Genomic DNA, 57,671 nt, shown 5'->3' with positions numbered 1-57,671 from the left:
CTTCATTGCGCTCGGACCGGCCATGTCGCGCCGGCCGTTGCCTGTGGCCATCGGCCCGGTGGAAACATCCGCGCGCTCGGTCAGCCCCAAGCTGATGCCGTTGCCTGATGCCAATGACGACACACGCGACCTGATTTTCGCACCGGCGCCTCTGGAGACACGCCAGACCGTGCGGCGGCACGTGCCGCCCACGCCGACGCCGACAGCTGACATTATCGCTCAGCTGTCCCAGGTGCGCGCCGAGGCATCGGCGCCCGTCGCCGAACCGATATTTCCACTGTTCGACGAAGCCGAGCGCGAGGCGCTTATCGACACGATCGTGCGCGAGATGGTCGAGGATCCGGACGCTGCGTTCCGCACCGATGCCGTGCTCTACCAGGATTTTCTTGTCCGCTGCCGCATCAAGCGCATGCAGGGCGAGCCGCCGCCGCTTTCCACCTTCCGCCGCCGCTATGCCGTGGCTCGCTCGGGTATCGATGACGAGACGGCGTCGAGCGACACCTGGCAGCAGGCGCTTGGCATGTCCGCAGCACTTCCCGAGGACTTGCAGGCGGTTTTCCTGATCGTCGCTCAGGCGGCCGTGAAGGGCGCGCCTTGTCCGTCGGACGCAGCAATCGCACACGCCTATGGCAGTCATTCGGCACGCCGGGCACGGCGCCTGCTGACCTACTTTGAGGAGCAGGGGCTGGTGGTCGTGCGCACCGACTTCCACGGCAAGCGCTCGGTGGCATTTCCCGAACTCGGCTGCGAAACCGCGCCCGGCGATCCCGAGAGGACGGACGATCTGGTCGAGCGCGAGGCTGCAGAATAGCGGCGATCTGACCGAGAAGGTTGACAAACACGCGCGGTCTATGGTCCCCAAGATCGCAAGGCGCTATCAGGCGCAGGGGAGACAACCGTGGCAAAGCCAATCGAGACTTATGAGGAACTGCGCACCAAGGTCGGCCAGGAACTCGGCGTTTCCGACTGGGTGGTTGTTGATCAGAGCCGCATCGACGGTTTTGCTGAATCCACCGGCGACCGTCAGTGGATACACGTCGATCCGGAGCGTGCCCGGCGCCAGAGCCCGTTTCGTACGACAATCGCGCATGGCTTCCTGACGTTGTCGTTGATCGGTGCGTTCATCCAGGACATGGGGGTTATCCCGGTAAACACCCAGGCCGCCTTCAACTACGGGCTGGACAAGGTGCGCTTCGTGACCCCGGTCAAGGTGGGCTCGCGTGTGCGCATGCGCTCGTTCCTCATCTCGATGGAGGAAAGGGGCCCGAGGCAATATCTGCTGAAGGGTGAAAACACCATCGAGATTGAAGGCGAGGACAAGCCCGCGCTCGTCGCCGAGACGCTGATCATGCTCTATGAGAAGCGCAGCAAGGCGACGGCCTGAGCCGTCGCCAATCGTTGCCTGCTAACGCGCTGCGCCGATTGTGATGTCGATCTCGCCAACGCCGTCCACCCCGCCGGTGATCCTGTCGCCTGACTTAACCGCGCCCACGCCGGCCGGCGTGCCGGAATAGATCAGGTCGCCAGCCTTCAGTTCCACCGACTGGCTGCAAACGGCAATCACTTCAGGAATCGACCAGATCAGTTCGGTGAGGTCGCCCTGCTGTCTGGTTTCCCCGTTGACGGCAAGCCAGATGCGGCCTTTTGCCGGATGACCAACTTCTGATGCGGGTACAAGCGGCCCGCATGGCGCCGACAGGTCGAAGCCTTTTGCCCAGTCCCATGGCCGGCCCATTTTCTTTGCCACGTCCTGCAAGTCGCGACGGGTAAAGTCGATGCCGACGCCATAACCCCAAACGTGATCGAGCGCGTTCGCTACGTCGATGTCAGAGCCACCGCGGCCAACGGCAACGACCAACTCGATCTCGTGGTGGAGGTCTTGGGTCAGCGGCGGGTAGGGGATTGTAGTGCCACTGTCGACGACAGCGTCGGCGGGCTTGCCGAAGAAGAAGGGGGGCTCACGGTCAGGGTCGTTGCCCATCTCGCGCGCGTGCGCCGCATAATTGCGGCCGACGCAGAAGATGCGCCGGACGGGGAACCGCTCGCTTGAGCCTGAAACCGCAACCGAGGCACGCTCGGGCGGGGTGATGACGAAAGTGGCCAGGGTAGCCTCCCATGAAATTGATCAGCGCTTTTGACATGATCCGTCCGGGCATTCCACTTCCATTCACCGTGCGGAAGCGGGTTTGGGCGGGTCCCGGCAAGATGTTCCAGGTCGAATCGACCCTTGCCGGGCATCATTTCTGCGCTGGTCTGCACGCATTGCGTGTCTGGATCCAAAAAGGCGCTTGCAGCCTGCATTCGCCGGGATAGGATTTGCTCACCTGACGGGGCGGGGCATGCCTGGCCGGTCGCGGCAACAGTGGGAGGTTTCATGTCAGAGGTTACTTTGGTCGTGAATGGCCGAAAGGTTAGTGGCGCGGTGGAGGACCGCACGCTTCTAGTACATTTCCTGCGAGAGAATTTGAACCTGACCGGCACGCATGTCGGTTGTGACACGTCGCAATGCGGCGCTTGTGTCGTCCATGTCGACGGCAAGGCCGTGAAGTCCTGCACGATGCTTGCGGTCCAGGCTTCTGGATCGACCGTGACGACCATCGAAGGCCTCGCCAACGGCGCTGACCTGCATCCCGTGCAAGCCGCTTTCAAGGAAAATCACGGCCTGCAGTGCGGATTTTGCACGCCGGGCATGATCATGACTGCAACTGACATGATCCGCCGGCATCCCGACGGACTCGACGAAGCCACCGTGCGCGCGGAACTCGAAGGCAACATCTGCCGCTGCACGGGCTACCACAATATCGTCAAGGCGATCCTCGCCGCTTCAAAGACGATGTCGAAGGCGTCCAAGAGCAAGGCGAACAAGGCTGCGTGAGGCAAGGAGCGAAAAGGGAATAGTGAGTAGCGAGTAGGGGGCATTGCCCGCTGTCGTCGTTACCTCTCCCTCTATTCGCTACTCACTACTCGCTATTCGCTTCTTCAGGTTCGGGAGGAATTCAGATGGGAATGGAAGGCGTTGGCGCACGGGTTGCGCGCAAGGAAGACAAGAGATTCATCACCGGCTCGGGGCGCTATGTCGACGACATGGTCGTGCCTGGAATGAAGCACGCTGCATTCGTACGCAGCCCGCACGCCCATGCCGACATCAAGAAGATCGACGTCAAGAAGGCCGAAGCCATGCCGGGTGTCATCGGTGTGCTCACCGGCAAGCAACTCAAGGCTGATGGCATCGGCAATCTGATCTGCGGCTGGATGATCCATTCCAAGGATGGGTCCCCAATGAAGATGGGCGCCTGGTCGCCGCTTGCTGTCGATCGTGTGCGCTATGTCGGCGACGCCGTCGTCGTGGTGGTGGCCGATACCAAGGGCCAGGCGCGCGATGCGGCCGAAGCCGTCGAGATCACCTACAAGGAACGCAAGTCGGTGGCGGATGCTGTGGAAGCGCTCGGCAAGGGCGCTCCGCAGCTTCATCCGGAAGCGGAAGGCAACCTGATCTTCGACTGGGGCATCGGCGACGCCGCAAAAACCGAAGCGGCGCTCAAGACTGCGGCACACATTACTCGCGTCAACATCGTCAACAATCGCCTGGTTCCGAATGCGATGGAGCCGCGCGCCGCCCTTGGGCATTACGACAACGCCGAGGACCACTACACCTGCTGGACCACTTCGCAGAACCCCCATGTGGCACGGCTGGTGATGAGCGCGTTCTACAATGTCGCGCCGGAAAACAAGCTGCGCGTCATCGCTCCTGATGTCGGCGGCGGCTTTGGCTCGAAAATCTATATCTATCCCGAAGAGATCGTCTGCCTGTGGGCCTCAAAGCGGACCGGCGTGCCGGTCAAATGGGTGGCTGATCGTACCGAAAGCTTCCTCACCGACGCCCATGGTCGCGACCATCACACCACCGTCGAGATGGGCTTCGACAAGAACAACAAGATCGTCGGGCTGAAAGTCGACACCATCGCCAATCTTGGCGCCTACATGTCGCTGTTTTCCTCGGCGACACCGACCTATCTCTACGCCACGCTGTTGTCGGGCCAGTACGATATTCCGACGATCTACGGCAATGTGCGCACGGTCTACACCAACACGGCACCTGTCGACGCCTACCGCGGGGCGGGGCGGCCCGAGGCCACCTACGTCGTGGAGCGCACGATGGAGATCGCCGCGCGTGAGCTGGGGGTCTCGCCAGCCGAGCTCAGGCGTACCAACTTCGTCACTTCCTTCCCGCACCAGACGCCCGTCATCATGTGCTACGACGCCGGCGATTATGGCGCCTCTCTCGACGCCGCGATGAAGCAGGCCGACTATGCCGGCTTTGCCAAGCGCAAGGCGGCCGCAGCCAAGAAAGGCAAGCTGCGGGGCATCGGCATGAGCTGTTACATCGAGGCCTGCGGCATCGCACCTTCGGCGGCTGTCGGTTCGCTCGGTGCCGGCGTGGGCCTTTGGGAGTCGGCTGAAGTGCGCGTCAACGCGGTCGGCACCATCGAGGTTCTGACCGGTTCGCACAGCCATGGCCAAGGCCATGAAACGACCTTTGCGCAACTGGTCAACTCCCGTTTCGGCGTGCCGCTCGACTCGGTGTCGATCGTGCATGGCGACACAGACAAGGTGCAGATGGGCATGGGCACTTACGGCTCCCGCTCGGGCGCCGTCGGCATGTCGGCTATCGTCAAGGCGCTCGACAAGGTCGAGGCCAAAGCCAAGAAGATCGCCGCCCACCTGCTTGAAGCCGACGAGGGCGACATCGTCATTGAAAACGGTCAGCTCAAGGTTGCCGGCACCGACAAGAACGTGCCTTGGTTCCAGATGGCTCTCGCCGCCTACACCGCCCACAACCTGCCGCAAGGCATGGAGCCGGGGCTTAAGGAAACTGCGTTCTACGATCCGTCAAACTTCACGTTCCCGGCGGGCTGCTATATCTGCGAAGTCGAAATCGATCCGGAGACCGGCAAGACCGACATCGTGCAATTCGTCGCCGCCGACGATTTCGGCAACATCATCAACCCGATGATCGTTGAAGGTCAGGTGCATGGCGGCATCGCTCAAGGCGTTGGCCAGGCACTGCTCGAAGGGGCCGTCTATGACGCCAGCGGCCAGCTTCTGACGGCAAGCTACATGGACTACACCATGCCGCGCGCCGACGATCTGCCCTCGTTCCAGGTCTCGACTTCCAACACGCCTTGTCCGGGCAATCCACTTGGCATGAAGGGCTGTGGCGAGGCAGGTGCCATCGGCTCGCCGCCGGCGGTCATCAACGCCATCACCGATGCGCTCGGTCACGAAAACCTGACCATGCCCGCAACGCCTCAGAAAGTCTGGGCTGCGTTGCGCGCCGGCACGAAACACTGAGGAGGACGCAAGATGTATTCCGTCAACTATCATCGCGCCACCTCGGTCGCGGACGCCGTCAAGAAGATCAAGTCAGGTGACGCCAAGTTCCTTGCCGGTGGCATGACGCTGATCCCGGCGATGAAAACGCGGCTCGCCGCACCGTCGGATCTGGTCGACCTGGGCCACATTGCCGAACTCAAGGGCATCAAGGTGTCGGGCAAGACCGTTACCATCGGTGCCACCACGACGCATTTCGACGTTGCCAATGATGAGAAGCTGAAGAAGGTCTGCCCGGCGCTGACGCATCTGGCCAGCCTTATCGGAGATCCGGCCGTACGCCATCGCGGCACGATCGGGGGCTCTATAGCCAATAACGATCCGGCTGCCGATTATCCCTCGGCAATGCTGGCGCTTGGGGCGACCATTGTCACCAACAAGCGAGAGCTTGCGGCTGACAAGTTCTTCAAGGGGCTTTTCGAAACGGCACTCAAGGACGACGAGATCGTTACAGCGGTTACATTCACCGCACCGGCCAAGGCGGGTTATGCCAAATTCCCCAATCCCGCGTCACGCTACGCCATGACAGGCGTATTCGTTACCAAGGGCAAGGACGGCGTGCGCGCGGCGGTGACCGGGGCAGGCGATGACGGCGTGTTCCGCTCCAAGGAGATCGAGGCCGCGCTGACCAAGAAGTTCGAGGCGTCAGCTCTGGAAGGTGTTTCGGTGCCCTCCAAGAACCTGATGGGCGACATCCATGCGTCGCCGGAATATCGGGCCAATCTCGTGGTCGTGATGGCCAAGCGCGCCGTTGCGGCAGCTAACGCCTGAGCGAATTGCATCCGCAATTCCGGGAAGGGGCCTTCGGGCCCTTTTCCTTTTGAAGTTGTTTAGCCGATGGTTGGCCTTGGCAACTCCGCCTCAGGGGGCTTACATGCCGCGCGCGGGCTTGGAACAGCAATGAGAATGTGGAGCAGACCTGAATGGCGCGTCCGATAACCTCGATCGCCGATCTTCGTGCAATCGCCAAGCGGCGCGTGCCACGCATGTTCTACGACTATTGCGATTCCGGCGCCTGGACCGAAAGCACCTATAGAGAGAACGAAAGCGATTTCGTGCCAATCAAGCTGCGCCAGCGCGTCGCCGTAGACCTGCGCAACCGCACGCTTGAAACAACGATGATAGGCGAGAAGGTGTCGATGCCGGTGGCGATCGCGCCGACTGGCCTGACCGGCATGCAGCATGCCGACGGCGAGATACTCGCCGCGCGCGCCGCCGAAAAGGCCGGCATTCCGTTCACGCTGTCGACCATGAGTATCTGCTCGATCGAGGACGTTGCAGAGAACACGTCCAAGCCTTTCTGGTTCCAGCTCTATGTCATGAAGGATCGCGATTTCGTTTCGCGGCTGATCCAGCGCGCCAAGGCGGCGAAATGTTCGGCGCTGGTACTGACGCTCGACCTGCAGATCCTCGGCCAGCGGCACAAGGACATCATCAACGGTCTGTCGACGCCGCCGCGGATGACGATCCCCAACATCATCAACTTGGCAACCAAGCCGCGCTGGTGCTTCAACATGCTGCGTACCAACCGGCGCACATTCCGCAACATCGCCGGCCACGCCAAGGGCGTCACCGACCTGCGCTCGCTGTCGTCGTGGACGGCGGAGCAGTTCGACCCTGCGCTGAGCTGGGACGACGTGAAGTGGATCAAGGACCAGTGGGGCGGCAAGCTCATTCTCAAGGGCATCCTCGATCCCGAGGACGCGCAGAAGGCGGCGGCAAGTGGTGCCGACGCGCTCATCGTCTCCAACCATGGTGGCCGCCAGCTCGACGGTGCCGTTTCATCGATCTCGGCGCTGCCTGCAATCGTCGATGCTGTAGGCGATCGCATCGAAGTTCTGATGGATGGCGGTATCCGTTCCGGGCAGGATGTGCTCAAGGCCGTCGCCCTCGGGGCCAAGGGCGTGTTCATCGGCCGCTCGTTCCTTTATGGCCTCGGCGCCGGGGGCGAGGCGGGCGTGACCACCTGTCTCGACATCATCCGCAAGGAACTCGATATCACCATGGCCTTCTGTGGCCTACGCGACATCAAGGATGTCGATGGGCGAATTATCGCCAGGCGGTAACGGCGCGCCTTTCCAGCGAGAGGATGAAAGACTTGCTGGACCGCTAAAAGCCGCCGATGGCTCGGCGGCTTTTGCGGGAGGATGGCAGCCTTGCGGCTGACCGACGAAATCTGTCAGGAAACTGCTTCGGCCACCTTGGCCACCACCGGTGCCTCAAGCTTCATACCCGGCTTCAGCCCGAAAGCATTGGCAAACGCCGCACCCGAAAGCTTCTGGCCTGCTTCGGTGCGAACCTTGAAGATCTCCACAGAGCCGCCCTGTACCGAAATGCTGATACTGCGCTCGCCGACCGCGCTGACTTCGCCTGGCTTGCCCACGACGTCGCCGAAGCGGCGGACCAGGTGCTTGCGCGCCTCGAACAGCCGCACCTTCGTGCCATTGACCGAGGCCCAGGCGCCGGGCGCCGGGTCACAGCCGCGGATGAGATTGTGGATCACATCGACGTGGGCGTGCCAGTTGATCCTGGCTTCCGCATCCTTGCACCAGCCTTCGTACGAGGCTTTGCTCTCATCCTGTTCAGTCTCATTGTGTTTTCCAGCAACGACGAGGTCCGCAGCCTCAAGCATGGCATCGACGCCGAGCGGAAACAGCCAGTCGAAATAGACGCTGCCGAGCGTGTCGTCGGGACCGATGTCCACGGTCTTTTGCAGGATGACCGGGCCCTCGTCGAGGCCATCGGTCGGGCGGAAAATGGTGAGGCCGGTTCGGGTGTCGCCCTTGATCACCGGCCAGTTGATCGAGCTTGGTCCGCGATATCGAGGCAACAACGAGGGGTGGTACTGGATGGTGCCGTGCCTGGGAATGTTGACAAAGTCCTGCGGCGCGAACTGCAGCACATAAGCCATGACTGCGAGATCGACGTCGAGCTTGCGCAGGGCCGTTTCGGCGGCTTCGCCCTTGAGGCTCGGCAGCTGAAACACCTTCAGTCCTGCTTTTTCCGCAGCAAGCCGCAGCGGATCGGGCCTGGCGCCTTCTTTTTCCGGGGCGCAAAACACGCCGGCGACCTCATCGCCACGTGCCAAGAATGCCTCGAGTACACTTTGTCCGAACGCCTGCTGTCCAATGATCGCAATCCGCATGGTCCTGTTCTCCTCCAGATCTAGGTAAAGCGGCCCAGCGTGCCCAGCCACGCTGGGCCACGGGTCTGTTCAGTGACTGTTTGGGTTGTGCTTCCCCTCAGGCGGGGTGTGTTTTCAACGGCCGGTGTTGATCCACACGACCTTTGGCTCGGTGAAATTCTCGATAGCCATATCGCCGTGCTCGCGGCCGAAACCGGAGTCGCGGGCGCCGCCCCAGGGCAATCTGATATCCGTCGGGCCGTATGTGTTGACCCACACGGTGCCCGCCTTCAGCCGCCGCGTGAAGCGGTGGGCGCGGCCGATATCTGCGGTCCACACGCCTGCAGCGAGGCTGTAGACCGTGCCGTTGGCAATGCGCAGTGCATCCTCGTCGTCCTTGAACTTGATGACGGTGGCAACTGGGCCGAAGATTTCTTCCTGCGAAATACGCATCTCATGTTCGACGCCGGCAAAGACTGTCGGCTGAACATAGTAACCGACGTCGCCATGGCGACTGCCGCCGGTGACCAGGGTGGCGCCTTCTTGTCTGCCGATCTCAATATAGTCGAGCACGCGCTTCATCTGGACTTCCGAAACCAGCGGACCCATGGCCGTCGAGGTTTCGCGCGGATCGCCTATGCGGGTCGAGTTCGCACGTGCCGCTAGGCGCTCGACGACCTCGTCATAGACGGATTCATGGGCAAGGATTCGCGAACCCGCAGAGCAGACCTGGCCGGTGTTGAAGAAGATGCCGGCACCGGCTGCCTTCACGGCGGCGTCCAGGTCGGCATCGGGGAAGATGATGTTGGCCGATTTGCCGCCGAGTTCCAGCGTCACGCGCTTCAGATTGCCGGCAGCACCGCGCAAAATCTGCCGTCCAACCACCGGCGAGCCTGTGAACGTGACCTTGTCGATGTCCGGGTGGTCGACGATCGCCTGGCCGGCGATCTTGCCGAAGCCCGGAACGACATTGAGCGTGCCGGCGGGGAAACCGGCTTCGAGGGCCAGTTCACCTATCCGCAGCGCCGTCAGCGGGGTGATTTCCGCTGGCTTCAGTACCACTGTACAGCCGCAAGCCAGCGCGGGCGCGATCTTCCACATGCCGATCATCAGCGGAAAGTTCCATGGGATGATGGCGCCGACGACACCGAGCGGCTCACGTACGGTGTAGGTCAGCGCGTCCTGGCGGGCGGGGATGACCTGGCCGTTTATTTTGTCGGCCATGCCGGCGTAGTAGACCAGAGTATCGATGACAGCCGGCAGGTCCTGGCGGCGGATAGCTGAAACCGGCTTGCCGCTGTCGAGGCTTTCCAGGTTGACCAGTTCGTCTTCGTTCTGGCGGATCAATTCTGCGAGCTTGAGCAAGAGCAGGCCACGCTCGCTGGCGCGCATGCGTCCCCAATCACCTTCGAAGGCAGCGCGGGCGGAACGCACGGCGGCGTCGACATCGGCTGCATCGGCCTCGGCTATCTTGGCGATGACTTCGCCTGTGGACGGGTCAAGCGTATCGAAAGTGCGACCGGACAAAGCATCGACGCGACGACCATCGATAAGCAGCTTCTGTGTCCAGTCGGAAAAAGCATACGCCATGGGTTTCCTCCGTATATGAATTGCAGTTCATATATCTCCAGGCCACCGCCGTTCCCTTTGGCATGTGGTGGAGACTGCAATCAGCGTAGGAAAGTTATTTCCCCGTGGGAATAGGATATTTGTTGCCTATATCTGCCCCCTGATACATGATCTCGCATGCCAGTGTGATGTTCCGCTTGATATGAATTGAGTTTCATATCTTGTGGGGTCAGCAGCAGGGAGGCGCGTAATGATCCGCATCGAGATCGATCCAGTCTGGCGCTTCAGGCGCAGCGAGGATTCACAATCCTTGCAGCTCATGCTCGGATTTCTGGCTGAGATACGCGCAAGTGGAAAGATCACCAAAGCTGCCGATCTTGCGGGCTTTTCGTACCGCCACGCATGGAACCTGATCGAAAAGTGGTCGGCATTTTTCGAGACGCCGCTTGTGGTGCGCAAGCAAGGCAGCGGCACGAGCCTGACACCTTTCGGCGACAAGCTGGTGTGGGCGGGGCAGCGGCTGGAGGCGCGGCTTGGGCCTCTGCTGCAGAACCTGTCGCAGGAACTGGAAACCGAGATCAATCAGTTGCTGCCGCATGGTCCATTGATCCTCAGGGTCCACGCCAGCCATGGCTTTGCCGTGCCCAAGTTGCGCGAATTGCTCAGCCGCGAGCCTGATATTGGCGTCGATTTCCGCTATGTCAGCAACCAGAACTCGCTAGCCTCGCTGGCCCATGATGGCTGCGACCTTGCCGGCATGCATCTGCCCCAAGGCGAATTGCGCAAGCGCAGCATCGCCGCCAGCAAAGGCTGGCTGACACCAAGCGCCCATCGGGTGATCGGCTTCGTAACGCGCGAGATGGGGCTGATGGTGGCGCGCGGCAACCCGCTCGGCATCACGTCTCTGGACCGTTTGCTCGATCCGGAGATTCGTTTCGTCAATCGCGATCCTGATTCCGGAACACGTATGCTGCTGGGCCAGCTCCTGGCCCAGCATCACATCGATAGCTCACGCATCAACGGCTACGAACATGCCGAGTTCACCCATGCGGCGGTCGCGGCCTATGTGGCCAGCGGCATGGCCGATGTCGCGTTCGGCGTGGAGGCCGCGGCCCGGCAGTTCGATCTCGACTTCGTACGGCTGGTCACGGAGGACTATTTCTTTGTCTGCCGAAAGGAAATCCTCGAGGTTGACGCGGTCAAGCGTGTGCTTTCGATCATGCGCGGCGATGAGTTTCACGCGGCGATCTCGCAATTGCCCGGCTACAGGGTCAACGATGCCGGGGCGATCAAGACAGTGAGAGAGGTCTTCAGGACTTCCGAATAGCTGAGAGCCATGCGCCTGCGCCGTTCAAGGACGCAGGTACATTGGCGGGGCCAGCTTTGCAGGTCGCTTCGGTTACCTGCGCCTGCCAGCAGGTGCTTTCACGACTGCTTTAGTTCTTAGGTTTTCCATAGCCACCGCCGGTTGGCGTGCTGATGGTAATCGTCTCGCCCGGCTGCAACACAGTCTGGTCACAGCCGCCAAGCGTTTCGATACTGCCATCGATGCGACGCACGGTGTTCGATCCGCATTCACCTGGCGCGCCACCATCAAGTCCGAACGGCGGTATGCGGCGATGGCCGCTCAGGATCGCAACGTCGAGCCTCTTGCTGGCGCGGATCGTGCGCAGCGTGCCGTCGCCGGCCGAGAATTCGCCCTTTCCGCCCGAGCCCTTTCGGATATGGAAATCTTCCAGCACCACTGGAAAACGTGTCTCCAGGATTTCCGGATCGGTCAGGCGCGAATTGGTCATGTGGGTGTGGACCGCGTCGGCACCGTTGAAGCCCGGACCCGCTGGCGCGCCGGAACAAATCGTCTCGTAATACTGATACTCGTCGTCGCCGAAGGTCAGGTTGTTCATCGTCCCTTGCGCGGCTGCCATTGCGCGGGTCGCGCCGAACAGGCAGTTCGTCACCGCCTGGCTGACTTCGACATTGCCCGCGACCACGGCGGCCGGATAGCGCGGTGACAGCATCGAGCCTGCCGGAACGATCAGCCGGATCGGGCGGAGGCAGCCCGCGTTCATGGGAATGTTGCCCGCAACGAGCACACGGAAGACGTAGAGTACTGCCGCGCGCGTCACCGGCTCGGGAGCGTTGAAATTGTCGCCGCGTTGGTCCGAGGTGCCGGTGAAATCGACTGTGGCCTCACGCTTTTGGCGATCGATGGTGATTTTCACCTCGATCTTGCAGCCCTGGTCCATCTCGTAGCTGAACGAGCCGTTCGGCAGCCGGTCGAGTACCAGCCGCACACTTTCGGCGGCATTGTCCTGGACATGCCCCATATAGGCTTCGACAACTTCCTCGCCGAACTGCGCGAGCATCTTGTTCAGTTCGGCGACACCCTTTTCGTTCGCCGCGACCTGTGCCTTCAGGTCGTTGATGTTCTGCGTGACGTTGCGCACTGGATATGCGCCGCCGGTAAGCAGGCTCGTAAGTTCCTTTTCACGGAAGATGCCCCGATCCAGCAGCTTGAAATTGTCGATGTAGACGCCTTCCTGCTCGATCGTGGTCGCGAGCGGCGACATCGAACCCGGTGCGATTCCTCCGATATCGGCATGATGGCCGCGACTGGCGACCCAGAAGCGGATTGTCTTGCCGTCCGTGTTGAACACCGGCGTGCAGACGGTGAGATCGGGCAGGTGGGTTCCGCCATTGTAGGGCGCATTCAACAGAAACACGTCGCCGGGATGGATGACCGGATTTTCACGGATTGCCGTTGCGATCGATGCATCCATCGAACCGAGATGCACCGGCATGTGAGGAGCATTGGCGACCAGATTGCCGCTGGCGTCAAAGACAGCGCAGGAAAAGTCGAGACGCTCCTTGATGTTGACCGAATAGGCGGTGTTTTGCAGGGTCACGCCCATCTGCTCGGCAATCGACATGAAGAGATTGTTGAAAATCTCCAGCATGACGGGGTCTGCGGCCGTTCCAATAGCCATGGTCGCGGGAAGCGGCACGATTCGTTGGAGCACGATATGGTTCTTGGCTGTCAACTGTGCTTGCCAGCCATCCTCGACAACGATGGTCTGGTTGCTTTCGATGATGATCGCCGGGCCGGTGACACGGTTTCCAACACCCATTTCCGAACGCAACACAACGCCCGCGTCGTGGAATGTGCCTTGTGAGAAGAATCGCGTGCGGCGTGCCGGCGCGATCTCGATCTCATTCAAGGCGCTTTGTGAAAAGTCGATTTCTGCACCACTGCCGCCGACCGATTCGACTTCCACTGCCTCGATGACCAGCGACTTCGTGGTGTCGATGAAGCCGAAGCGGCTCTTATGAAGTTGCTCGAATTCGGCACGCAGGCGTTCCGGCGTATCGAGGTTCGGGAATGTTGCCTCGACAGCGATTGCCGTATCGGTGCCGGCATAGCGGACGTGGGCGCGAAGGAAGGTCTTTGCAGCGTTTTCGGCAATGCCTTGCGCGGCAAGATTGGCAAGACAGTCGCGCTGCAGTTCAAGCCCCAGATCGAGCAAGGCAGCTGGTGCCGCCGCATTAAGGTCGACGCCGAGCGCCTTCTGGCGCGTGGCCCTGATGTCGGCCAGTCCCATGCCGTAGGCTGACAGCAGGCCCGACATCGGATGCAGCAGGATGCTTTTCATGCCAAGTGCATCGGCGACCAGGCATGCATGCTGGCCACCGGCGCCACCGAAGCAGTTAAGTGCATAACGCGTCACGTCATAGCCGCGCTGGACGGAGATCTTCTTGATCGCCTCGACCATGTTGGCGACCGCTATCCTGATGAAGCCGTCTGCTACGTCTTCCGGCGTGCGCCCGTCGCCAAGCTCTTCAGCGACCTGGGTGAAATGCGAGCGAACTGTCGCTACATCGAGCCGCTCGTTCTGCTGTGGCCCGAAAAGCGCCGGAAAATAGTCCGGGATAAGCTTGCCTAGCATGACGTTTGCATCGGTCACCGCCAGCGGACCGCCGTTGCGATAGCAGGCGGGGCCAGGATTGGCGCCCGCGGAGTCCGGTCCGACTCTGAAACGGCCGCCATCGGCGTGGAGAATGGAGCCACCGCCCGCAGCAACAGTATGAATGAGCATCATCGGCGCGCGCACCCGCACGCCAGCGACCTGTGTCTCGAACGCGCGTTCATACTCGCCATCGAAATGGGCAACGTCGGTGGAGGTGCCACCCATGTCGAAGCCGATGACTTGAGGGAAACCGGCTGACGCGCCTGTGCGTGCCAGACCTACGACGCCGCCGGCAGGACCCGACAGAATGGCATCCTTGCCCTGGAACAGATTGGCGGCGGTCAGACCGCCCGATGACATCATGAACATGACGCGCGCGCCGGTGCGCTCGACATCGAGTTCGCGCGATACCTGCGCCACATAACGCGACAGCACTGGCGACAGATAGGCGTCGACGACTGTCGTGTCGCCGCGGCCAACGAACTTTACGAGCGGCGAAACCTCATGGCTGACGGAAACCTGGGCAAAGCCGATCTCGCGGGCCGCCCGGGCAAGGACCTGTTCATGCTGCGGGAATTTGTAGGCGTGCATCAAAACGATGGCGATGCAGTCATAGCCTTGATCGCGCAGGCTTTTCAGAGCGGCGATTGCGACCGTCTCGTCGAGCGCCTTTTCCACGCGGCCATCCGCCAGAATCCGCTCATCCAACTCGACAACCGTGTCGTACAGCGCTTCGGGCTTCAGGATTTCGGAATCGAAGATGTCTTTGCGCTCCTGGTATCCAATGCGCAGCGCGTCACGGAAACCCTTCGTGGTCACCAGCGCCAGCCGCTCGCCCTTGCGCTCCAGGAGCGCGTTGGTTGCAACCGTGGTTCCCATACGGACTTCGTGGATCAGCCCCGCCGGGATCGAATCGCCGGCTTCAAGGCCGAGATGCAGGCGGATGCCGTGCACGGCCGCGTCACGATAAGCGTCCGGGTTCTCCGACAGAACCTTGCGGGCATGCAGATTTCCCTGCGGATCCTTGCCGACTACGTCGGTGAACGTGCCTCCACGGTCGATCCAGAAATCCCACGATCCATTTTGTCCGTTCATACCCGATATCCCGAATTTCTGCCGCCTATTTAGGCACGCTCAAAAATGAACCAGCAAACGTTGACAAAATATCGATAAAATGGTGACGATATGTCCGTCAAGATGGGGGCAGGTTCTGATGGCCACAAAAGAGAAGCGCGAACCGGGTGAGCTCGAGAAGCTCGAGACGGCTCTGCCCAAGCACCTTCAGCCTATTCCATCGATCGGTCCGATCGTGTCTTCAGCGCATCTGGCCGAAGGCGCTTCGCCTGGCCTTTCCGAAGTCGAATATGGTCTGATCCTTGCAAGCCATGCCTTTTCCCGCTGGATGGTACGCTGCATGTCGGCGGCCGGACTGCCCGGCCTGTCCGCCCTGGAAGTGCTGATCCTGCACTCCATCCGTCACCGCGGCCGCGAAAAGAAACTCGCTGACATCTGCCTCGTGCTTGATATCGAAGACACGCACATCGTCACCTATGCCATTCGCAAGCTCGAGGCTGCCGGTCTGCTGGCTTCCGGCAAGGCGGCCAAGGAAAAGACCGTGCGGATTACCGAAAAAGGCGCGGAAGCTTGCGCTCGCTATGCCCAGATTCGCGAACGGCTTCTGGTCGATTCGACCGCGAACGCGCGTCCGTCGGAAGAAACACTATCGGAAATCGCAGCCGTCCTTCGCTTCATGTCGGGCGCGTTCAATCAAGCGGCGCGTGCCGCAACGACATTGTAAGGAACTCCGCTTGAACGAGGCCACCGTCACCCCGCTCATTTCCGTTGAGGATCTTTCCGTTGCGTTCGGCAACGCGCGTGTTGTCGAGAATCTGGATTTCTCGGTCGCGCCGGGAAGAACTCTGGCAATCGTCGGTGAATCCGGCTCGGGCAAGTCAGTCACCTCACTTTCGATGATGCGGCTCGCCGACATCATGGGCGCGAAGTTTCCGACCGGACGCATCACGTTCAACGGGGCTACGGGCAGCTTCGACCTGCTGAAGGCATCGCAAAAGGAGATGCGTTCCATTCGCGGCAAGGAGATCGCAATGATCTTCCAGGAGCCGATGACCTCGCTCAATCCTGTGTTCACGATCGGCGACCAGATCAGCGAAGTGCTGATACTGCACGAAAAGATGAGCAAGAACGCGGCACTTGCGGAGGCAAAGCGCCTGCTCGACATGGTGCGTCTGCCGGATTCAGGCGAACTGCTCGGCCGTTATCCGCACCAGCTTTCAGGCGGCATGCGTCAACGCGTGATGATCGCCATGGCGCTCGCCTGCCGCCCCAAGCTGTTGATCGCCGATGAGCCAACGACAGCGCTTGACGTGACCATCCAGGCCCAGATCCTCAACATCATGCGCGATCTGCAAAAAGAGCTCGGCATGGCGATGATTTTCATCACCCATGACATGGGTGTGGTCGCCGAGATGGCCGACGATGTCGTGGTCATGTGGAAAGGCAAGAAGGTCGAGCAGGGGCCGGTGCGTGAGATCTTCGCAAATCCGCAGCACCCCTACACGCGCATGTTGCTTGGATCGGTGCCCAAGCTTGGCAGCCTGGAAGGTGAGGATTTCCCCAAACGCATGCCGCTGACCGTTCTCGAAGATGGTGAGCCCAAACTGGTCGGCACCGAGCGTATCCAGGATACGCCGAAATACGATGCCCCGCCGCTTCTATCGGTTCGCGACCTCGTCGTCCGCTTCAATGTCAAAAAAGGCATTTTTGGTGGAGTGACGCACCGAGTGCATGCGGTGGAGCAGGTGAGTTTCGATATCCATCCGGGCGAGACGCTGGCGCTTGTAGGTGAGTCCGGTTCCGGAAAATCCACCATCGGCCGCGCCATCCAGCAGTTGCAGACGGCAACCTCGGGCCAGATCACCTTCGGCGGCAAATCTTTGGCGCAGATGAATGCCGTCGAGCGGCATCGCCTGCTCCAGGAAGTGCAGTACATCTTCCAGGATCCCTTTGCCTCGCTCGATCCGCGCAAGACTGTGGGTTTTTCCATTGCCGAGCCAATTCGCACCCATGGATTGATTTCTGGCAGCGCAGAGATCCGCAAGCGCGTCCACGGGCTGCTCGAGCGTGTCGGCCTGACGTCGGCGCATGCCGAACGTTACCCACACGAATTTTCCGGTGGCCAGCGCCAACGCGTCTGCATTGCGCGTGCTCTGGCCTCCGACCCCAAGCTCATCATAGCCGACGAAGCGCTGTCAGCTCTCGATGTCTCAATCCAGGCGCAGATCATCAACCTGTTCATGGACCTGCAGGCCGAACGCGGCCTCGCCTATCTGTTCATCAGCCACGACATGGCCGTCGTCGAAAAAATGAGCCACCGCGTTGCCGTTCTGTATCTGGGCCAGATCATGGAACTGGGCAGCCGCCGGCAGGTGTTCGAGAGGCCCGCCCATGCCTATACGCGCAAGCTTCTTTCGGCTGTTCCGATCGCCGATCCGACGCGCAAGCGCGGTACGGTCATGCTGGAAGGCGATATCCCGAGTCCGATCAGGGCCGTTGGCAACGAGCCGGCGATCCTGCCCCGCCAGGAAGTCGGCCCCGGGCACTTCGTCGCCGGAAGCGCCTGACTGAATCAACAAAGCAACATCTGAAGAGGAGTAGATGCCAATGAAAACAGTTGGAATTAGAGCGGCTTACATGGCGCTCGCCATGGCGGGTACGGCGTTCATCGCCTTGCCGGCAATGGCCGAAGGCAAGCTTACGGTTTCTACGCCGCAGGATCCGGGAAGCTGGGATCCCATCGATACCTTCCTGGTGCAGTGGGCTGCCGTAGCCACCAACATTTTCGACGGTCTGACCTATCGCGGCCCCGACCTGAAGCTGGTTCCGGGCCTGGCTGAATCCTGGGAAGAACTCGACGAGGGCAAGCGTATCCGCTTCCACCTCCGCAAGGGCGTGACCTTCCACAATGGCGAGCCGTTCAACGCCGAAGCCGTGAAGTTCACCTTCGAACGCCTGCTCGGCGAGCAGGGCGCGAAAGGTCCCCAGCGCTCGAACTACGTCTCGATCGACAGCATCGAGATCATTGACGAAAACACGGTGGACATGAAGCTGAAGGCACCGGATCCCGTGCTGCTGACCAAGCTTGCAGGCTATGGAGCGATGATCGTTCCGCCGAAGTACATCGCCGAAAAGGGCGAGGACTTCTTCAACGCCAATCCGGTCGGCACTGGTGCGTTCAAGTTCGTTTCCTATGCGCCCAAGGTCAACATCCAGCTCGCGGCCAACCCTGATTACTGGGGCGGCGCGCCGAAGCTTTCGGAACTCGACTTCCGTTTCATCGCTGAGCCCTCGACCGCCGTGGCCGAGCTTCAGGCCGGCCGCGTAGATCTCGTCCTGCCGCCGACCATTCCGATCGGCATGATCGATGTCATCAAGAACGACTCAAAGCTTGAGCTTGTTTCCGTGCCTGGGCCAACGGTCGATGCATTGCGCTTCAACACCAAGAGCGGCATCACGGCCGATCCAAAGGTGCGCAAGGCGCTGATCATGGCCGTGGACCGGGCAACCATCATCGCGTCGATCCTCGCCGGCGAGGCATCCCAGATCGCCAGCTTCCAAGGCGCGCTCTCGTTCGGCTACGATCCGGAGATGAAGCCGCTGCCTTATGACCCAGAAGGTGCCAAGGCGCTGTTGGCCGAAGCAGGGGTGAAGCCTGGCGCAACCGTCCAGATCGACATTCGCGGCAATGATGCGACGATGAACGAAGTCGCGCAGGTCATCGCCAGCTATCTGCAGATGGTCGGCATCACTGCAACCATCAAGCCTTACGAAACCAACGTTCTGCTGAACGACATCATCCCACAGGGCAAGACCGGTGCGATGTTCCAGCAGAAGTGGGGTGGCTGGACCTTCGACTACGACAACACCGCGTATTCGATGTACCACTCGGGCGAAAAGTGGAACCCCTACGACTCCGATCCGGAAATGGACAAGCTGCTTGAATCGCAGCGTCCTCTGACGGACCGCGCAGAGCGCGAGCGCATCCTCAAGGACATCGCGAAGTATGCCGCGGATCGCGCTCTGGAGCTTCCGCTCTACAACTCGAATGCCATCTACGGCATCAACAAGCGCGTGCAGGGTTTCGTTCCTGCGCCCGATACCCGACTGAAGCTCAACGAAGTCTCGGTCAACTAATCCACATCAAGGGATGCCGCCTTCACGGGCGGCATCCCCTTACGTTCTAGTTCAACGATAAGACGCCTGATCTTGTTCGAACAGCGTTGCGCGCTTTTCCACCAAGGTCACGCACTAGGGAAAAACACTTGGCCGGCTTCCTCATCAAGCGACTGTTGCAGGCGATTTTTGTCGTCATTGCCATTACCCTCCTGGTGTCCTTCGCCATTCGCCTGACCGGCGACCCGGCCGTCACGATGTTTCAGGGCGGCGGCAGCATGACCGAAGACGACCTCGCTCGTATCCGTCAGGCCCTCGGCGTCGACAAGCCTTTCATCGTGCAATATCTCGATTTCATGAAGGGGCTGCTGACATTGGATTTCGGCCGCAGCTTTGTTGGCAACACGCCGGTTGCGGGACTGATCGGCGCCGCGCTTCCGGCGACATTGCTTTTGGCGCTGATCTCGATGGTGGTGTCCATCGCGCTGTCCATCCCGCTCGGCATCAAGGCGGCAACGGCGCGTGGCAAGTCAGCGGATCAGATCATTCGCATCCTGTCGCTGATCGGCCTGTCGTTTCCGAATTTCTGGCTGGCGACGATGCTGGTGCTGCTGTTTGCCATCACGCTCGGCTGGCTGCCGCCCAGCGGCATGGACAGTGCTTTGACCTACATCATGCCTGCCGTGACAATGGGTGTCATCCTGACGGCCACCAATGTGCGGCTGGTGCGCACGTCGATGCTCGAGACGCTGCAATCGCAATACATCATGGTGGCGCGCGCCAAGGGGCTCAGCGAAAGCAAGGTTCTCTACAAGCACGCGCTTCGCAACTGTGCCATTCCGCTCATCACCTATTTCGGATTGCAATTCGGCGGGCTGCTCGGCGGCATCGTCGTGGTGGAGCGTGTGTTCAATTGGCCCGGCATGGGCACGCTGGCCTTCGACGCCGTAGGCGCGCGCGACTATCCCGTGCTTCAGGGCGTGATCACCGTGCTGTCGCTGATGATCGTCGGCGTAAATCTTCTGGTCGATATCGCTTATGGGCTGGTCGATCCGCGCATTCGTACGGAGTAGACGACGATGGCCTCCAAGACATTCTCCCTGCGCCAGTCGCGTTTCATGAGCCTTGAATTCATCCTCGGCGCCTTCCTCACCGCAACGATCTGCCTTGCGGTCGCCTTCTCCGACCTGCTGTTTCCCGACGGTGGTGCCAAGGTCGATCTGCTTGCCCGCCTGACGCCGCCCTTCGTCAATGCCACCCATCCGCTCGGTACCGATCCGCTTGGACGCGACGTGCTGGCGCGCGTGGTGGCGGGCGGCAAGATTTCGTTGCTTGTCGGCTTCACTTCGGTTGTCGGTGCCCTGGTCATCGGCGTGCTGATGGGCCTGATCGCCGGCTACTATCGCGGCTTCTGGGACATGATCGTCATGCGCTTTGCCGACATCCAGCTGGCAATGCCCTTTATTCTCCTGGCCATCACATTCATTGCCATCGTTGGCGGCAGCCTGACCAACACGATCATCCTGCTGATCGTGTCGCAATGGGTGCAATATGCCCGCCTCGTGCGCGGATCGGTGCTGACATTGCGCGAACGGGAATTCATCCTGTCGGCGCGGGCTATCGGCGTGCGCGACTGGCGCATCATCTTCCAGCACTTGCTGCCCAACCTGATCGGGCCGGTGATCGTGCTGATGACGCTCAACGTCGCCTCCAACATCCTGCTCGAGTCGAGCCTGACCTTCCTTGGCCTTGGCGTCGACCCGACCATCCCGAGCTGGGGCGGCATGCTGGCCGACGGGCGCACCTATTTGCAATTGGCGTGGTGGGTCAGCGTCTTTCCGGGCCTTGCCATTTTGCTGACCGTGCTCGGACTCAACCTTCTTGGCGACTGGCTCCGCGACAGCCTCGATCCGACAGGCAGAACATCACGATGACATCGATTTTCAACAAGACCTACGGGCGCACTCTGGATGAGCTCGTGGAAACCGCTGCAGGCGAGGACCAGACGCTGCAGGTATGGACCTTCGACGACCGCGCGAGCCGCGTGGCTGCCGAAAAGAAGCTTGCGCAAAGCGGTGTCAACGCCCGCATCCGCTCCGCCTACAAGCCGCTGCTGCACTACTTCCTCGAAGAGGTCGACCTGTCAGACGTGATTGAGATTGCGGTCTCCTATCCCGTCCATGAGCGGGCGCCCAAAAACCGCTTCATCCTCGAAACCTATCCGCTTGCCGCCCTGGCCGGGGACATAAGGATATCTTTGGCGGCCCGCTCCGACGACGACTTCCACTATGGTGTGACGCTCACGCTCGCGGACGGCAGCACGGCAAGCCATAGTGTTTTCGCCCCCAATCGCGTGCATGTCGATTTCGTCGGCGAAACCATCGTGTCGCCGACCGGGTGGGTCATCATCGGTGCGGGCCCCGGCGAACGTCTGGAGACGGATTATGAACGGCTGTTTGCCGAGACAGTTTCAGCCATCCAGTCGCACGACTGGGGAACGGTCGAGCCGTATTTCGAAGAGCTGAACATTCGAGCGACACTTCCTTCGACCGACGAGCCACTGGCCCATGGCGACGAAGTCCTCAGCCTGCGCGAGGCACTGCACGAGGACTTTTATTTCTCGTTGCTTGAGGTTTTCCAGCAAAAATCCGGCCGTCCAATCGGCGACCGTGGGCTGCGCCCCGGCCAGATCGTGCCCGAGATTGTCCAGGGCGAGGCAACAGCTGTCGCTGTCAGCGTGCGGCCGTTGTCGTCTGAGATCGCCGATGGTCCCGTTGTTGCCCTCGACACGATGGCCAAGCCGCCATTCTTCGCGCAGGTCGTCACCGAACTCGACGCCATTGGCGGCCAACCGTTCGAGGCCGCGAGCCGTTCGGGCCGGCCTGTACTTGGTCGCTATGTCAAGGGAAACGACGCGCCTGTCATCATCAGCGGTGGCCAGCACGCCAATGAAAACACCGGCATCGTCGGAGCCATGCGCGCGGCCAAGGTTCTGGCACGGCGACAGAACGCGCATTTTACCGTTTGCCCGATGGAAAACCCGGACGGCTATGCGCTGCATCAGAGGTTGCGCGCCGACAATCCGCGCCACATGCATCACGCCGCGCGCTACACGGCGATGGGTGATGATCTCGAATACCGCACGCTGGAAAACACCGGCGGTGTGCTGCACGAAAAAGCCATTCGCATCGAAGCCCAACGCCTGACCGACGCTCAGCTGCACGTCAACCTGCACGGCTATCCGAGCCATGAGTGGACGCGGCCCTTGTCAGGCTATGTGCCGCGCAACTTTGCCATGTGGACGCTGCCGAAGGGCTTTTTCCTGGTCATGCGCTATCACGCGGGCTGGGAAGCGCGCGCCGAACGCATGCTTGACCATGTCACCGCGCATCTGGGCAAGATCTCTGGACTTCTTGCCTACAATGACGCCCAGATCGCGCTTTACGAGGTCCATGCCGGAGAAACCGGATTCCGCATCATCAACGGCTTCCCCTGCCTGTGTTCGGTCGACGACCGCCACACCACGCCGCTGACGCTGGTGACGGAGTATCCCGACGAGACCATCTATGGCGATGATTTCATCGCGGGACACACCGCCCAGATGGAAACCGTGCTTTCGGCATATGAGGCAATGCAGGAGATTTCTGCCATCGGCTGAGTATCGCTCAGCGGCAACCTTTCTTGTCGGCAACACCGCTTCACCCAGAAGCCGGCGGTGCCGGCAAGGGCGTAGTTGTCGCCGAAGCGACTGGACGCCATCATCATTCGGGCCTAGCGCTGCCATTGAAAGCACGAACACGCCAAATGGCGGGGCAGGTGACCGGTGGCGCGCCATCCATCAGATCGCCGCGACGTAGATCGCGACGACATAATAGAGCACATAGAGAAGATAGGTCTGGCCATTGCCGGTGTAGAGCCTGCGCACCGAGCCGGCGGCATCGATAACAAGGCGTGACACCCCGTTCCAGAACGCATCCGCCACCGGCAGGACTACCGGGGCGAGAACAGCCTGGTAGAAATTGTAAAATCGCCCAAGGTCAAGCGACGTGCCGTGATGGCGCGCACGCCGGTAGATCAGCCAAGCCAGTGCGAACAACAAGGCCGCAGCAGCTGTAGAGGCGGCCAATACCGGCATCGGGTTCCAGTAGCCATAGATGGTCTCGAGGGACATGCCCTCCCAGACCAGCGTCGAGGCGAAATAGGGATCGATTGCCTGAGAAACCGGCTCCATGAAGAGCTTTGGCAGGAACGACAGCGCAAGGATGGCCAAGACCAGAACCAATTGCGGCAAAAGCAACTGGAGGGGCGCCTCCTGGATTGTCGTCCGCTCCGGCCTGGCGGGGCCGAAGAATACGGCATGGGCCAGGCGAAACATGTAGAGAAAGCCAATGAATGTGGCGAGCACGCCGATTGCTGCGAGCCCATACCAGCCCTTTTCGACCATGGCACTCAGCAACAGCCATTTGCCGCCAAAGCCGGCGAGCGGCGGCAGGCCGGACATCGAGATCAAGGCTATGACGACGGTCGCGAAGGTGAGTGGCATTTTCCGCCATAGCCGGTCATTGGCTTCAAGCATCCTTGTGCCGGTCCGCAGGATGATCCCGGCGACAGCAAGAAACAGAATGCCCTTGACCATCAGGTGGTTGGCAACGAGGTAGAGCGCCGTCACCCAGCCGAGATGGCTCATCAGCGCGATCGCCGTGATGATGTAACCGAGCTGGCTCATGCTGGAATAGGCGAGCAGGCGCTTCATGTCGTTCTGCTGAAAGGCCATCACCGCCCCGGCCACTGTCGTCAGCAGGCCGATCCAGCCCATGACGTGGGCGAGTTCCAGCCCGGTCTCCGAGCGGATGGCAAGGTAGGTGACGATGAACAGGCCGAAGATCGCCACCTTGCTGACAACCGACGACAGCATCGCCGACAGGTCGTCGTCGGCTTCCGCATAGGCGCCCGGCAGCCAGACATGCGCGCCGATTGCGCCGGCCTTGATGAGAAAGCCGAGAGCCAGGAAGATGAATGCCGCCTCGGCCACGGGACCGGATGCGCTGCCGAAGGCGACAAGGGCAGTGGTGCCGTTGGCTGCTGTCGCCAGTGCGAAACCGGCAAGCAGGCTGAATGCCGAAACGAGCGAAAACAACAGGAAGGGCAGGGCATGGGGATGCGCGTTTCGCCCCTGCGCTATTAGAAAATAAGACGAGAGCGTAATGAGTTCCCAGCTGAAGAAGAACTCCAGGCTCGTTGACGATCGCAATAAGGCGGCAATCGACAGCAGCAGCACGGCCATGAGCGGAAAATAGCCGGGACGGGCGTCGTTGCGATAGAGGCCGGCGGAGGCCACGACCAGTCCGCACGTCAATAGCAGGACCGCAAAAAGTCGGTTTAGGCCCTGCAGGTCGCCGATGATCCAATTGCCGACGAACAGGACCGCAAGAAGCATCATCGTGCATTTGACCCGGCCGGGCAGCCAGTCGAGCGCATAAAGCAGACCGCCGATGCACAGCGGCGCAAATAGCCAGAGCGAGGCCACGCCCGCGATGTTTGCGGCAAGGTAGCCACTGACTGCTAGCACGACGACCGAAATCGTGGCCGGCAACAGGGCGCGGAGAGCGGGCCGTACCGGCGTCTGGTTCGGCACGGAGCGGGTAGCTTGCTTGAACCAGCTGAACATGTAGGCCGCTTCCAGCAGCGACCCTGCCAGGATGACGAGGATCCAGGCATATTGTTGACCCCTGGAGAGTTGCATCACCAGTTCCCATTTGGCCCAGAAGCCGGGGAAGGGCGGCAGGCCGGAGATGGCGACCAGAAGCAGGGCCATGACCAGCAGTACAAGCGGGCGTCCTGCGATTGCGGGCCAGGCGGATATCTCGCTTCGCCCGACCGCGCCGGCGAGCCAGAACAGGCCTGCCTTGGCGAAAAGATGATTGACGAACAAGCCACCGACAACAAGCGGCAGCGATGCCTCGGCGCCAAGTTTGTCCAGCAGTGCGAGCGCCAGCATCAACAGCCCCATCTGCGCGACGGAGGAGTAGCCAAGCATTCGCTGGACGTTTGTCTGCTTCAATCCGATGAGGTTGGAAAACAGGAAGCTTACACCGCCCGAAATCGCAATGATGCCGAGGTGGTTTTCGAACAGCGGCAACAGCTTGAGCAGGGCGAAGAAGACGCCGGCCGACACACCGCCCGATATTAGGGCTGATACCCCGCTTGGGGCGGCCTCGTAGACGTCGAGGCCCCAGCCATTCGCCGGGAACGGCTTGAGCTCGATGACCAGGCACGACAGAACCAAAAGCAGCGCGGTAACGCCGATCGGCCCGGCGATGAGGTCGCGCCGCGCGATCATCTCGTCGATATTGAGCGTTCCCGTGACGTGATAGAGAAGCACCGAACCGAGCAGGAAGAAGGTCGAGGCGAGCACTGTCGCCATGATGTACTTGAAGCTCGCCGCGAGCGCTGCCGCGCCGCGGTCCAGGCCCAGCAAGCCGTAGGTGGCGATCGAGACGATCTCCAGGAACACGAACAGGTTGAACAGGTCTCGGGTCATCACCATGCCGTTGATGCCCATGACCAGGATCAGATAAAGCAGCAGCGCCGCATAGCTGTCGCGCAGGCGCCCCCATAGGTGCCAAGCACCCAGGAGGGCCGCGACGTTGACGCTGAAGGTGAAGACGCCCTCCCACAGACCAAATCGCAGATTGATCGAGAAAGGTGGTGTGCTGCCAGCCGTCAGTATCTCGATCGTCGGCTGGCCGTTGTGAAGCGCCCAAAGATTGATGCCCGAGATCGCAGCGATACCGACCAGCGCCGCGACGAAGGCGATGGCCGGCAATGGCTTGGCGATTTTGTAGAGCAGCGGAATGAGAAAGCCGCCGCCGAGGCCAAGCAGGAAAATGTTCAGCGGCTGGAGGACGGCCTCTACCATTTCGACTCCGTCAGCGCGTCGATCGAAAGGCTCTTCTTGGCGTCATAGACACGGATTGCAAAAGCAAGCATGACCGCAGTCACCGAAAAGCCGATGACGATGGCGGTGACGACGAGTGCCGCGGGTATGGGGTCGACGGCGCGCGAGGTCGCATCCCCAATGCCAAGCGCTTTGTCGATGATCGGTGCGGTATGGCCGGTGACGTAGCCGGTCGCCACCATGACGATATGCAGCCCGGTATCGATCAGGCTGAAGCCGATGATAATGCGCAGGATATTGCGATGTTTGAGCATGCCCCACATGCCTATCAGCACGAGCAGGAATCCTGTCGCCAGGAGGATGTGGGAAACCGGCAGGCCCATGGCTTTCCTTCGCCGTCAGTTACGGAACCGGTCGATGATGACGCTAAGTTCGGCGCCGACCTTGATGCCGAGCAACGTTGATATCAGGGGGATCGCGCCTGCACTGAAAAGGGTGCCGAAATCGCCCTTTGGCAGTATGTGGCTGTCCAGGAAACCGGCGGCGAATATCAGCCCGAGAATGCCGATCGAGACATAGAGCACGCCAGCCAGCGATTCCGTTATGCTGAGAAAGCCGTGATGCAGTTGCGATGACGGCTTGGCGAGCACTAGCAGCATGACCGCTGAAGCAACGACAGCACCTCCCTGAAATCCGCCGCCCGCCGAAAGATGTCCGTTCATGATCACATAGGCGCCAAACAGGAAAATCAGCGGCAAGATCACCTCGGCGCCGTTTTGCACCAACTCGCTGGGCCGGCGCGGTTCGGGCTCCGTCAATTCCTTCTGCTGCCTTGCCTCCGGCTGGCTCGCCAGCAGTATGCCGACACTGGCGGCGACCATGAACAGAACGGCGACTTCGCCCAGCGTATCGAAGCCGCGGAAGGTGATGAGAATGCCGGTGACGACATTCGGTGCGCCGAGTTCTTGCGGTACGACGCTCAGGTAATGCTCGGCGAGCGCAGAAACGCTTTGGCGTTCGCTGTAGTCACCCACCATGCGGGCAAAGATGATGCCGAACATCAGGACGGCAAGCAGCGTGAATGCGCGCTTCATCGAGGCTTGTTCTCCTTGGGGTCGTCCTGGTCGCGCAGGGCGTCAGCCATCGTCGACGGTGCCATTGGCGTACGGATCGCATGCGCAACTCGTGACAGGGCGTGCGATGACAGCGGATTGGTCATCAGCACGAAATAGGCGATGATCAAGAGCTTGAGAGCCCACTCGGGGTGGTAGATGCCGAGGCCCGCCAAAACCAGGATGTTGCCCAGCGTCGAGGCCTTTGTGCCTGCCTGGATGCGGGTGAAGGTGTCGGGCATGCGCAACAGGCCAAGGCCGGCGGAAAACAGGAAGAAAGCGCCGACGAGCACGACGATGCTGCCGATGAGTTCAGCCATTCGTCATCCCTTTCCGCCACCGGTGCGCCGGATCGCATAGAGGAAGATAAGCGTCGCAAGGCCTGACCCGATGGCTGCTTCGGCCATGGCGACGTCGGGTGCGGCGAGCAGGACGTAGGAAACCGCGGCAAACAGGCTCGCAAGTCCGGCGCTGACCATCGCAGCCGTGAGGTTGTCGAGGCATACAGCGAGAATCCCGCTGACCAGGATGCTACCGCAGACCAGGATGACGAGGAGCTCAAGCATGGCGCTCATGGCCCCTTTTCGAGAAAGCGGGCAATGGCAAGCACGGCGAGAAAACTCAGCAAGCCGTAGACCAGGGCGACGTCGAGATAAACGAAACGCCCGGAGATGTGAGCGTAAAGCGCGATCAGCGAGATCGACACGACCGTCAGCATGTCGATGGCGACAACCCGGTCGATCATGGTCGGTCCAATGACCAGGCGCACCACGCCCATCGTGATGCTGAAGAAGATCAGAACGCCGGCGATCTGGAGGATAGTCTCAGCCAAAGACCACCTCCAGGTGCTTCTCGAACGGACCTACGATCATCTCGGTAGCCTTGTCCGGATCGGTCGTCTTGACGTCGAGCCAGTGAATGAACATGGCATCGTCCCTCACATCCATGACCAGCGAGCCCGGTGTCAGCGCGATCGAGTTGGCCAATGCCAGCCGCCCGATCGGCGACTTCAGCCGGATATGGACCTTGACGATGCCGGGTCGGATGTCGATCCGGGGCGCGTAGACATAGCGCAGCATGTTGATGTTCGCCTTCACCAGTTCAGTGAAGAAGGTCGCGGTATAGGCGAGGAAGTGCCATGCGCCGCGGGGCGAGTGGTCGATGTGCCAGACGTTGCTGCGGCGCGCGAAGATCCAGGCGATGACAAGTGAAATGACCGCACCGGTTGCAGCTATCGGAAGCGCGGTGGATGAATTGACGATCAGCCACAGGATGAACAGGAACAGCCACAAGCCGAGAAAGCCCTTGGGAAGTCCAAGGCCCCCCCTTGGTGCGCGCTTGCCGCCAGTTGGCACGGTCATCTGCCACTCCTGTGGTTGCTACGATAACAGCGCGGTCGAAGTGATGTCATCGGGCGAGGCCCGCCAGTGCCACGCCGCCGAGGATGCGCGACGGCAGGTAGATGACCAAGGCCGCCGCACCTTCGATCGCCGAACCGCCGTCGGCAAGGATGGTATCCGTCGCACTGGCCTGATCGCCTTCGATGAGGTGGCGCATCAGGCCGCTATCGCCGACAAGGCTTATCAACGTTGGCGAGCTCGCGAACACGCTATGGTTGCCGCCGTCCAGGTCCGACGCATCGAGAACAACGATGTCCTTGTCCCGCAGCAGGGCGATATCGGAGCCGCTGCCGACGCGTGGGTGTCCACCAGCGATGCGCCTGGAAATACTCAGGGCCCTGTCACGGCGCGAAACGATGATGACAAATGGTCGAGGAAGTTCGCCTATGTCGCGGACCTGGCTTTGGAAAGCGTCGATGTCGATGTCCGGAGCGGCGAGCACGACACCGCTCAGTCGCTTGAGGTATTGGCCGCGCCCTGTCTGCGCCATCTCGCGGAGCGCCTCCATCACCACATAAGCGCCCATGGAATGGCCAACCAGGGTAATCCTGCGGGCTTTGGTCCGGGCGGCAATCTCGATCGTCTCGGCAAGCCCGCCACGGCCGACAACTGTGCTGTCGCGGTCATAAACGTAGAGCGGCAGCGAGCCAGCCGAAGGCCAGGCATAATGCAATGTCACCGCCCTGACATTGTAGTCGTGCGCGATCTGTGCGGCACGGAAGACGCTGTCGGCGAAATTGTTGTTGTAGCCGTGCACGAAGATGAAGATTTCGCGCTCTTCCGGAGCACGCTTCAGCAGCGCTGCGTCGAGTTGGGCGACAAACTTCTGTCGGTTTGCGATCGGCTGGTAAGTCAGCGCCGTAAAGTGGCGGGCCGGGTCGGGTATGCGACCGGTTTTTTCCACGTCTCCCGGTACGTGATATCGCGGGATTCCGATGTCAAATTCGGCAAAGTTGAGGGTTTGAGAGCGTTCGGCGGAATAGGGAAGGGACAGATTGTCCGATCGTGCCCGCGTTGTCGCGACAAAGACCGGCACGACCGCAGCTGAGGCCGTTCTGTCCGCCGTTGTGTCGAGACCCAGGACCGCGCGCGGCCCGCCGCAGCCTGCAAGTAGCGTCACGAGCAACAGAAATTGAAACAGACGCTTTGCCAACATGCTCGACCTTGCAAATTCACATGAGATGAGAAGCAGCAAAATTGCGAGGCGGCAACCGACGAACCGACCGATTGGGTTGGAAATTGCGGCGACTGCGCTGGATGCTCAAAAGAACAGGACGTGACGCAAAGCTGCGGGATTCCAAGCCAACTGCACCGCAGGCCGGATTGCGCGCGAAATGGCGCCTGTCGTTGACGCCCACGTGTCGCGAATCGCTGGTTCTCTCCTTGCGATTGCTGGCTATTTCGATTTGACGAGCCCCGAAAACCCGGCGACGGCCAGAAGGCTCAGCGCCCAGCCCACAACCGACTGGAAGTAATAGTAGTTCAAGGTGAGGACGCCGTTCGGCTGGGACGGATCGGGTCGCCAATACTCCTTCTGTCCGATCTCCATGACAGGCAACAGCGAATCCAGTGAATACATCCAGGGATTGTATTCGGGATAGCTTGAGGCTTCGGGCTGGCTCAAGAAGCAAGAAAGCTGGTTTTGCCCGGCCAGAGCACGACCAGGCATGACTTGGCCGGTCGAAGGCATGTAGCGGCTTTCGGTCTGTTCCAACGCGCACATTGTCCATTCAAGCGAACGCAAGACGACCGGACTGTTGGGCTTCAGTGCGCCGCTTCGCTCGGCAAAGCCGAAGACGGCCACTCCGATTCCCCAGAACAAGGTGAGCCAAAGCAAGGCAAGCAGCGGCTGACGGCCATAGCGTACCGTCACCGCCAGCATGCCATCGTTCAGTGCCAATGCGGAGCGCAGGAGAGGGCTTTTTGCGCGTGCCCGCCTTGCACGCCGTTGCAGCCTTTCTTTTGCGATGAGGACAGCGCGTGCATCTTCGTCGTGGCCCATCTCGCGAAGCACGGTTGAAAGCTGCTCGTAAGGCTGTGGCCAGAAGTCTTCCTTCCAGCGCTCGGGCACCTGGCGCGCGAGCCAGTCGAGCCGGCTTGTCGCATCGACAGGACCGCCTATGAACGCGCCGTACTGGCAACGGTTGAGCAGCAGGTCCCCCTTTTGGGGCCAGGACGTCAGCTCGTCGTCGATCGCGCCAATCTCGGTGGCTGTCAGATCGAGCGTCCCCTGCAGCGACGCACCTTGCCGAAGGAAGAACGCGCCGCTGATGCGGGAGCGGTTGAGCCTCAATGAGTATCCGTCGGGTTCAACGAGCGTTGCGGAAGTGCAGTCGACGTCTCCGCCGAACAGGGCTCCCCGCATTCGGACCTCGCCTTCGATAGTAGCCCCGCGCAGGGCGAGGTCGCCTCTAGCGGCAATGCCATCGCCATCAAGGGCCACGCCACCTGGCCGTCTTATCGTTGCGCCAACCGCATTGAGGTCGGCGCCAAGGCGTGTGGCCGAAAGATTGATACCACCGCGCACATCTGCACCACGCAGCAGAATGCCGCCGTTGGCTTCGAGCCCGTCGGCATTGATCGCTATCCCGTCAGGCACCGAGATCGTTGCGCCATCAGCTTCCATATTGCCGCCGAGGCGCGCGCCGCCAAGTCGGATCTCGCCGGTCACGGTAGCGCCACGGACGGAGAGGCCGCCGCGCGCTTCAAGCCGGTCAGCTTGCAGCCCGGGCAATGCAGAACCGTCGAGGAACAGGTTGTCGATAATGGCCGAACGCAGCACTGGAGAGGCGTCGAAAAGGCAGTCCTTGAGACGGATATCGCGTGGAATGCGGCATCCCTCGAGGTCAAGGACACCTGTAACTCGGGCTCCACTGATGCTCAGCCCCTTTTCGTGCATGCGGAAGCCATTGTCGCTTCCAAGAATGAGAAAGCGCAGCAGGTCTGCGCGTACCGTCCGCGCCGGATCGTCCCAATCCGGACGCGAGCCGTCGCCAAGCCTGTCGAATTCTCCCGACTTCAGGTTCGAGACGATCTTGGTCTCGGCAGCGTTCAGAGGCTGGAAGTCGCCGAGGCCCGATTGAACGGGGATGGCAGATCCGGCTTCCGGTGCGTGCTCGTTCATGCGCTCGCGATCCGTTTGGTTTTGACCGCTGCTTGCGCGCAGCACAAGGCAATGAAAACGAGAGTCCGCATGGCATCGTTCCTTTCGACTTGGCAGCCGATCGTGGATCGTAACCCGAATCCCTGCGCTGGAATACGATGCTGCCTGTCGTCGCTGTCGCTTTACTTTGCATCGCGTGTCTCGACTGCAAAGCCCGCATCGACGATCCGCGCCAGAATAAGACGCAATGCAAATTTTTGGAATTTCAGGCTAATCCCGACTGCGTGCCGGCAGGCTAAAGACGAGTAAACGCAGCGTTCAATGCTGCGCTCGATGAGTGTATGATGCGGTGGAACCGGTCCGTTCAGGGCACGGTCCAAGACATCGCTCGGCTCATCTAGGCTTTCATGGCGCGTGCGCGCAAAGCTTTGACTAAGGGAGGCAAGTCATGTCCACCGCAAATGCCGCGCCGAAGACGACGATGCAGAGGCTCCTCGATGGCATCGAGCGCGTCGGGAACATGGTTCCCCACCCCGTCGTCATCTTTCTCATCCTGATTGGCATCGTCATTGTCCTGTCCGCTGTGATGGGGCTGTTTGGAACGGCCGTCACTTACGAACGCATCAATCCCGAGACGCTCGAGATCGAGCAGGCGAGCACGGCAATACGCAGTCTGCTGAATGTCGAGGGCATCCGATTCATGTATGAATCGCTGGTGCCCAACTTCATGAGTTTCACGGCAGTGGGCCTCATGATTGCCGCCATGATCGGTGCCGGCGTCGCGGAAGAATCGGGACTGGTTACCGCGCTGATCCGCAAGCTGGTTCTGGTGTCGCCACGCTGGGCCTTGACCTACATCCTGGCCTTCGTCGGCATCCTTGCCAGCATTGCGGCGGACGCTGGCTATCTGGTGCTGATCCCGCTTGCCGGTGTTGCCTATCTGGCAGTCGGGCGGCATCCGCTTGCCGGCCTCGCACTTGGCTTTGCCGCCGTGGCGGGTGCCTTTACCGTCAATATGCTGATCAAGCCCCTCGACGCAGTGCTCGTCGAGTTCACCAACGACGCGGCCGCTCTTGTCGATCCCAACAGGACGATTGGCCTCGCCTCGAACGTCTGGTTCTCCATCGCGTCTGTGCTGTTCTTGACTGTGATCGTCGCGTTCATAACCGACCGCATGATCGAACCGCGCCTTGGGGCTTACAAGCCGGACAAGTCGGAGGAAGGCGGCCCGGACGTCGGGGCTCCGCTTTCAGATCAGGAATCGCGCGGGCTGCGCTACGCCCTGTTCGGGCTGATTGGGCTTGTGGTGGTATTCCTTTTCCTCACGCTGCCTTCCGGCGCGCCACTGCGTAACGCGACCACTGGCGAGTTGATCGGCAACTCCCCGTTCATGAACGGGCTGATCGCACTCATCATGCTGATGTTCCTGGTTACCGGCTGGGCCTACGGCATCGGTGCCGGTACCTTGCGCACCCTGACCGAGGTGATCGGGGCGATCGAGAAGTCGATCAAGAACATGGGCGGGACGATCTTCCTGTTTTTCGTGCTCAGCCAGTTCGTTGCCTATTTCACCTACACCAACATCGGCACCGTCATGGCGCTCAGCCTGTCTGGCGTGCTGCAGTCGGCCAATATCGGCCCTCTTCCACTGTTGCTCGGCTTTATCGTCGTCGTTGCCATTATCGACCTTTTGCTGACGGGGGCCATTGCCAAGTGGGCGATCTTCGCGCCGGTGTTCGTCCCATTGCTGATGAAGCTCGGCGTCGAGCCTGAAGCCGTGTTGGCTGCCTACCGCGTCGGTGACTCGCCGATGAACGCGATCACCCCGCTCAACGCCTATTTCGCGCTCGTTGTGGGCTTCGCCCAGAAGTACGACAAGTCCGCAGGCGTAGGGACCCTGGTTTCGCTGATGCTGCCCTATGTTGTGTGGATGTTCGTGCTGTGGACCGCGCTGTTCGCGGTTTGGCAGATGCTCGGTCTGCCTTGGGGACTGTGAGCGCACCCCAAGCCCGAAACCAAGCAACAATCAAAACGATCGGATGAAACCATGAGCAATACCTCACAACATCTCGACGCCGCCGCAGCCGAAGAGCATCTGATGCGGTTCCTTTCGGTCGAAGGCGTAACCGGCCACGAAGCCAACATTGCTGCTGCCGTTTCCGATGCGCTGAAGAAGATCGGCGTGCCGGCTTCCGCCATCCGTTTCGACGACGCCAACAAGCGCATCCCGCTGCCAACCGAGACGGGCAATCTCATTGTCGATCTTCCCGGCACGCGGCCTGGTCCGCGCCTCTTGTTTTCGACCCATCTCGATACCGTGCCGCTCTGCGCTGGCGCCAAACCCAGGAAAGAGGGCGACAGGATCGTATCGGACGGCACCACCGCACTTGGTGGCGATGCGCGTACCGGGGTTGCGCTCCTCGTTGTCCTTGCCGAGACGCTGATCAAGCACAAGCTGCCGCATCCCCCGATCACCTTGCTGTTCACCGTCCGCGAGGAAAGTGGCCTGCATGGCGCGCGTGAACTCAATCCTGCCGATCTTGGCGGCGCTGTCATGTGCATCAATGTCGACGGCCAGTCGGCCTCGGACCTGATCATCGGCGCGGTCGGGCAGGAGAACTGGGAGGTCGAGATCAAGGGGCGCGCGTCACACGCCGGGGTGGCACCCGAAAGAGGCATATCGGCGACGATGGTCGGCGCCATGGCGCTTGCCGAGGCGCGCGGCGCTGGTTGGTTCGGCAAGGTGGTCAAGCCCGACGGACACGGCACGAGCAATGTTGGCATTTTTGGCGGCAAGGATGGCAAGCCGGCAGGCGATGCCACCAACGTGGTCACCGACTACGCATACATCAAGGGCGAGGCGCGTAGCCCCGAATCTGCTTTCGCGGCCAAGATCGCGGAAGGCTATCGCGACGCTTTCGCCAAGGCCAAGGCTGCGGTGGTTGACCATGAGGGCGATACCGCCGAGGTGAAGTTCAGCCAGGTAAAGTCCTACCCACCCTTCAAGCTCGAGCAGGACACGCCCGTCGTGAAGCGCGCCACCAAGGCGCTCAAGATGCTGGGCATCGAACCGAACTACCTGTTTTCCAACGGTGGCCTGGATGCCAACTGGCTCGACAAGCATGGCATCCCCACAATCACCATTGGTGCCGGTCAGGCTGAGATCCACACCATCAAGGAATATGTGAACCTTCCCGAATACGAGAAAGGCTGCCGCATCGGCGTGCTTATGGCGACGATGGAAGACTAGCAGTTGCTGGAGCGCGCACGCGACCCCTCGACATTCCGCCGCCGAAGCACCTTGCCCAAGGTCGTGGCAAGCATCTTCAGCGGCGGTTGCTTTCGAGGGTGCAGCCTTGACATAGCCCCAATGAGGAGCTGAGCGATTGAGCCCCATCGCATACACCGCCACCATAATTGCCATCGCCGTTGTGCTGTTTGTCTGGAACAAGATTCCGGTCGTCCTCGTGGCGATGGGCGTCGCATTGGCGCTCTGGGCGACAGGTGTACTGACGCTTGGCCAGTCGCTCGGCGGTCTCGGCGATCCGGCCGTCATCTTCATCGCTTCGCTGTTTGTGGTCAGTTCCGGGCTCGAGGTAACCGGCGTGACGGCGTGGGCCGGCCAGCTTCTGATCCGAGGCGCCGGCGAAGAAAGCCGCACGCGGCTCCTGCTCTTGACGATGCTGCTTGTGTCGCTGCTCACGGCCTTGATCAGCGTCAACGGCGCGGTCGCAGCATTGTTGCCGGTGGTGGTGGTGATCGCGGTCAGGCTCAAGCGCAACTCATCCCAGTTGCTCATGCCATTGGTCTTCTCCGCGCATGCCGGCTCGATGCTGGCATTGACCGGAACACCTGTGAACGTGCTCGTGTCGGAAGCCGCAGGTGATGCCGGCGTGGGCACCTTCAGTTTCTTCGAATTCGCCCTTGTCGGCATACCGCTGCTGCTAGGTACGATGGCGATCATCGTGCTGTTCGGCCAGCGTCTTTTGCCTGAGCGCAATGGCGCCACGATGCCCGCCGATTTTAGCCGCCACGCCAAGACGCTGGTCGAGCAATACGGCCTCGCAAGCGGCGTTTATCAGATGCGGGTCCGCGCAAGTTCGCCCTATGTCGGTGCGGCCTCGACTTCGATCAATCTCGTCGATTATCCGGGGCTGCAACTCGTTGCCATCCAGGATGGTGAATCCGCAAGCCCGATCCGCAGGCAGGTTGTGGCGGAAGGTGATCACCTCTTGCTGCGCGGCGACGCTGAATCGGCCGCGTCATTCGGAGCTACGATGCATCTCGCGTTTCGCGAGGAAGCCAAGCCCGGCGAGGGCGAAGAGACATTGTTCAACCGTCACTCCGGCCTCGCCGAGGTCGTGATCCCGCCGCGTTCGGGCCTTGTCGGCCACAAGGTCTTTCCGGGCATGGTTACCGACAGCGGCGACCTGATCATCCTGGCTGTGCAGCGCGGCGGGGCAGAGATCGCCGCCGACAGCGCGACCAAGGAGTCAGGAGGCATCGTCCTGCAGTCCGGCGACACCATGCTTCTTCAAGGCACATGGAAGGCGCTGGATCTCCATCTCGACGACCCGGACGTGCTGGTTGTGAGTTCGCCCGAGCTGGTGCGTCGCCAGGCAGTGCCGATGGGGCCGGGCGCGCTTCAGGCGATCATCATCCTGATCGCCATGGTCGTGCTTCTGGCTACTGGCATCGTGCCGCCTGCGGTTGCCGGCCTGTTGGCTGCTGGCGCGATCATCATGACGGGCATCATGAACGTAGAGCAGGCATATCGCGCCATCAGCTGGACCACCGTCATCCTGGTTGGTGCGCTGATGCCCCTTTCCACCGCGATGGTGGAGACTGGCGCGGCGAAGCTTATGGCCGAGCATCTGGTCAATTTCGTCGGCGATGCCGGCCCGCTTGCCCTGCTGGCCGGGCTGTTCCTGCTGACCGCCATCATGGGACAGCTCATCAGCAACACTGCAACCGCACTGATCGTCATCCCGATAGGGGTGGCGGCGGCCACCGCGATGGGCATCTCTCCGCGTCCGGTGTTGATGAGCACGGCAGTTGCAGCCGCTGCCGCATTCCTGACGCCGATTGCAACTCCCACGAACCTGATGGTGATGGGGCCGGGCGGCTATGCGTTCAGCGACTATTGGAAGCTCGGCCTGCCGCTGCTGATCTGGTTTTTCGTCGTGTCGGTTTTCATCGTGCCGATGATCTGGCGCTTCTGACAAGGACCGGCGGATCATGCGCAGCCGAAACCTGAATTCACACATGCATCTCAAGAAGGGGGCTTCTTCATGACACCGCGTCGCCCGGCATCAAGACACAATGCCATGCTTGCCATGGCTGCCACTACCGTTGCTTCATTTCTTCTTGTCGGATGCCAGCGGGAAGAAGAGACCGTGGTGCTGCCGCCACGCCCGGTGAAGACGGTGGCAGTGTCGTTCAATCCCGAAGATACATTCGGTTCGCTCGTCGGCGAGATCCAGCCACGGGTAGAGACCAGCTTCGGTTTCCGCCAGGGCGGCGAAATCAGGGAACGCGACGTCGAGGTCGGCGACATGGTTGAAGTCGGCACCGTGCTGGCGCGCCTGGATATCGAGGACTCCCAGGACGCGGTGCGAAAGGCGGAGGCCAATCTGTTTGCGGCCCAGTCTAATTTCGACAACGCCGACATGACACGCAGCCGCCAGGAGCGGCTTTATCCGGCGACCATCAGCCGTGCCGCGCTCGATGCTGCCATCGCGCAGGCGAACGCCGCGCGCGCAGGCGTAGACGCAGCCCAGGCGGCTGTGCGCGTTGCCCAAAACAACCTCGACAACCGCGTGCTCAAGTCCAACGCGGCCGGTGTGGTGACGGCTGTCGGGGGTGATGTCGGGCAGGTTGTCGGCGGTGGACAGATGATCGTGCGTGTCGCCCAACTGGCGGAGATGGACGCAGTCTTCCAGGTGCCGGAAGCTGCGATCCAGGACGCCAGCCGCGATGTGACGGTCGAGGCGCGCTTGTTGAGCAACCCGAACAGCAAGGCGACTGGCACCGTTCGCGAAGTCTCCCCGACCGCCAATCCGGTGACCCGCAACTTTACCGTTCGCGTTGCCCTTGACGCCGTGCCCGGCGATTTCCGTTTTGGCAGTGCTGTTCGTGGCACGCTCCAGCTCACGGGCGAGCCCGTCGCGCGTCTGCCGATGACGGCGCTGTTCAATCAGGACAATCGACCTGCCGTCTGGGTCGTCAACCCGGCCGACAGCACCACCAAGCTCGTGCCGATCGATGTGGCGCGCTTCGAAACCCAGGATTTCCTCGTCTCGAGCGGATTGAAGGAAGGTGACAACGTCGTTGTCGCGGGCGTTCAACAACTGCGTCCGGCCATGCCTGTCCGACTGCTTGCCGGAGCCGCGCAATGAACGGTGGATTCAACCTTTCGGAATGGGCGATCAAGCGCCAGGGCTTGGTCATCTTCCTGATGTTGCTCGGCGCCATCGCCGGCGCCATCTCCTACGTGAACCTTGGGCGCAGCGAAGATCCTGATTTCACGGTCAAGACGATGCTGGTTCATGCGGTCTGGCCAGGCGCCACCATTGAACAGACCGTCGATCAGGTTACTGACAGGCTTGAGCGCTCGCTTCAGGAGGTGCCGCGCCTCGATACATTGCGTAACCTGACCAGCGCTGGGCAATCCGTCATCTATGTCAGCCTCGAGGATTCGACCCCGCCCGACGAAGTTGCCGACCTATGGTACCAGGTACGCAAGAAGATAGGTGACATGCAAACGACCCTGCCTCAGGGGGTCCGCGGTCCTTTCTTCAACGACGAGTTCGGCGATACCTTCGGCATCATCTACGCCTTCACCTCCACCGACTTCAGCGACCGCGAGGTTCGAGACTGGGCATACGAGGCCCGCAACAGGCTGCTGCGTCTCGACAATATCGGGAAGGTCGAGTTTCTGGGCACTCAGGACGAGACCATCTACATCGAGTTCTCAACCAGGCGGCTGGCAAGCCTTGGCCTCAGTGCCGCGACGGTGATCAGCACCATCCAGGCGCAAAATGCAGTCCTGCCGGCTGGCACCATGACCACGGAGGCCGATCGTACGATCCTCGAAGTATCGGGTGATCTGCGCAACGAAAATGACATCCGCAATCTGAACATACCGACGACGTCGGGTTTCGTGCGCCTTGGCGACATCGCCAGTGTGGTTCGCGGAACCGTCGATCCGCCGCAGCCGATGTTCCGCGTCAGGGGAAAGCCTGCAATCGGGCTTGCCGTGTCGATGGAATCGGGCGGCGATATCCTGGAGCTCGGGCACAACATCGATACGGTGATGACCCGGTTCGAGCACGATCTGCCGGTTGGCATCAACATGATTCATGTCGCGAGCCAGCCTGAAGTCGTCACGAACGCTATTCGCGGCTTTACCGTTTCGCTGACCCAAGCAGTGATCATCGTGCTCGGCGTCAGCTTCGTGGCGCTTGGATTCCGCGCCGGCCTGGCTGTTGCTGTTTCCATCCCGCTCGTACTGTGCATGACCTTCCTGTTGATGGACATCACAGGTATCGCGCTACAACGCGTGTCGCTTGGAGCGCTGATCATCGCGCTGACGCTGATGATCGATGATGCCATGGTGGCGGTCGAAATGATGATGGCCAAGCTCGAGGAGGGCTATGACAGGGTAAAGGCCGCCTCATTTGCCTATACCTCGACAGCCTTCCCAATGTTGGCGGGCACGCTCGTTACCATCGCCGGCTTCATCCCTGTGGGCCTGGCGCGAAGCGTGTCGGGCGAATACGCGCGATCGCTCTTTTTGGTGATCACGTTCGCACTGATCCTGTCATGGCTGATTGCCGTTCTGCTGACGCCGATCGTTGGCCTTGCAGTCTTGAAGTCCGGCTCAACTACCGGCGAAAAAACTGAAAGCAGGCTCGTTCGCGGCTTCAAGAAAATCCTCTATGCCTGTGTTCGGCTTCGTTTTGCCGTAGTGCTGGGCACGGCCGCGATGTTCGTCGTGGCTTTGATGGGTTCGTCGCTGATGAAGCGGCAATTCTTCCCGCCTTCCGATCGTCCGGAGCTGATGCTGCAGCTTGTCCTGCCACAGAGCGCTTCCACCTCAGCAACTGCCGCTGAGGTCGAGCGTGTCGAAAAAATTCTCGCGGCCGACGAGGATGTCGTCGACTGGAGTTTCTACGTCGGATCGGACGCCATTCGCTTCTACCTGCCGATGGACATCCAGGCGCCGGCGCCGTTCCGTGCTCAGGCCGTGGTAATCGCCAAAAGCGTAGCCGCGCGCGATGGCTTGCAGGCAAGGCTGCAGCAGGAGCTCGATGAGAAGTTCCCCAACATCGTTGCCCGTGTTTCGCCGTTGGAAATGGGACCTCCGGTCGGCTGGCCGGTGCAGTATCGGGTCAGCGGTCCAGATGTGGCCGGCGTTCGCGACCTTGCATGGAAGGTTGCCGACGTCGTCGGTGACATCAATGGGGTCATTGCGCCCAATCTCGACTGGAATGAGCCAATCCGGAAGGTCGTGATCGATGTCGATCAGGATCGGGCACGGCTGGTAGGGCTGAATTCGGCGGCCATCGCACAGACGCTGTTTGCCACGGCATCGGGCCTCCCGATCACGCAGGTTCGCGATTCCATTTATCTGGTGAATGTCGTTGCCCGCGCGGCTGCCGAGGAGCGCACCAATATCGAGACGTTGCGTTCCCTGCAGATCCCGATCGGTCCGAACAAGACGGTTCCACTGTCCAGCATCGCCACCATCGAGTACCAGACAACGCAGCCGATCATCTGGCGCCGCGACCGCGAGACAACCATCACCGTCCAGGCCGACGTCAAGGAAGGCGTCATGGCGGAGAGCGTGGTCAGTGCGGCGGAACCCAGGATCGACCAGTTGCGCAAGGACAACCCGAACTTCAGCATCGAGGTTGGCGGCTCCGTCGAAGGTGCCGAGACAGGCATGGGGTCGGTGCTCGAGATGATCCCGCTGATGGCGATCGTCATGGTCATCATCCTGATGTTCCAGTTGCAAAGCGTCCAGCGCCTGCTCCTGGTCGTCAGCGTGGTTCCGTTGGGACTGATCGGCGTCGTGCTGATCATGCTGGTGACCAATACGCCGGTCGGCTTTATTGCGGTGCTCGGCATGATCGCGCTGATAGGCATGATCACCCGAAACTCGGTGGTGTTGATTGACCAGATCGACAAGCGCATGGAAGCCCAGGGCAAATCCTGGCAGGGCGTCATCGATGTCACTGCCGAGCGTGTCCGGCCGGTGTTCCTCACCGCAGGCTCGACGATCCTTGGCATGTTGCCGATCATCCGCGATCCGTTCTGGGCGCCCCTTGCCTTCACGGTCATCGGTGGCCTGGTGGTTGCCGCCGCCCTGACCCTGATCTTCTTGCCGGCGCTCTACATCATATGGTTCCGCATTCCGGCCGAGCGCGATCCGGCTCAGGCCAAAGCCCATCCGGCCGAGTCCGCGGTATTGGCCGGCTGAGCAAGGCAGAGGCGAACCCACCCGGTACTGATCGGGTGGGTTGACGAACGCTCTGCTTCCGCGTCGAACTGAAAATAGGACGGACGATTTGGCCAACTCGATCGAGATCCGTCTCGAGGACGTTTCGCAACTGTTCGAAACTATGGACCCGTTTCCCTTCCGGGATCGAGACCTGGCAAGGGACGCTGACGCGTACATTTTCGACTGGGCGCACGAGCTGCCTCGCAACCAGCCGTTCGAAATCACCATCCACTTGCCGGCGAGTGCGGCGCAAAGTCCAGCGGTTAGCAGCCTGGACAAGTCGATCCCCAATTTCTTCAACTATCGGGCGGGGGTCGTCGGTCGCGAACTGAGCGACCTGTTCAGGGTAGGGCGGCGTACGCTCCTGGTCGGTCTGGCCGTGCTAGGCTTGTGCCTGGCTGTCGGCCAGACGCTCGCCGCGTTGGTTCCCAGAAGTGGCATAGCGCATTTCTTCGAGGAGGGCCTGATCATCGTTGGCTGGGTTGCACTCTGGCGCCCGCTTGAGATTTTTCTCTATGACTGGTGGCCGATCGCCCAAAACAAGAAGCTTTACCGCCGCCTGGCCGAGGCTCCCGTGCGCGTCCAATTCCTTGACGGCAGGGCAACGTCCGGCGGAACCCGTTGACCTTTGCCATTACGCGCTCAGAATGGAACGCAGTGCCTAGCTACGGGATTTACGGCTAATCCCTCCCATGCGTTGGGCGCGATATGGTCTGGCGTTCGCAACGCTTGGCGTTCGTTCACTCGTTTGAAATTGGAGTTCGTCATGTCTGATCTGATCGTCATCGTCTATCCCACGGAAGCCAAGGCGGAAGAGGTGCGGGAACGCCTGTTTGATTTGCAGAAACAATATCTTATCAAGATAAGCGATGCCGTCATCGCAACCAAGAACGAAGCCGGCAAGATCAAGCTGAACCAGTTGCTCAACACGACCGCCGCCGGTGCGGTGTCTGGCAGCTTCTGGGGGCTGCTGATTGGTGTGCTCTTCCTCAATCCGCTGCTTGGCGTTGCCGTGGGAGCGGCCTCGGGCGCGCTCGGTGGCGCCATGAGCGATTTCGGCATCAATGACGCCTTCATGAAGGAGCTGTCAGGTAGTCTCCAGCCGGGCAATGGCGCTCTTTTCGTGCTGGTGCAGGAAATGACCGCCGACAAGGTGCTCAAGGAGATCGCCGGCTTTGGCGGCGTGGTGCTCAAGACCTCGCTCGACGAAAGCAAGGAACAGGTCCTGCGCGACGCGTTGCAGAAGGCTTCCGCCACGCCGGCAAGCTGAGCTTCAAGCAAGCATGGTGGGCCGAACCAGTTCGGTTCACCATCTGCGGCGGGGAAGGGAACGCCCCTCCGGATGTCGGGCGGCGAAGGCTGCTGGACATTTCGCCAACGTCTGCCGGCGCGCTGGGGCGCATTGCGCATCGCTCAGCTGCGGTCGGAGCCAGGCATCCTTCCAAAAATCATCTGGCTTTCTGCTACATTCTGTCGCAAGTTTAGCGGCCGGTCGGCGCAGCGAGAGGTTACCTGACTCACTGGATCGATAGTTTGGGCACAGCTTTGCGGTGAGTTCGATGTGAATCGGAGAACATCCATTGGATATTCGCGAGCAGCCTACCGAGGCGGGCGTTTCCACTTTTTCAGAGTTCGAACAACATACGGACCGGCCGGTCGGCCAACACCTTCAAGGCTTCGAGTTCTCGACGTCGGAATTGCCAATCAACGATCAGTTTGCCGGCTGGCGCGACAATTTCGCGCCCATGTTGTCTTTCTCCGCATCCCAGGACACAGCAAGCGGCTTTGACGGACAGCAAGTGATCTGGGACTTGGGCAGTCTCGCTTTCTCGAAGATACGCACGCAAGGGCTTCAGTTCACCAGCCTGCCCGGGCATGTTCGCCGGGACCCGCTGGATCACTGGATGATGACCCTTCTGCTCGACGGCCACTCCAATACCGTGGGTCCCACGAGGGTGCTCGATTGCGATTCAGGGCTGGTGCAGGTCCATCCACTCGGGCGGCCTTTCGAAGGTCATGTCAGCAACAGCGAAATGCTGATGCTGATCGTGCCCCGCGATTTTTGCCGCGACGCGGTCGGCACGATGGATGCCGCCGAATTCTCGGCGCTCGACACTGGAATGGGCAAGCTTTTCGCCGATTTCATGGTCGGCTTGGAAGCGAGCCTGCCGACGCTCAATCCTGAAGACCTCCCCGGATTGGTCTCGGCCATGCGGGCCATGATCGTGGCTTGCGTCGCACCTACCGCCGATCATCTTGAAGCTGCCCAAGATCCCCTCGGGACCGTGTTGCTCGAAAGGGCGCGCCGTTTCGTCTCGGCCAATCTCTATGATCCAGACCTTGGTGCCGAAATGCTGCGGCGTGCGCTCGGTATCTCCCGAACGCGGCTCTATCGGCTGTTCGAGCCGACCGGCGGGGTGATGAGCTACATCCAGCACAGGCGTCTGCTCGATGCCCATGCGGCACTTGCCAATCAAAGCGATGGCCGAAAGATTCTCGAAATTGCCGAGGAACGCGGTTTCAGCGACGGCGCCGACTTCAGCCGTGCCTTCAAGCGCAAGTTTGGCTACAGCCCAAGCGATGCCAGGACGCGCGGACTGGGCGAGGGCGGGGTTAAACCTCATGCCGAGATCGAAGCGGAGGCGCCCTCAAAGCGCTGGGGCAAATTGTTGCGAAGGCTACAGGGCTGACACCTTCTGTCAGCAATCGCCACGGTTCTGGTCATGAGTTTCATCAAGCCTGGCACTTGAACAGGCAAGCGCCTGGACGACGCCGTTTAACATTTGGCTGTGGCCCAGCGGTACTCCTGGTAGAGCTCTCGCTGCTTGACCGGTTCACGATATCATGGCGAAGCCAACGGCTATCGTGCAACCGGCGCGGATCTGGATGCGGGGTTCATCGCGTTGGATTGGCGCTCTCTTCCTGGCTTTTCCGGTCTCTGGCTAGAGCAGAAGCAAGCCAAGCTTCGGTAGTTGATCCTTCCGTCTTTCCATTCTTCTTGGCCCAGTTCAGATACAGGGTGGTGCCTTGGGAACGCATGGCCAAGGCCAGAGCCGAGCTTGGGCTCAATTCGTATCGCTTCCGGAAAGCACGACTGAAATGTGCCTCGCTGCGAAATCCGTGCTGGTGTGCGATGACCGAAATCTTCAGCTTGCCAGCGGATCTTACGATGGCCTGGAGGCTCGCCGTCAACCGCTCACCAAGCAGCCAGCGTTGCACCCCGCCATGGGCCTCAAACGATCGAAACAGCTTCGATCGCGAAACGCCCAGTGCGACCGCCAGATCTTCGGGGCCAAACTCCGGGTCGGATATTTTCTTTTTGGCCAGCCGACGGGCGCGATCCAGGACAGAAACATCGTCGCGCTTCTTTTTCGGTACCGCTGAAGGAAAGGTAGTCGCGGCAAACCGCAAAATGCCGTCGACCGCCGACTGAGCCTGGTCGACCGTGAGCCCGTCGATATGATCGATAAGCGATCTCATCTGGATCCCAAGAAGGTTACCGGCGCTGCTGTTTGCAGGCAGTACCACGCCGTGGACAATGCCTTGAAGCGCGGCCGGGGCGCTCGCCCTGTCGAAGGTGACTGTTATCCCTTCGTAGCCGGGCGTTTGGGATTCATAAGGCAAGGAATAGTCGACGGCGACGATATCGCCGGGAACATGAGTTTGCTTGTGTCCGTCGTAGTCGGTCACGACGCTTCCGCGTGTAAGCAGATAAAGCGACATCTGAGAGATTGGTCTTTCATCAATGACGCGCTGTGTCCGAGCCATGCTCATGGCTGACCCGCCATTGATCTGCACAAATGCCTCGGGAAGCTGCCATGTGCAGCCGTGAAAGTCGAACACTGCCGGGTCAGCGTCATCCGGTATGGCACAGTCCACAAGGAAAGAGAGGGCCGCCTTCCACGCGGCGAAGCATTCCAATCCGGGAGGGAACGGCCAAACAATACCGCGCGCGGTGCGTGACTGGGGACTGGTTTGAGCTTCGAACATCCAGTACCGTCCCGTAAGGTGGTCTACCCGCATCCGCAATGGCAGTTCATTACCAAGTCATAGCTGGGTAAATCGATATGTTGCAATGTTTCGATGCCGACCGCTCTATTGCAAATCCAACGAAAACGTCACCAGAGGCATGGCTTCGTTTCGAAGACAATTCCTGTGTTCGGGTGTGGCAATTCGAGATATTTCTGCAGGAAACGTTACATTTGGCTAGATCTTGTCAATTCAGACGCCGGCTTACGTGATGTTTTGAACAAGCGGTAAATTGATCCAGCTTCACAGGCGCGAAACGCCGACGCAAGACGACAGCATAGTTGTCCGCGCCGGCCATCCAGCAGAGCATTTCGGGTGAACTGCTTAAGAGCCCTTGCACGGCCAGATTGTGCTGTCACTGCCCGGGTGGCAAATTGGGACGGGCAGTCAACAAGATGAGACGCACAGTCATGGCGTCCGAAATGGCCACCATATCGATGTCAATCCGAAGCGAGCCTTGATCCGTTCAAGTAAGCGAAGACACGAGGCTGCCCCTTCCAAAATGCCTCGGCGCCCTGTTTAGTCCGGCCATGGCCTTCACGCTCCGTCAACTCCAGTTCTTTGTCGCCGTCGCCGAGCAGGGCACCATCTCTCGGGCGGCACAGAACCTGTCGATCTCGCAATCCTCGGTGACCGAGGCAATCAAGGAACTGGAAGGCGATCTCGGCGTCGAGTTGTTCGAGCGTCACCCGCGTGGTCTCAACATCACCCACAAAGGCCATCAGTTCCTGCGCCACGCTACCAAGATCCTTGCCGACGTCTCCGATGCGCGCCGTACATTCTTTGGCGGGCAGGCAAGAGCCACCGGCCAGCTCAAGCTCGGCGTCACGTCGTTGGTCGCTGGCTACGTGCTCTCGGATCTTTTGGCGCGTTACCGACGCGCACATCCGGCGGTCGAGATCTCCGCCATCGAAGACAATGGCGATTACCTCGAGCACCTGCTGGTCGGCGGCAAGCTGGACCTTGCGGTCATGGTGACCTCCAATCTGCGCGATCGCATGGCGTTGCAATCGGAAATTCTCGAGGTTTCGGCATACCGCCTGTGGCTGCCGCTCGGTCACCCGCTGGCTTCCGCAGAGATCATCAGCGTTGGCGATATCGTTTCCGAGCCGCTGATCATGCTGTCGGTCGACGAGATCGAGGAAAACACCGGCAAGCTGCTTTCAGCGATCGGCGCCAAGCCACATGTCGCCTTTCGCACACGTTCGGTTGAAGCCGTGCGCTCGCTGGTGGCGACCGGCGCAGGTGTCGCGCTTCTGCCTGACCTCGTGTACCGGCCATGGTCGTTGGAAGGCGACCGTATCGAGTCCCGCGATGTGTCGGGATCGCTGCCGGTGGTGCAGGTTGGCATGGTTTGGCGGCGCGGCTCTTCGCTGCCGGCCGCGGCGCGCGATTTCATCGGTATTGCCCAAGCTCAGCGGACAGTTCGCCAGAAGCTTTGACGTGCCTGCCTGGTATCGGGAAAACCGATATCACCCTTCTTTCAAATGAATTTGCGAAACCTGCGCTTTCGCAGCACCTTTCGTTTCAGGGCAACGCCGCCGATCGAGAGCGGCCCCTGCAAATGGGAGAATCGAGATGAAGGCATTTCTGAAATCCTGCACGGCCATCGCCTTGGCTTGCAGCTTTTCCGGCCAGGCTTTTTCGCAGGTCAAGGAACTCGGCAAGGGCGAGGGCCAGCTCAACATCATCGCGTGGCCCGGTTACATCGAGCGTGGCGAGACCGACAAGAACTACGATTGGGTGACGGACTTCGAAAAATCATCCGGCTGCAAGGTCAACGTCAAGACCGCGGCGACCTCCGACGAAATGGTGGCGCTGATGAACGAGGGCGGCTTCGACCTCGTCACCGCATCGGGCGACGCCTCGCTTCGTCTCGTCGCCGGCAAGCGCGTTCAGGAAATCAATACGGACCTCATCAAGAGCTGGTCGACAGTCGACGAGCGCCTCAAGGATGCGCCGTGGTTCACCGTCGATGGCAAGCACTATGGCGTGCCCTATCAATGGGGTCCCAACGTGCTGATGTACAACACAGACGTGTTCAAGGAAGCGCCCAAGAGCTGGAACATCGTGTTCGAGGCGATGGATCTGCCTGACGGCAAACCCAACAAGGGGCGCGTACAGGCCTATGACGGCCCGATCCACATTGCCGACGCCGCCAACTATCTGATGGCGCACAAGCCCGAGCTCGGCATCAAGGACCCGTACGAACTCAATGAGGACCAGTACAAGGCGGCACTCGACTTGCTGCGGGTCCAGCGTACGCTCGCAGGGCGCTACTGGCACGACGCCATGATCCAGGTCGACGACTTCAAGAACGAGGGCGTGGTCGCGTCCGGTTCCTGGCCGTTCCAGGTCAACCTGCTCAAATCGGAAAAGCAGCCGATTGCCTCGACCATTCCGGAAGAAGGTGCCACCGGTTGGGCCGACACGACGATGATGCATGTCGACGCAGCCAATCCGAACTGTGCCTACATGTGGATGGAGCATTCGCTGAACGCCAAGCTGCAGGGCGATCTTGCTTCCTGGTTTGGCTCGAACCCTGCGGTGCCCGCTGCATGCAAGGGCAATGCACTGCTCGGCGACGAAGGCTGCAAGACCAACGGCTTCGAGGATTTTGCCAAGATCAAATTCTGGAAGACGCCCGTGTCGAAATGCGCCACCCAGAACGACCAGTGCGTTCCCTACTACCGCTGGGTGTCGGACTATATCGGTGTGATCGGCGGACGCTGAGGCCGCAACGATGCCCCCTCGCCAGGCTGCGATGCGGCCAACCCTTTCTCCTTGGGGGAGAGGGGGCGGAGGCCGGCCCTGAACGATAGCCCGCTGGCAGCGTGAAGGCACGGGCCGTCGAGCGGCCCAATGCGTAGCCATGGCGCAGGCATCCAACCAGAATACACATGGCACAGACATCGGAAGCTTGAGACGATGACCCCAGCAGTCGCCTTTCAGAAGACATCGCGCCATTTCGGCGCGGTGCGCGCGGTCGATGCCGTCGACCTCGAAATCAAACCCGGTGAGTTCTTCGCCATGCTGGGACCCTCGGGTTCAGGCAAGACCACCTGCCTCAGGCTGATCGCCGGCTTCGAGCAGCCGACTTCCGGCAGTATCTCGATTTTCGGCGAACGCGCCGAGGGCGTGCCGCCTTATCGCCGCAACGTCAACACTGTGTTCCAGGACTATGCGCTGTTTCCCCATCTCAACGTGCTCGACAACGTCGCCTACGGGCTGATGGTCAAGGGTGTTGGCAAAGACCAGCGGCTGCGCGAAGCCGAGGAAGCGCTACGTCTGGTGCAACTGCCGGGATACGGCTCGCGTCGGCCCGGGCAGCTCTCAGGCGGCCAAAGGCAGCGGGTGGCTCTCGCACGTGCGCTCGTCAACAAGCCAAAGGTGCTGCTCCTCGACGAGCCGCTCGGCGCGCTCGACCTCAAGCTGCGCGAGAGCATGCAGGAGGAACTGAAGGCGCTGCAGAAAGCGCTCGGCATTACCTTCGTCTTCGTCACCCACGACCAGGGCGAGGCGCTGTCGATGGCTGACCGGGTGGCCGTGTTCAACGACGGTCGCATCATGCAGGTCGGTGCGCCCGAGGAGATTTACCAGCGCCCGGCCTCGCGCTTTGTCGCTGATTTCGTCGGTTCATCCAACGTGCTGCCCCCCGATTTCGTCCAGCGTTATGTCGGTCAGCGCCGCTGGGGCAGCCTGCGCCCAGAATCGATACGCATCGGGCGTGGAACGTCTGGCGACGGCGTCGCCGCGCGTGTCGTGTCACGGCATTATCTAGGTGCCGCCACCAAGCTCGCGCTCGATGCCGACGGCCTGAGGTTGCATGCGACGTTGCCGTCAGGCATGGCATTGCCGGACGATGGCGATCATGTCGTGCTTACCTTCAATCGCGACCAGCTCCATTTGATGGAGGATCAGGCGTGAGTGTCGAAGCCATCACCGGCACAGACGCTGCCGCAGCGATCCTGCCCAAGCGCGGGGGCATCGGCGGATCGCTATCTGACCTGTTGTGGCGTCGCCCGGGGTTGCTGCTGTTTTTGATGCTCGCGCCGCCGCTACTCTGGCTTGGTGTCATCTACATCGGATCGCTGCTCGCACTTCTGGCGCAAAGTTTCTTTTCGATAGACGAATACTCCGGCCTCATTGATCGGCACTTCACCTTCAAGACCTATGGCGATTTGTTCCAGGCGGCGAATATCGACATCATTGTCCGCACGGTAACGATGGCGGCGCTCGTCACGCTCGCCTCGGCCATTGTCGCGTTCCCGATCGCGTACTACGCGGCGCGTTATGCCCGGGGAAAATGGAAGGCACTGTTTTATCTCGGCGTCATGCTGCCGCTTTGGTCGAGCTATCTGGTCAAGATTTACGCCTGGAAGCTGATCCTTGCCAAGGAAGGCATCCTCACCTGGCTGTTTGCCAAGCTGCATCTGTCGTGGCTGCTCGACAGCTGGCTATCGCTGCCCGTTGTCGGTGGCAACTCGCTGTCGGTCTCCTTCACCGGCACCTTTATCGTCTTTGTCTATGTCTGGCTGCCGTTCATGATCCTGCCGATACAGGCAGCTCTCGAACGCGTGCCTGGAAATCTTGTCGAGGCGTCATCCGATCTCGGTGCATCGCCCGGGCAGACATTCCGCAACGTGCTGTTTCCTCTGGCGCTACCCGGCATCGTAGCTGGCTCGATCTTCACCTTCTCGCTGACACTCGGCGACTACATCATTCCGCAGATCATCGGCACCTCCCGGCTGTTCATTGGCCAGGCGGTCTATGCCCAGCAAGGTACGGCCGGCAACATCCCGCTCGCCGCCGCCTTCACTGTGGTGCCGATCGTCATCATGGGCTTCTACCTCTGGGGCGCCAAACGCATGGGGGCTTTCGATGCGCTGTGATTTTGCAGACAGGCGTTGCCCCTCACCCTTACCCTCTCCCCGTAAGTACGGGGAGAGGGGGGCTTGGACGTTGCGGCAGCGTCTCCTCTCCCCGTTGTTACGGGGAGAGGATGCCGGCAGGCAGGTGAGGGGCGGCGCTAGCCTGGCAGCAGGAGGCCCCAATGCGCTCTGACCGTTCGCAATCGGCTCCGACAGGCCTGAAGATCGCGGCTGCCGCAGGCCTTGCCTTCCTGCATCTGCCGATCCTTTTGATCTTCGTCTACGCCTTCACCACCGAGGAGAAGAGCTACCAGTGGCCGCCGCCCGGGCTGACCACGCAGTGGTTCGCTGTCACTTGGGGGCGACCCGACGTTTGGCAGGCGCTCGGGCTTTCGGTGCAGGTCGCGGCGATCTCGACGTCGATAGCATTGGTCCTAGGCACCCTCTGCGCGGCAGCCGTCAGTCAGACCAGGTTCTTCGGCCGTGAGGCGATCTCGCTTCTGGTGATCCTGCCGATCGCGCTGCCCGGCATCATCACCGGTATCGCGCTGCGCTCGGCCTTCAGCCTGGCCGAGATTCCGTTTTCGTTCTGGACGATCGTGCTGGGCCACGCCACGTTCTGCGTCGTCGTCGTCTACAACAACGCGGTGGCGCGGTTCCGCCGCACCTCCGGCTCGCTGATAGAAGCCTCGATGGACCTTGGCGCCGACGGTTTCCAGACGTTCCGGCATGTGATCCTGCCCAACATCGGCACGGCGCTGCTCGCCGGCGGCATGCTCGCCTTTGCGCTCAGTTTCGACGAGGTCATTGTCACCACATTCACCGCCGGCCAGCAGCAGACGCTGCCGATCTGGATGCTGGAGGAATTGGTGCGGCCGCGCCAGCGCCCGGTCACCAATGTCGTCGCCATGGTCGTGGTACTTGCGACTCTGCTGCCCATCCTCGTTGCCTATTACCTGACCCGCGAAGGCGATCAGATCGCCGGTGCTGGCAAATGAAAAACAGCGAATAGCGAATAGGGAGTGGTGAGTAGTGAATAGGAACGAACGATTGAACGGACCTACTCGCTACTGACCACTCACTACTCGCTCACTTGAGACAAATATTCAGGGAGAGCTCATATGGACACCCAGATGCTGATCGGATCGACCTTCGCAAAGGGGACCGAGACGGAGGAAGCGATCCTCAACCCGCGCACCGGCGAGACGATTCTCAACCTGCCAGAGGCTTCGCCGGCGCAGATCGAGGCGGCGGTGGCGGCCGCCGAGAGGGCGTTTGTGAGCTGGTCGAAGACGACGCCGGCGCAACGCTCGGGTTATCTGCTCAAGATCGCCGACCGTATCGAAGCGGAGGCGGAAGCGTTCGCCAGGCTCGAGGCCCTTAATTGCGGCAAGCCGATCAATGCCGTGCTTAACGACGAGATCCCTGCGATCGTCGACTGCTACCGCTTCTTCGCCGGGGCCGTACGCTCGATGCCTGGGCTGGTGGCGGGCGAATATCTGCCCGGCCATACCTCGATGATCCGGCGCGACCCGATCGGCATCGTTGCCTCCATCGCGCCATGGAACTACCCGCTGATGATGATGGCGTGGAAGCTCGCGCCCGCTATCGCTGGCGGCAACACGGTCGTCTTCAAGCCTTCCGAGCAAACGCCGCTGACGGCTCTTAAGCTTGCCAGAATTCTAGCGGAGGTCTTGCCGGAAGGCGTTGTCAACGTCGTGCTCGGGCGTGGCGAGAGTGTCGGCAATACGCTCATCAACCATGCCAAGATCAACATGATCTCGATCACCGGCGACGTCGCCACCGGCAAGAAGGTGTTGCAGGCGGCCGCCAAGTCGGTCAAGCGCACCCATCTCGAATTGGGTGGCAAGGCCCCGGTCATCGTCTTCGACGATGCAGACATCGACGCGGTAGTCAGCGGCTTGCGCGCCTTCGGCTATTACAATGCCGGCCAGGACTGCACCGCCGCCTGCCGCATCTATGCCGGCAAAAAGGTCTACGACAAGCTCGTCGCCGACCTGTCGTCGGCCGTGTCAACCATCCGTTTTGGCCAGGCCGACGATACCGAAAACGAGATCGGGCCGCTGATTTCGCGCCGCCAGCGTGACCGCGTCGCTTCATTCGTAGAACGGGCTTCCGAACTCAAGCACATCGAGATCACCACTGGCGGCAAGCCGGGCGAGGGCGGCGGCTTCTACTATCAGCCGACCGTGGTTGCCGGAGCGCTCCAGGAAGACGAGATCGTGCGCCGAGAGGTGTTTGGACCGGTTGTTTCTGTCACGCGCTTTTCCGATGTCGACGAGGCGGTCAACTGGGCCAACGACAGCGACTACGGGCTCGCGTCGTCAGTGTGGACCAAGGACATCTCTCGCGGGATGTCGACGGCCGCACGGCTGCAATATGGCTGCACCTGGATCAACACGCATTTCATGTTGACCAACGAGATGCCGCATGGCGGCCTCAAGCAATCGGGATATGGCAAGGACATGTCAGTCTACGCGTTGGAGGACTACACCGCCGTCCGCCACGTCATGATCGCGCATGGGTGAGCAGCCGGCTCCGCCCACCGCGCGCCAGCTGCGCTGCCGGGCCGCTGCCACCTCAGGAGGCCGGGACCCGGCAGGTTGTTGAAGGAAACAAGGGAGGAAGAAACATGCAACGCCGTCAGTTTCTCGTATCCGCGGCCATCGCTGCCACATTTGTCGCAACTGCTGCACCCGTCTTCGCGCAGGACAGCCCGCAGGCAACCATAGAGGCCTATCTCGCCGCCTGGAATGCCCATGACTCGGCCAAGGCGGCGGAGCACTTCGGCGATAAGGTCGTCTACTACGACGCCTCAGTCGGCAAGCCGGTCGAGGGCAAGGATGCCGCAAAGACCGGAGTTATCGATAATTTCCTCAACGCCGTTCCCGACGCGGTCTGGAAGATGAAAGGCGCGCCGGTGGTGCAGGACGACCGCGTGTCGTTCGAATGGGAGTTTTCCGGTACCAACACCGGCGATTGGGCCGACGGCACCAAGGCAACTGGCAAGAAGTTCTCCTTCACGGGAGCCTCCATGTTCTCGGTCAAGGACGGCAAGATCGCTACCCAGAGCGACTATTACGACGCTCTCGGGTTCTACAAGCAGCTTGGCCTGATGTAGGGCAGCGTAACTGGTCAGAGCCTGGGGCGCCGTAGGGTGCGTCGACGCGAACGCAGCTACTCCACGGTCGTGGTCTTCGTGCGGTGGTCAAGCATCAGCCTCGCGATTGGTTGAGGACTTGTGTTCGGGACTTCGGCGCATCCGATTGTTTTTGCGCTGGACGTTGCATCGCAAAAAGTGCCATTTGCATCGGCCTTTGCTGTAATGCGAGTTGAAATGCCCAATCGCTATCTCTCTCCCGCCCTGCAGGGGCTTGGTGCCGTTTCGCTGACGGCCCCTCTGGTCGGCGTTGAAGCACAGATTTACGACCGGCTTTGGAACGCTATCCTCGACCGCAAGGTTCGCCCTGGCACCAAGCTTTCCGAAGACGAGATCGGCGCTGCCTTCAGCGTCAGCCGCACCGTCATCCGCAAGGTGCTCGTCATTCTGGAGGAGCAAGGCATCATCAACCTTCCGGCCAACCGCGGCGCCTATGTCGCTGCGCCGACGCCGGAAGAGGCGCTGGAGGTGTTCGAGGCCAGCCGCATCATTGCCCGCCATGTCGTCGCCGAACTCGCCGCCGCGCCCGAACGCCTCGGAGCCGAAGAGCGCGCACGTCTCGATGCGCATTACGAAATGCAAAAGCAAGCGGCGGCCGCCAACGACTACCACGCCATGCGTCGGCTTGTGGTCGAGTTCTACCTGCTTCTTGCGCTGCTCTACGGCAACAAGACGCTGGCTGCCGCGCAAGAACGCTTGATGATGCGCGGGGCGATGGCGATCACACTTTACCAGGAACACCTGGTGTTGTGGCCGCCACATCAGGCTCATCGTCCGCTGGTCGAGCTGATCTATGCCGGCGAAGTCGAAAAGGCTGTCGCCCATGTCGATCAGCTGTACCGCACCACTGAGGCCAGCCTGCGCCTTGCGCCGCATGATCAGGAAATCGACCTGCTCGCCATTTTGACTGCAGACGACGGTCCGGCCCTTCAGATTTCGCCAAAAGCCTGACACAGGCCTAGCATTCGGTCGGCCAATACCAACGTGCCGCAACGCAGCCTTTGGCGGTCGTCGCCAAGCGACGCGCATGCGCGTCCTCAGCTCGTCCCTGTTGTTTCTGAAATCTAGGATTGCAGAAAAGTCCCGGCTGCAGTCAGCATTCGTGCATCGGCAGTACGCGTCGATAGGCCGAGCACACAATGCATGCGCCTAGCCGGCGTTTTGCATCCAATCCCAATCAAGGCAATTGCCAATACAAGTACCAATTCCTGCCGCCAGTGGATTGGAGGTTAGACGGATTGGTATTCCAGGTGAAGTCAATTGATCTAGATCAAAGAGCCAATCAAAAGCCTATGCAAATGGTTAATCGCCCTTTATTAGGGCGCCTGCATGTGCATCGCGCCGTGCAGCCAAACAGCCAAAGGCTCTCGAAATTGAACATACGTGGGTGGTTATCGACTAGATGCGGGGGGCCAGACGCTCCGCTGACTGGTCAACGGTCTGGTTGCGTCGTTGATGTGATCCGATGCAAGACGATTGGAGTTTCGATCATCTCAGGGGTCGTCATCAACCGGTACGGGTTTGGTTAGAATTTGTTAACAGATGCCAAATGGCAACATTGCGTAACAATCTTCCATCAAAATAGTTTCCCTAACGTCCTGTTTGCTTGCGTGACGCAAATTACACGCGCACCTTAAAGTGGGCTGTTGGGGCGTGGCGGAGGTGCTTCCGTGAACAGCATTTATTTGCCCAAATCTCACATCTATGCAGTTACCCCCGCAGACCAGATGCTCTGGTCAGGGACGCCCTCCGTACCTATGTTCTTGGGCCTTGAGTCCCCAATCGCTCTGCCTGCGAAGACGCTGGAGGCGGAAATGTCGGTTGAAGCAAATACCGTCAACAACGGCAAACGTCGTCAGTCGAGAGTTCAAAAACGTCTGCTCGAAACGACTGGTATTGCGTCGCTTCTGGTTTGCTTTGGATCATTGGTCTCGCCAGCAGACGCCGCATGTGGCCCTAACAACAACCCGACCTACAACGCCCCGGTTACCTGCACGACCACCAACGCCAACGCCAACCTGACTATGGCAGGGCCCTCGACGGTTACGGTAACGGACGCGCCTGGCACGCAGGATGCTGTTCGCTCGCAGGTGAACGGCAATACCGGCAATGCGACTATGACGCTCAACGATGTGACGGTCATCAACAATGACCTCACCTACCCATCAATCGGCGTCTACGTCCTTATAGCCGACTTCACCACGCCGACCGGCAATGGCGTGTTGAACATGACGGGGACGAACAACGTTACCACCGCCAACGGAACGACGGTCGAAGTCAACGTTCGTGGCACAGGCAGTGCCACCATGAACCTTTCGGGCACGCTCAACGTCACCAGCCTCGTGACCAATACCGACGACAATGACGGTATTGAATCCACGACCCATAACGGTGGCGCTTCGACGATCAACATGGCTCAAGCTTCGGGTGTCGTCAGCGTCAAGGGCGGCAACGGCATCCTGATCGATTCCCTTGCGTCCGGTGGAAACATATCGGGCAATATTGGTTCCGGCATGACGATCAACTTGGACAACACGATCGCAGGCGCCAACAATGCCCTGAATCCTAACTCGGGCATCTATACCTTCACTCAGGCAACCGGCACGATCAACCTGACGACTGGCGCGGCGATCAATACTACCGGTAATCGAGCCGACGGCATTCGGGCTGTGGCGGTCAGAGGACAAGTCAGTGTAACAAATACTGGCGCCATCGCCACGACGGGCACCAATAGCCGGGGCATCGAGATCGCAACGACCGCCGGACCCAACGGGCCTGGCGGACCGATTACCGCGAACAACTCGGGGGCCATCACGACGAGCGGGCTTACCAGCTCAGGAATTCTCGCGACCTCGACCGACGGCAACCTGTCGATCACCAACAGCGGCGCGATCAACACCTCAGGCCAGCAGTCTCACGGCATCCAGGCGACGACGGCAAACGCCGGCACCTCGACCGTCAGCACCGCGGCGGCGATCAACGCCCGTGGACTTCAATCGGTCGGTATCTATGCATTGGGCAGCACTTCAAGCGTGACCGTCGACGCGGGCGGCAGCGTCTCCGGCGGATGGGAACCAAGTTCCGTCAGCCCGCCGTCCGCCGGTGTCGCCATCGGCTCGACCGGCGGTGCCAAGACACTTACCAACAACGGCACGATCGGGGCGCTGTCCGACCGTGCCATCGCTGAACTGGACCGGTTCGTTGTGGGCGTAGCCAGCCCGCTCACTATCGTCAACAACGGCAACATCACCGGCTATATCCAACTTGGCGGAGGTGACGCGACCTTCCGTAACCTGACGCCGAACTCGTTCGACATTCGCCATTTCGCCGATACCAACGGCGATGGAATCCGCGACACCAAGCGGGTCGCCATCTCTAGGTTCGGCACCGGAAACGATACGTTTCTCAACGAAACAAACGGCACAGTGCGCCTGGCGCCAGTGGCCGGCGCAGCCGTTACCGAAACAATAGGCTACGCGGTGCCGACGACGGGTATCGACAGCCGGCCACTTGAAGCCAGTTTTTACGATTTCAACCGCGAGGGCCTTCTGCAAGGCCAGTTGACCAATCTGGAAACATTCGACAACGCTGGCACGATCGATTTGCGCGGTTCTGTCGTTGGCAACACGTTGTTAATCACCGGAGGCCCCGGCGTCGACGGTGTGCTGCTGCCCGGCAATGGCGTCTTCATCTCCGATGGCGGCAAGTTGCTGGTCAACGCCATGCTGAATGCCGGTATTCCACTTGCCGGCCAGACCAACTCTTATTCCGACATGCTGATCGTTGATAGCACCCAGCTCGGTGCAGGTGGCCCGACCGCGATAACCGTGACCAACGTCGGGGGGAGTGGCGCTCTCACTCCGGGCAACGGCATTGAAGTTGTCGAGGTGCGCAACAAGACGGCCTCGGTAGCTGGTGCGTTTGCGTTGAACGGCGACTATGTCACCAAGGATAGCCAGCAAGCTGTGGTTGGCGGCGCCTTTGCCTATACTCTCCACCACAATGGTGTCGGTGGCGACACCGCTGACGGCAACTGGTATCTGCGTTCGCAAATTGTCCCGACGCCTCCCGGTCCGACTCCGCCCAATCCGCCCAATCCGCCCGAGCCGCCGCAGCCGCGCTATCAGCCCGGCGTGCCGATCTATGAGGTCTATCCGCAAAACCTGCTTGCGCTGGCGGCGGTGCCGACCATGCAGCAGCGTGTCGGCAACCGCTACTGGACCGAACCCGCCCCGGCCCCCGAGACGGTGTTCTGCAAGGACGCCTCGCAGAACTTCCAGTGCCCGGTCACCGGCGCGCAGGCGCAATATTACGCCGGCGCTGCCGTCGGTAA

At 60.8% G+C, this 57,671-nt stretch carries 44 protein-coding genes (1 of these 44 running past the window's edge); 30 read left to right on the top strand and 14 right to left on the bottom strand.

Annotated elements, in window-relative coordinates; translation table 11 throughout:
- Both C8K44_RS13280 and C8K44_RS13275 read left to right on the top strand, forming a co-directional pair.
- On the top strand, positions 1-811 hold the 3' portion of the coding sequence (locus C8K44_RS13280) for an ATP-binding protein (protein WP_109576277.1). Its footprint begins 698 nt before the window's first position; the window shows 811 of its 1,509 coding nt (coding positions 699-1,509); its start codon lies beyond the left edge, outside the window; the stop codon is at positions 809-811.
- A gap of 87 nt (positions 812-898) precedes the next feature.
- Positions 899-1,384: a MaoC family dehydratase gene (locus C8K44_RS13275; protein WP_109576276.1), complete on the top strand. Its 486-nt coding sequence runs from the start codon at positions 899-901 to the stop codon at positions 1,382-1,384.
- A gap of 21 nt (positions 1,385-1,405) precedes the next feature.
- Here the strand turns inward: C8K44_RS13275 and C8K44_RS13270 are convergent, their stop codons facing one another.
- Positions 1,406-2,104 carry a fumarylacetoacetate hydrolase family protein gene (locus C8K44_RS13270; RefSeq protein WP_109576275.1) on the bottom strand — a complete coding sequence of 233 codons (699 nt, stop codon included), beginning with the start codon at positions 2,102-2,104 and terminating at the stop codon, positions 1,406-1,408.
- Between the two features lie 270 nt (positions 2,105-2,374).
- On the opposite strand from C8K44_RS13270, the gene C8K44_RS13260 reads away from it, so the two are divergent.
- The 4 genes from C8K44_RS13260 to C8K44_RS13245 all read left to right on the top strand — a co-directional run bounded on the left by C8K44_RS13260 (position 2,375) and on the right by C8K44_RS13245 (position 7,457).
- Complete coding sequence (locus C8K44_RS13260) at positions 2,375-2,875, top strand: (2Fe-2S)-binding protein (protein WP_109576273.1); 501 nt, start codon at positions 2,375-2,377, stop codon at positions 2,873-2,875.
- Between the two features lie 125 nt (positions 2,876-3,000).
- Positions 3,001-5,352 carry a xanthine dehydrogenase family protein molybdopterin-binding subunit gene (locus C8K44_RS13255; RefSeq protein WP_109576272.1) on the top strand — a complete coding sequence of 784 codons (2,352 nt, stop codon included), beginning with the start codon at positions 3,001-3,003 and terminating at the stop codon, positions 5,350-5,352.
- A 12-nt stretch (positions 5,353-5,364) separates the two neighbouring features.
- On the top strand, positions 5,365-6,162 hold the full coding sequence (locus C8K44_RS13250) for a xanthine dehydrogenase family protein subunit M (RefSeq protein WP_109576271.1): 798 nt from the start codon (positions 5,365-5,367) through the stop codon (positions 6,160-6,162).
- A gap of 152 nt (positions 6,163-6,314) precedes the next feature.
- Positions 6,315-7,457 carry an alpha-hydroxy acid oxidase gene (locus tag C8K44_RS13245; RefSeq protein WP_109576270.1) on the top strand — a complete coding sequence of 381 codons (1,143 nt, stop codon included), beginning with the start codon at positions 6,315-6,317 and terminating at the stop codon, positions 7,455-7,457.
- Between the two features lie 113 nt (positions 7,458-7,570).
- Here C8K44_RS13245 and C8K44_RS13240 read toward each other — a convergent pair whose 3' ends face one another.
- Both C8K44_RS13240 and C8K44_RS13235 read right to left on the bottom strand, forming a co-directional pair.
- The gene (locus C8K44_RS13240) at positions 7,571-8,536 is read right to left on the bottom strand and encodes a methionyl-tRNA formyltransferase (RefSeq protein WP_109576269.1); all 966 of its coding nucleotides are present in this window, start codon (positions 8,534-8,536) and stop codon (positions 7,571-7,573) included.
- Positions 8,537-8,650: 114 nt separating this feature from the next.
- Complete coding sequence (locus C8K44_RS13235) at positions 8,651-10,105, bottom strand: aldehyde dehydrogenase family protein (protein WP_109576268.1); 1,455 nt, start codon at positions 10,103-10,105, stop codon at positions 8,651-8,653.
- Between the two features lie 229 nt (positions 10,106-10,334).
- On the opposite strand from C8K44_RS13235, the gene C8K44_RS13230 reads away from it, so the two are divergent.
- Positions 10,335-11,411, top strand: coding sequence for a substrate-binding domain-containing protein (locus C8K44_RS13230; protein WP_109576267.1), 1,077 nt, complete (start codon positions 10,335-10,337; stop codon positions 11,409-11,411).
- Between the two features lie 109 nt (positions 11,412-11,520).
- Here C8K44_RS13230 and C8K44_RS13225 read toward each other — a convergent pair whose 3' ends face one another.
- Positions 11,521-15,144: a hydantoinase B/oxoprolinase family protein gene (locus tag C8K44_RS13225; protein WP_109576266.1), complete on the bottom strand. Its 3,624-nt coding sequence runs from the start codon at positions 15,142-15,144 to the stop codon at positions 11,521-11,523.
- Between the two features lie 118 nt (positions 15,145-15,262).
- Here C8K44_RS13225 and C8K44_RS13220 point away from each other — a divergent pair, with 118 nt between their 5' ends.
- The 6 genes from C8K44_RS13220 (at position 15,263) to C8K44_RS13195 (ending at position 22,897) form a co-directional block, all read left to right on the top strand.
- Positions 15,263-15,847, top strand: a complete 585-nt coding sequence (locus C8K44_RS13220; RefSeq protein WP_109576265.1) for a winged helix DNA-binding protein — start codon at positions 15,263-15,265, stop codon at positions 15,845-15,847.
- Between the two features lie 10 nt (positions 15,848-15,857).
- Entirely contained in the window at positions 15,858-17,690 is a 1,833-nt protein-coding gene (locus tag C8K44_RS13215; protein ID WP_109576264.1) for an ABC transporter ATP-binding protein, read from the top strand.
- A gap of 34 nt (positions 17,691-17,724) precedes the next feature.
- Positions 17,725-19,260: an ABC transporter substrate-binding protein gene (locus tag C8K44_RS13210; RefSeq protein WP_109576263.1), complete on the top strand. Its 1,536-nt coding sequence runs from the start codon at positions 17,725-17,727 to the stop codon at positions 19,258-19,260.
- A gap of 128 nt (positions 19,261-19,388) precedes the next feature.
- Positions 19,389-20,312, top strand: a complete 924-nt coding sequence (locus C8K44_RS13205) for an ABC transporter permease (protein ID WP_109576262.1) — start codon at positions 19,389-19,391, stop codon at positions 20,310-20,312.
- Positions 20,313-20,318: 6 nt separating this feature from the next.
- Positions 20,319-21,173, top strand: coding sequence for an ABC transporter permease (locus C8K44_RS13200; RefSeq protein WP_109576261.1), 855 nt, complete (start codon positions 20,319-20,321; stop codon positions 21,171-21,173).
- On the top strand, positions 21,170-22,897 hold the full coding sequence (locus C8K44_RS13195; protein WP_109576260.1) for a M14 family metallopeptidase: 1,728 nt from the start codon (positions 21,170-21,172) through the stop codon (positions 22,895-22,897). Before C8K44_RS13200 ends, C8K44_RS13195 begins: the two co-directional genes overlap by 4 nt.
- A 180-nt stretch (positions 22,898-23,077) precedes the next feature.
- On the opposite strand, the gene C8K44_RS13190 is transcribed toward C8K44_RS13195, so the two are convergent.
- The 9 genes from C8K44_RS13190 to C8K44_RS13150 all read right to left on the bottom strand — a co-directional run bounded on the left by C8K44_RS13190 (position 23,078) and on the right by C8K44_RS13150 (position 31,773).
- Complete coding sequence (locus tag C8K44_RS13190; RefSeq protein ID WP_109576259.1) at positions 23,078-26,158, bottom strand: proton-conducting transporter membrane subunit; 3,081 nt, start codon at positions 26,156-26,158, stop codon at positions 23,078-23,080.
- Positions 26,152-26,520, bottom strand: a complete 369-nt coding sequence (locus C8K44_RS13185) for a cation:proton antiporter subunit C (RefSeq protein WP_109576258.1) — start codon at positions 26,518-26,520, stop codon at positions 26,152-26,154. Before C8K44_RS13185 ends, C8K44_RS13190 begins: the two co-directional genes overlap by 7 nt.
- A gap of 15 nt (positions 26,521-26,535) precedes the next feature.
- Positions 26,536-27,231, bottom strand: a complete 696-nt coding sequence (locus C8K44_RS13180) for a Na(+)/H(+) antiporter subunit B (protein ID WP_109576257.1) — start codon at positions 27,229-27,231, stop codon at positions 26,536-26,538.
- The gene (gene mnhG / locus C8K44_RS13175; protein ID WP_109576256.1) at positions 27,228-27,569 is read right to left on the bottom strand and encodes a monovalent cation/H(+) antiporter subunit G; all 342 of its coding nucleotides are present in this window, start codon (positions 27,567-27,569) and stop codon (positions 27,228-27,230) included. The genes C8K44_RS13180 and mnhG overlap by 4 nt, the downstream gene beginning before the upstream one ends.
- Before the next feature lie 3 nt (positions 27,570-27,572).
- Positions 27,573-27,824: a hydrogenase subunit MbhD domain-containing protein gene (locus tag C8K44_RS13170; protein WP_245417468.1), complete on the bottom strand. Its 252-nt coding sequence runs from the start codon at positions 27,822-27,824 to the stop codon at positions 27,573-27,575.
- Positions 27,821-28,081 (bottom strand): monovalent cation/H+ antiporter complex subunit F, encoded by a 261-nt coding sequence (locus C8K44_RS13165; protein WP_109576255.1) that lies wholly within the window; start codon positions 28,079-28,081, stop codon positions 27,821-27,823. Before C8K44_RS13165 ends, C8K44_RS13170 begins: the two co-directional genes overlap by 4 nt.
- A complete protein-coding gene (locus tag C8K44_RS13160) occupies positions 28,074-28,610 on the bottom strand; it encodes a Na+/H+ antiporter subunit E (protein ID WP_109576254.1) in 537 nt (178 codons plus the stop codon). Before C8K44_RS13160 ends, C8K44_RS13165 begins: the two co-directional genes overlap by 8 nt.
- Before the next feature lie 46 nt (positions 28,611-28,656).
- Entirely contained in the window at positions 28,657-29,805 is a 1,149-nt protein-coding gene (locus C8K44_RS13155; protein WP_109576253.1) for an alpha/beta fold hydrolase, read from the bottom strand.
- Between the two features lie 240 nt (positions 29,806-30,045).
- Positions 30,046-31,773 (bottom strand): hypothetical protein, encoded by a 1,728-nt coding sequence (locus C8K44_RS13150; protein WP_109576436.1) that lies wholly within the window; start codon positions 31,771-31,773, stop codon positions 30,046-30,048.
- 427 nt (positions 31,774-32,200) lie between these two features.
- On the opposite strand from C8K44_RS13150, the gene C8K44_RS13145 reads away from it, so the two are divergent.
- From C8K44_RS13145 to C8K44_RS13110, 8 genes are all read left to right on the top strand, one after another.
- Positions 32,201-33,748: an AbgT family transporter gene (locus C8K44_RS13145; RefSeq protein ID WP_109576252.1), complete on the top strand. Its 1,548-nt coding sequence runs from the start codon at positions 32,201-32,203 to the stop codon at positions 33,746-33,748.
- A gap of 51 nt (positions 33,749-33,799) precedes the next feature.
- A complete protein-coding gene (locus tag C8K44_RS13140; RefSeq protein WP_109576251.1) occupies positions 33,800-35,002 on the top strand; it encodes a M20/M25/M40 family metallo-hydrolase in 1,203 nt (400 codons plus the stop codon).
- A gap of 136 nt (positions 35,003-35,138) precedes the next feature.
- The gene (locus C8K44_RS13135; RefSeq protein WP_109576250.1) at positions 35,139-36,974 is read left to right on the top strand and encodes an SLC13 family permease; all 1,836 of its coding nucleotides are present in this window, start codon (positions 35,139-35,141) and stop codon (positions 36,972-36,974) included.
- Between the two features lie 69 nt (positions 36,975-37,043).
- Positions 37,044-38,150, top strand: a complete 1,107-nt coding sequence (locus C8K44_RS13130; RefSeq protein WP_245417467.1) for an efflux RND transporter periplasmic adaptor subunit — start codon at positions 37,044-37,046, stop codon at positions 38,148-38,150.
- On the top strand, positions 38,147-41,236 hold the full coding sequence (locus tag C8K44_RS13125) for an efflux RND transporter permease subunit (RefSeq protein WP_109576248.1): 3,090 nt from the start codon (positions 38,147-38,149) through the stop codon (positions 41,234-41,236). Before C8K44_RS13130 ends, C8K44_RS13125 begins: the two co-directional genes overlap by 4 nt.
- 88 nt (positions 41,237-41,324) lie before the next feature.
- Entirely contained in the window at positions 41,325-41,882 is a 558-nt protein-coding gene (locus C8K44_RS13120) for a hypothetical protein (protein WP_109576435.1), read from the top strand.
- 141 nt (positions 41,883-42,023) lie between these two features.
- Positions 42,024-42,527 carry a DUF1269 domain-containing protein gene (locus C8K44_RS13115; RefSeq protein ID WP_109576247.1) on the top strand — a complete coding sequence of 168 codons (504 nt, stop codon included), beginning with the start codon at positions 42,024-42,026 and terminating at the stop codon, positions 42,525-42,527.
- A gap of 310 nt (positions 42,528-42,837) precedes the next feature.
- Positions 42,838-43,947, top strand: coding sequence for a helix-turn-helix domain-containing protein (locus C8K44_RS13110; protein ID WP_245417466.1), 1,110 nt, complete (start codon positions 42,838-42,840; stop codon positions 43,945-43,947).
- Positions 43,948-44,152: 205 nt separating this feature from the next.
- Here the strand turns inward: C8K44_RS13110 and C8K44_RS13105 are convergent, their stop codons facing one another.
- The gene (locus C8K44_RS13105; protein ID WP_109576433.1) at positions 44,153-45,247 is read right to left on the bottom strand and encodes an AraC family transcriptional regulator; all 1,095 of its coding nucleotides are present in this window, start codon (positions 45,245-45,247) and stop codon (positions 44,153-44,155) included.
- A 569-nt stretch (positions 45,248-45,816) separates the two neighbouring features.
- Between C8K44_RS13105 and C8K44_RS13100 the strand changes: the two genes are divergently transcribed.
- From C8K44_RS13100 to C8K44_RS13060, 9 genes are all read left to right on the top strand, one after another.
- Positions 45,817-46,728, top strand: coding sequence for a LysR substrate-binding domain-containing protein (locus C8K44_RS13100; protein ID WP_109576246.1), 912 nt, complete (start codon positions 45,817-45,819; stop codon positions 46,726-46,728).
- A 136-nt stretch (positions 46,729-46,864) separates the two neighbouring features.
- Entirely contained in the window at positions 46,865-48,019 is a 1,155-nt protein-coding gene (locus C8K44_RS13095; protein ID WP_109576245.1) for an ABC transporter substrate-binding protein, read from the top strand.
- A gap of 195 nt (positions 48,020-48,214) precedes the next feature.
- On the top strand, positions 48,215-49,213 hold the full coding sequence (locus C8K44_RS13090) for an ABC transporter ATP-binding protein (RefSeq protein ID WP_109576244.1): 999 nt from the start codon (positions 48,215-48,217) through the stop codon (positions 49,211-49,213).
- Positions 49,210-50,178 (top strand): ABC transporter permease, encoded by a 969-nt coding sequence (locus C8K44_RS13085; protein ID WP_109576243.1) that lies wholly within the window; start codon positions 49,210-49,212, stop codon positions 50,176-50,178. The genes C8K44_RS13090 and C8K44_RS13085 overlap by 4 nt, the downstream gene beginning before the upstream one ends.
- 161 nt (positions 50,179-50,339) lie before the next feature.
- Positions 50,340-51,155 carry an ABC transporter permease gene (locus tag C8K44_RS13080; RefSeq protein ID WP_109576242.1) on the top strand — a complete coding sequence of 272 codons (816 nt, stop codon included), beginning with the start codon at positions 50,340-50,342 and terminating at the stop codon, positions 51,153-51,155.
- A gap of 123 nt (positions 51,156-51,278) precedes the next feature.
- Positions 51,279-52,706: a gamma-aminobutyraldehyde dehydrogenase gene (locus C8K44_RS13075; protein WP_109576241.1), complete on the top strand. Its 1,428-nt coding sequence runs from the start codon at positions 51,279-51,281 to the stop codon at positions 52,704-52,706.
- A 104-nt stretch (positions 52,707-52,810) separates the two neighbouring features.
- Positions 52,811-53,299: an ester cyclase gene (locus C8K44_RS13070; RefSeq protein ID WP_109576240.1), complete on the top strand. Its 489-nt coding sequence runs from the start codon at positions 52,811-52,813 to the stop codon at positions 53,297-53,299.
- A 216-nt stretch (positions 53,300-53,515) separates the two neighbouring features.
- Complete coding sequence (locus C8K44_RS13065) at positions 53,516-54,289, top strand: GntR family transcriptional regulator (RefSeq protein WP_158282734.1); 774 nt, start codon at positions 53,516-53,518, stop codon at positions 54,287-54,289.
- An 863-nt stretch (positions 54,290-55,152) separates the two neighbouring features.
- A partial coding sequence (locus C8K44_RS13060; protein ID WP_158282733.1) for an autotransporter outer membrane beta-barrel domain-containing protein occupies positions 55,153-57,671 on the top strand: 2,519 nt, incomplete at its 3' end.

The organism is Aminobacter sp. AP02 (genome assembly GCF_003148805.1).
Classification (GTDB): domain Bacteria; phylum Pseudomonadota; class Alphaproteobacteria; order Rhizobiales; family Rhizobiaceae; genus Aminobacter.
This window is presented reverse-complemented; position numbering and strand designations above follow the sequence as displayed.

What these genes read in the sequence shown, in the direction of transcription:
- mnhG (WP_109576256.1), bottom strand. Translation starts at nt 27,569, where the DNA reads ATGGCTGAACTCATCGGCAGCATCGTCGTGCTCGTCGGCGCTTTCTTC.
- C8K44_RS13220 (WP_109576265.1), top strand. Translation starts at nt 15,263, where the DNA reads ATGGCCACAAAAGAGAAGCGCGAACCGGGTGAGCTCGAGAAGCTCGAG.
- C8K44_RS13235 (WP_109576268.1), bottom strand. Translation starts at nt 10,105, where the DNA reads ATGGCGTATGCTTTTTCCGACTGGACACAGAAGCTGCTTATCGATGGT.
- C8K44_RS13185 (WP_109576258.1), bottom strand. Translation starts at nt 26,520, where the DNA reads ATGGGCCTGCCGGTTTCCCACATCCTCCTGGCGACAGGATTCCTGCTC.
- C8K44_RS13100 (WP_109576246.1), top strand. Translation starts at nt 45,817, where the DNA reads ATGGCCTTCACGCTCCGTCAACTCCAGTTCTTTGTCGCCGTCGCCGAG.
- C8K44_RS13160 (WP_109576254.1), bottom strand. Translation starts at nt 28,610, where the DNA reads ATGACCGTGCCAACTGGCGGCAAGCGCGCACCAAGGGGGGGCCTTGGA.
- C8K44_RS13250 (WP_109576271.1), top strand. Translation starts at nt 5,365, where the DNA reads ATGTATTCCGTCAACTATCATCGCGCCACCTCGGTCGCGGACGCCGTC.
- C8K44_RS13170 (WP_245417468.1), bottom strand. Translation starts at nt 27,824, where the DNA reads ATGAGCGCCATGCTTGAGCTCCTCGTCATCCTGGTCTGCGGTAGCATC.
- C8K44_RS13210 (WP_109576263.1), top strand. Translation starts at nt 17,725, where the DNA reads ATGCCAATGAAAACAGTTGGAATTAGAGCGGCTTACATGGCGCTCGCC.
- C8K44_RS13105 (WP_109576433.1), bottom strand. Translation starts at nt 45,247, where the DNA reads ATGTTCGAAGCTCAAACCAGTCCCCAGTCACGCACCGCGCGCGGTATT.
- C8K44_RS13130 (WP_245417467.1), top strand. Translation starts at nt 37,044, where the DNA reads ATGACACCGCGTCGCCCGGCATCAAGACACAATGCCATGCTTGCCATG.
- C8K44_RS13065 (WP_158282734.1), top strand. Translation starts at nt 53,516, where the DNA reads ATGCCCAATCGCTATCTCTCTCCCGCCCTGCAGGGGCTTGGTGCCGTT.
- C8K44_RS13225 (WP_109576266.1), bottom strand. Translation starts at nt 15,144, where the DNA reads ATGAACGGACAAAATGGATCGTGGGATTTCTGGATCGACCGTGGAGGC.
- C8K44_RS13075 (WP_109576241.1), top strand. Translation starts at nt 51,279, where the DNA reads ATGGACACCCAGATGCTGATCGGATCGACCTTCGCAAAGGGGACCGAG.
- C8K44_RS13155 (WP_109576253.1), bottom strand. Translation starts at nt 29,805, where the DNA reads ATGTTGGCAAAGCGTCTGTTTCAATTTCTGTTGCTCGTGACGCTACTT.
- C8K44_RS13150 (WP_109576436.1), bottom strand. Translation starts at nt 31,773, where the DNA reads ATGAACGAGCACGCACCGGAAGCCGGATCTGCCATCCCCGTTCAATCG.
- C8K44_RS13180 (WP_109576257.1), bottom strand. Translation starts at nt 27,231, where the DNA reads ATGAAGCGCGCATTCACGCTGCTTGCCGTCCTGATGTTCGGCATCATC.
- C8K44_RS13080 (WP_109576242.1), top strand. Translation starts at nt 50,340, where the DNA reads ATGCGCTCTGACCGTTCGCAATCGGCTCCGACAGGCCTGAAGATCGCG.
- C8K44_RS13240 (WP_109576269.1), bottom strand. Translation starts at nt 8,536, where the DNA reads ATGCGGATTGCGATCATTGGACAGCAGGCGTTCGGACAAAGTGTACTC.
- C8K44_RS13195 (WP_109576260.1), top strand. Translation starts at nt 21,170, where the DNA reads ATGACATCGATTTTCAACAAGACCTACGGGCGCACTCTGGATGAGCTC.
- C8K44_RS13190 (WP_109576259.1), bottom strand. Translation starts at nt 26,158, where the DNA reads ATGGTAGAGGCCGTCCTCCAGCCGCTGAACATTTTCCTGCTTGGCCTC.
- C8K44_RS13090 (WP_109576244.1), top strand. Translation starts at nt 48,215, where the DNA reads ATGACCCCAGCAGTCGCCTTTCAGAAGACATCGCGCCATTTCGGCGCG.
- C8K44_RS13070 (WP_109576240.1), top strand. Translation starts at nt 52,811, where the DNA reads ATGCAACGCCGTCAGTTTCTCGTATCCGCGGCCATCGCTGCCACATTT.
- C8K44_RS13140 (WP_109576251.1), top strand. Translation starts at nt 33,800, where the DNA reads ATGAGCAATACCTCACAACATCTCGACGCCGCCGCAGCCGAAGAGCAT.
- C8K44_RS13245 (WP_109576270.1), top strand. Translation starts at nt 6,315, where the DNA reads ATGGCGCGTCCGATAACCTCGATCGCCGATCTTCGTGCAATCGCCAAG.
- C8K44_RS13260 (WP_109576273.1), top strand. Translation starts at nt 2,375, where the DNA reads ATGTCAGAGGTTACTTTGGTCGTGAATGGCCGAAAGGTTAGTGGCGCG.
- C8K44_RS13115 (WP_109576247.1), top strand. Translation starts at nt 42,024, where the DNA reads ATGTCTGATCTGATCGTCATCGTCTATCCCACGGAAGCCAAGGCGGAA.
- C8K44_RS13200 (WP_109576261.1), top strand. Translation starts at nt 20,319, where the DNA reads ATGGCCTCCAAGACATTCTCCCTGCGCCAGTCGCGTTTCATGAGCCTT.
- C8K44_RS13145 (WP_109576252.1), top strand. Translation starts at nt 32,201, where the DNA reads ATGTCCACCGCAAATGCCGCGCCGAAGACGACGATGCAGAGGCTCCTC.
- C8K44_RS13255 (WP_109576272.1), top strand. Translation starts at nt 3,001, where the DNA reads ATGGGAATGGAAGGCGTTGGCGCACGGGTTGCGCGCAAGGAAGACAAG.
- C8K44_RS13230 (WP_109576267.1), top strand. Translation starts at nt 10,335, where the DNA reads ATGATCCGCATCGAGATCGATCCAGTCTGGCGCTTCAGGCGCAGCGAG.
- C8K44_RS13125 (WP_109576248.1), top strand. Translation starts at nt 38,147, where the DNA reads ATGAACGGTGGATTCAACCTTTCGGAATGGGCGATCAAGCGCCAGGGC.
- C8K44_RS13095 (WP_109576245.1), top strand. Translation starts at nt 46,865, where the DNA reads ATGAAGGCATTTCTGAAATCCTGCACGGCCATCGCCTTGGCTTGCAGC.